This window comes from Rhizobium sp. WW_1, assembly GCF_003610155.1.
GTDB classification, from domain to species: Bacteria; Pseudomonadota; Alphaproteobacteria; order Rhizobiales; family Rhizobiaceae; genus Rhizobium; species Rhizobium tropici_A.
In genome coordinates, this window is record NZ_RAIN01000005.1 from 459,346 (window position 1) to 516,214 (window position 56,869).

The 56,869-nt window shown below is 60.7% G+C and carries 42 protein-coding genes (1 of these 42 cut by a window edge); 15 read left to right on the forward strand and 27 right to left on the reverse strand.

Features of this window, described 5'->3' with window-relative positions; translation table 11 throughout:
* On the reverse strand, window positions 1–3,586 hold the 5' portion of the coding sequence (locus BJ928_RS17860) for a hypothetical protein (protein ID WP_052227898.1). The gene continues 1,505 nt to the left of window position 1, outside the view; 3,586 of the gene's 5,091 nt are visible here — the first part of the coding sequence; its start codon is at window positions 3,584–3,586; its stop codon lies beyond the left edge, outside the window.
* An 831-nt stretch (window positions 3,587–4,417) separates the two neighbouring features.
* Between BJ928_RS17860 and BJ928_RS17865 the strand changes: the two genes are divergently transcribed.
* Window positions 4,418–5,617 carry a DUF3422 domain-containing protein gene (locus BJ928_RS17865; RefSeq protein ID WP_047635328.1) on the forward strand — a complete coding sequence of 400 codons (1,200 nt, stop codon included), beginning with the start codon at window positions 4,418–4,420 and terminating at the stop codon, window positions 5,615–5,617.
* Between the two features lie 417 nt (window positions 5,618–6,034).
* Window positions 6,035–8,383, forward strand: a complete 2,349-nt coding sequence (locus BJ928_RS17870) for a methyl-accepting chemotaxis protein (protein ID WP_047635329.1) — start codon at window positions 6,035–6,037, stop codon at window positions 8,381–8,383.
* Window positions 8,384–8,452: 69 nt separating this feature from the next.
* On the opposite strand, the gene BJ928_RS17875 is transcribed toward BJ928_RS17870, so the two are convergent.
* The 8 genes from BJ928_RS17875 to gcl all read right to left on the reverse strand — a co-directional run bounded on the left by BJ928_RS17875 (window position 8,453) and on the right by gcl (window position 19,504).
* A complete protein-coding gene (locus BJ928_RS17875) occupies window positions 8,453–9,337 on the reverse strand; it encodes a hypothetical protein (RefSeq protein WP_047635330.1) in 885 nt (294 codons plus the stop codon).
* Window positions 9,338–9,716: 379 nt separating this feature from the next.
* Window positions 9,717–11,027 carry an MFS transporter gene (locus BJ928_RS17880; RefSeq protein WP_047635331.1) on the reverse strand — a complete coding sequence of 437 codons (1,311 nt, stop codon included), beginning with the start codon at window positions 11,025–11,027 and terminating at the stop codon, window positions 9,717–9,719.
* 324 nt (window positions 11,028–11,351) lie between these two features.
* Window positions 11,352–13,706 carry an EAL domain-containing protein gene (locus BJ928_RS17885; protein ID WP_052227900.1) on the reverse strand — a complete coding sequence of 785 codons (2,355 nt, stop codon included), beginning with the start codon at window positions 13,704–13,706 and terminating at the stop codon, window positions 11,352–11,354.
* 15 nt (window positions 13,707–13,721) lie between these two features.
* Window positions 13,722–14,189: a molybdopterin-dependent oxidoreductase gene (locus BJ928_RS17890; protein WP_047635333.1), complete on the reverse strand. Its 468-nt coding sequence runs from the start codon at window positions 14,187–14,189 to the stop codon at window positions 13,722–13,724.
* Between the two features lie 528 nt (window positions 14,190–14,717).
* Window positions 14,718–15,986, reverse strand: coding sequence for a glycerate kinase (locus tag BJ928_RS17895; RefSeq protein ID WP_047635334.1), 1,269 nt, complete (start codon window positions 15,984–15,986; stop codon window positions 14,718–14,720).
* Window positions 15,987–16,001: 15 nt separating this feature from the next.
* On the reverse strand, window positions 16,002–16,886 hold the full coding sequence (glxR, locus tag BJ928_RS17900) for a 2-hydroxy-3-oxopropionate reductase (RefSeq protein WP_047635336.1): 885 nt from the start codon (window positions 16,884–16,886) through the stop codon (window positions 16,002–16,004).
* A 5-nt stretch (window positions 16,887–16,891) separates the two neighbouring features.
* The gene (gene hyi / locus BJ928_RS17905; RefSeq protein WP_047635337.1) at window positions 16,892–17,707 is read right to left on the reverse strand and encodes a hydroxypyruvate isomerase; all 816 of its coding nucleotides are present in this window, start codon (window positions 17,705–17,707) and stop codon (window positions 16,892–16,894) included.
* A 12-nt stretch (window positions 17,708–17,719) separates the two neighbouring features.
* Window positions 17,720–19,504: a glyoxylate carboligase gene (gene gcl / locus BJ928_RS17910; RefSeq protein WP_047635338.1), complete on the reverse strand. Its 1,785-nt coding sequence runs from the start codon at window positions 19,502–19,504 to the stop codon at window positions 17,720–17,722.
* Window positions 19,505–19,689: 185 nt separating this feature from the next.
* On the opposite strand from gcl, the gene bhcR reads away from it, so the two are divergent.
* The gene (gene bhcR / locus BJ928_RS17915; RefSeq protein ID WP_047635340.1) at window positions 19,690–20,526 is read left to right on the forward strand and encodes an HTH-type transcriptional regulator BhcR; all 837 of its coding nucleotides are present in this window, start codon (window positions 19,690–19,692) and stop codon (window positions 20,524–20,526) included.
* Window positions 20,527–20,588: 62 nt separating this feature from the next.
* Here the strand turns inward: bhcR and guaD are convergent, their stop codons facing one another.
* Window positions 20,589–21,935 (reverse strand): guanine deaminase, encoded by a 1,347-nt coding sequence (gene guaD / locus BJ928_RS17920; RefSeq protein ID WP_047635342.1) that lies wholly within the window; start codon window positions 21,933–21,935, stop codon window positions 20,589–20,591.
* On the reverse strand, window positions 21,932–23,170 hold the full coding sequence (locus BJ928_RS17925; protein ID WP_047635344.1) for a urate hydroxylase PuuD: 1,239 nt from the start codon (window positions 23,168–23,170) through the stop codon (window positions 21,932–21,934). Before BJ928_RS17925 ends, guaD begins: the two co-directional genes overlap by 4 nt.
* A gap of 142 nt (window positions 23,171–23,312) precedes the next feature.
* Between BJ928_RS17925 and BJ928_RS17930 the strand changes: the two genes are divergently transcribed.
* From BJ928_RS17930 to BJ928_RS17940, 3 genes are all read left to right on the forward strand, one after another.
* Window positions 23,313–24,251, forward strand: a complete 939-nt coding sequence (locus BJ928_RS17930; protein ID WP_047635346.1) for a LysR family transcriptional regulator — start codon at window positions 23,313–23,315, stop codon at window positions 24,249–24,251.
* Between the two features lie 82 nt (window positions 24,252–24,333).
* Window positions 24,334–24,585 carry a type II toxin-antitoxin system Phd/YefM family antitoxin gene (locus BJ928_RS17935; protein WP_047635348.1) on the forward strand — a complete coding sequence of 84 codons (252 nt, stop codon included), beginning with the start codon at window positions 24,334–24,336 and terminating at the stop codon, window positions 24,583–24,585.
* Between the two features lie 2 nt (window positions 24,586–24,587).
* Entirely contained in the window at window positions 24,588–25,028 is a 441-nt protein-coding gene (locus BJ928_RS17940; protein WP_047635349.1) for a type II toxin-antitoxin system VapC family toxin, read from the forward strand.
* Here the strand turns inward: BJ928_RS17940 and xdhC are convergent.
* The 4 genes from xdhC to uraH are packed head-to-tail and all read right to left on the reverse strand — an operon-like array spanning window position 25,018 to window position 30,084.
* On the reverse strand, window positions 25,018–25,869 hold the full coding sequence (gene xdhC, locus BJ928_RS17945) for a xanthine dehydrogenase accessory protein XdhC (RefSeq protein ID WP_047635350.1): 852 nt from the start codon (window positions 25,867–25,869) through the stop codon (window positions 25,018–25,020). The two genes, BJ928_RS17940 and xdhC, sit on opposite strands and share 11 nt — an antisense overlap.
* A gap of 4 nt (window positions 25,870–25,873) precedes the next feature.
* Window positions 25,874–28,228, reverse strand: coding sequence for a xanthine dehydrogenase molybdopterin binding subunit (gene xdhB, locus BJ928_RS17950; protein ID WP_047635352.1), 2,355 nt, complete (start codon window positions 28,226–28,228; stop codon window positions 25,874–25,876).
* 2 nt (window positions 28,229–28,230) lie between these two features.
* Window positions 28,231–29,715 carry a xanthine dehydrogenase small subunit gene (gene xdhA, locus BJ928_RS17955; RefSeq protein ID WP_047635354.1) on the reverse strand — a complete coding sequence of 495 codons (1,485 nt, stop codon included), beginning with the start codon at window positions 29,713–29,715 and terminating at the stop codon, window positions 28,231–28,233.
* A gap of 3 nt (window positions 29,716–29,718) precedes the next feature.
* Complete coding sequence (gene uraH, locus BJ928_RS17960) at window positions 29,719–30,084, reverse strand: hydroxyisourate hydrolase (protein WP_047635356.1); 366 nt, start codon at window positions 30,082–30,084, stop codon at window positions 29,719–29,721.
* Window positions 30,085–30,706: 622 nt separating this feature from the next.
* Between uraH and BJ928_RS17965 the strand changes: the two genes are divergently transcribed.
* Window positions 30,707–31,192, forward strand: coding sequence for an ureidoglycolate lyase (locus BJ928_RS17965; protein WP_047635357.1), 486 nt, complete (start codon window positions 30,707–30,709; stop codon window positions 31,190–31,192).
* 20 nt (window positions 31,193–31,212) lie between these two features.
* Window positions 31,213–31,404 (forward strand): SDR family oxidoreductase, encoded by a 192-nt coding sequence (locus tag BJ928_RS17970; protein WP_281024141.1) that lies wholly within the window; start codon window positions 31,213–31,215, stop codon window positions 31,402–31,404.
* 358 nt (window positions 31,405–31,762) lie between these two features.
* On the opposite strand, the gene BJ928_RS17975 is transcribed toward BJ928_RS17970, so the two are convergent.
* Window positions 31,763–32,512: an SDR family oxidoreductase gene (locus BJ928_RS17975; protein WP_047635359.1), complete on the reverse strand. Its 750-nt coding sequence runs from the start codon at window positions 32,510–32,512 to the stop codon at window positions 31,763–31,765.
* Between the two features lie 92 nt (window positions 32,513–32,604).
* Between BJ928_RS17975 and BJ928_RS17980 the strand changes: the two genes are divergently transcribed.
* Window positions 32,605–33,507, forward strand: coding sequence for an AraC family transcriptional regulator (locus BJ928_RS17980; protein WP_047635360.1), 903 nt, complete (start codon window positions 32,605–32,607; stop codon window positions 33,505–33,507).
* Between the two features lie 259 nt (window positions 33,508–33,766).
* Here the strand turns inward: BJ928_RS17980 and BJ928_RS17985 are convergent, their stop codons facing one another.
* Both BJ928_RS17985 and BJ928_RS17990 read right to left on the reverse strand, forming a co-directional pair.
* Entirely contained in the window at window positions 33,767–35,059 is a 1,293-nt protein-coding gene (locus BJ928_RS17985) for an NCS2 family permease (protein WP_047635361.1), read from the reverse strand.
* A 439-nt stretch (window positions 35,060–35,498) separates the two neighbouring features.
* On the reverse strand, window positions 35,499–36,206 hold the full coding sequence (locus BJ928_RS17990) for an alpha/beta hydrolase (RefSeq protein ID WP_047635362.1): 708 nt from the start codon (window positions 36,204–36,206) through the stop codon (window positions 35,499–35,501).
* A gap of 180 nt (window positions 36,207–36,386) precedes the next feature.
* On the opposite strand from BJ928_RS17990, the gene BJ928_RS17995 reads away from it, so the two are divergent.
* Complete coding sequence (locus tag BJ928_RS17995) at window positions 36,387–37,937, forward strand: winged helix-turn-helix domain-containing tetratricopeptide repeat protein (protein ID WP_047635363.1); 1,551 nt, start codon at window positions 36,387–36,389, stop codon at window positions 37,935–37,937.
* 112 nt (window positions 37,938–38,049) lie between these two features.
* Here BJ928_RS17995 and BJ928_RS18000 read toward each other — a convergent pair whose 3' ends face one another.
* From BJ928_RS18000 to BJ928_RS18015, 4 genes are all read right to left on the reverse strand, one after another.
* Window positions 38,050–39,081, reverse strand: coding sequence for an ABC transporter substrate-binding protein (locus tag BJ928_RS18000; RefSeq protein WP_047635364.1), 1,032 nt, complete (start codon window positions 39,079–39,081; stop codon window positions 38,050–38,052).
* Between the two features lie 34 nt (window positions 39,082–39,115).
* A complete protein-coding gene (locus tag BJ928_RS18005) occupies window positions 39,116–39,886 on the reverse strand; it encodes an ABC transporter permease (RefSeq protein WP_047635366.1) in 771 nt (256 codons plus the stop codon).
* Complete coding sequence (locus BJ928_RS18010) at window positions 39,883–40,701, reverse strand: ABC transporter ATP-binding protein (RefSeq protein WP_120296593.1); 819 nt, start codon at window positions 40,699–40,701, stop codon at window positions 39,883–39,885. The genes BJ928_RS18005 and BJ928_RS18010 overlap by 4 nt, the downstream gene beginning before the upstream one ends.
* A 145-nt stretch (window positions 40,702–40,846) precedes the next feature.
* On the reverse strand, window positions 40,847–41,545 hold the full coding sequence (locus BJ928_RS18015; protein WP_047635369.1) for an isoprenylcysteine carboxylmethyltransferase family protein: 699 nt from the start codon (window positions 41,543–41,545) through the stop codon (window positions 40,847–40,849).
* A gap of 326 nt (window positions 41,546–41,871) precedes the next feature.
* Here BJ928_RS18015 and BJ928_RS18020 point away from each other — a divergent pair, with 326 nt between their 5' ends.
* Window positions 41,872–42,819 (forward strand): bile acid:sodium symporter family protein, encoded by a 948-nt coding sequence (locus tag BJ928_RS18020; RefSeq protein WP_047635370.1) that lies wholly within the window; start codon window positions 41,872–41,874, stop codon window positions 42,817–42,819.
* A 37-nt stretch (window positions 42,820–42,856) separates the two neighbouring features.
* Here the strand turns inward: BJ928_RS18020 and BJ928_RS18025 are convergent, their stop codons facing one another.
* Entirely contained in the window at window positions 42,857–45,262 is a 2,406-nt protein-coding gene (locus tag BJ928_RS18025; protein WP_047635372.1) for a transketolase, read from the reverse strand.
* Window positions 45,263–45,391: 129 nt separating this feature from the next.
* Between BJ928_RS18025 and BJ928_RS18030 the strand changes: the two genes are divergently transcribed.
* Window positions 45,392–45,886 carry an Lrp/AsnC family transcriptional regulator gene (locus BJ928_RS18030; protein WP_047635374.1) on the forward strand — a complete coding sequence of 165 codons (495 nt, stop codon included), beginning with the start codon at window positions 45,392–45,394 and terminating at the stop codon, window positions 45,884–45,886.
* Window positions 45,887–45,911: 25 nt separating this feature from the next.
* Here BJ928_RS18030 and BJ928_RS18035 read toward each other — a convergent pair whose 3' ends face one another.
* The gene (locus tag BJ928_RS18035; protein WP_052227901.1) at window positions 45,912–46,529 is read right to left on the reverse strand and encodes a 4'-phosphopantetheinyl transferase superfamily protein; all 618 of its coding nucleotides are present in this window, start codon (window positions 46,527–46,529) and stop codon (window positions 45,912–45,914) included.
* 8 nt (window positions 46,530–46,537) lie between these two features.
* On the reverse strand, window positions 46,538–50,581 hold the full coding sequence (locus BJ928_RS18040; RefSeq protein ID WP_047635376.1) for a Pls/PosA family non-ribosomal peptide synthetase: 4,044 nt from the start codon (window positions 50,579–50,581) through the stop codon (window positions 46,538–46,540).
* A 258-nt stretch (window positions 50,582–50,839) separates the two neighbouring features.
* On the opposite strand from BJ928_RS18040, the gene BJ928_RS18045 reads away from it, so the two are divergent.
* Genes BJ928_RS18045 through BJ928_RS18055 form a run of 3 tightly spaced genes read left to right on the forward strand, consistent with a single transcriptional unit; the run spans window position 50,840 to window position 53,138 of the window.
* Window positions 50,840–51,076, forward strand: a complete 237-nt coding sequence (locus BJ928_RS18045; protein ID WP_082011975.1) for a hypothetical protein — start codon at window positions 50,840–50,842, stop codon at window positions 51,074–51,076.
* 2 nt (window positions 51,077–51,078) lie between these two features.
* Window positions 51,079–51,750 (forward strand): response regulator transcription factor, encoded by a 672-nt coding sequence (locus BJ928_RS18050; protein WP_015342375.1) that lies wholly within the window; start codon window positions 51,079–51,081, stop codon window positions 51,748–51,750.
* A complete protein-coding gene (locus tag BJ928_RS18055) occupies window positions 51,747–53,138 on the forward strand; it encodes a HAMP domain-containing sensor histidine kinase (RefSeq protein ID WP_047635379.1) in 1,392 nt (463 codons plus the stop codon). Before BJ928_RS18050 ends, BJ928_RS18055 begins: the two co-directional genes overlap by 4 nt.
* A 146-nt stretch (window positions 53,139–53,284) precedes the next feature.
* Here the strand turns inward: BJ928_RS18055 and BJ928_RS18060 are convergent, their stop codons facing one another.
* Together BJ928_RS18060 and BJ928_RS18065 are read right to left on the reverse strand one after the other, a co-directional pair.
* Entirely contained in the window at window positions 53,285–55,351 is a 2,067-nt protein-coding gene (locus BJ928_RS18060; RefSeq protein WP_047635402.1) for a methyl-accepting chemotaxis protein, read from the reverse strand.
* Window positions 55,352–55,629: 278 nt separating this feature from the next.
* Entirely contained in the window at window positions 55,630–56,436 is an 807-nt protein-coding gene (locus BJ928_RS18065; RefSeq protein ID WP_047635381.1) for an MBL fold metallo-hydrolase, read from the reverse strand.
* Window positions 56,437–56,869: the final 433 nt, after the last annotated feature.

The following is a 56,869-nucleotide window of genomic DNA, read 5'->3' on the forward strand; positions in this document are numbered from 1 at the left end:
CAAGCGGATGTCCGACGCTTGCTCCAGCCTGCAGATCCGTGGCGCCGTCGAGCTCAACCAGTCCCGCGGATGGCACATGCACGAGTGCGACATTCAACGTCAGTCCGAGGCCATCGATCGTTGCCGGTTCCAAGGTGACATCGCCGAGCGTGCGTAGGTCGCGGGAGATGCCCCGCGTGGCAATCTTGATCGGAGCCGAACCGCCGTCGAGCGTCCAGACCGAAGCGCGCCACTGTGTCCCGTCGGCAGAGTTGGGCCAGGCGATAAACGGCGTGCGGCCATGGGCGAAAACTTGCGGCTTCCAGATGCCGTCGGTTCCCAATGTGTCGACGGACATGACCAGTTCACTCGTGGACTGCGCCGCGACGAGTGCGAGCTGATCCTTCTCGCCTGCGGGCAATGGGAATGTGAAGACGGAGCTGCCGATGACTTCGGCATTTGCGCCTGCGGCAAGCGCCGGCTGCGGCAGCTCCTGCGGTAGGGCGAACTGGACCTCGATACTCGAGGCGCTGGCCTGATCGCCGCTGCCATCTTGCTGATCGCCATCGCTTGATGATGCCGACTGGTCGTCCGAACTGCCGTCTGTTTGATCGCTCGTCGTCGCGGGCGCGACAGCCGGCTCAAGGCCAAGCGTATAGGATCCGGCCGGTAGACTGCGGGAAAGCGCGACATTCCAATCGTCGCTGCGGCCTGAGAGGCGTTCGATCACCGCGCCGCTCGCGTCCTTCAGGACGCCTTTCATCTCGCTGCGGCCGAAGGTGCTGAGGCTGACGACGCGGTCCTTTTCCACATTGAAGGAAAGCACGGCAGGGAGATCGACAAAGCGCGCTTCGCCGGGCTGCAGATCCTTCACGTTCAGGGTGATCTCATAGTCCAGCCGGTCATCATGCGCGAGGCTCGTGACGTCGATGCGGTAATGTCCGGCCTTCAACCTGCTGCTGAATTGCGGGCTGGTGGCAAATCTTGCCACCTGATCCTTGTCGTCGCGGACCAGCGTGCCGACCATCCCCTCAGTCAGATCGATGCTGATATCGGTGTCCGCGACGAGATCGAATGTCCAGCTATCGGGAACGCGAGCGTCGGCCTTTCCCTGCGGCTCGCGCCACTGGAATTTCTGCGCCTGATTGAAGGCCAGCGGATGCGGACCGTGGCCCTGCAATTGCGGCGGGTCCACGAGCGATGTCAGCCGGGCGACAAAACGCGAGTCGACTTCACGCGGCTGGATCACGAGGCGATAGTGCCCCGGCGTAAAATCCTGGGTGAGCGTGGAAAGGGGGCCGGGAGCCGTTAGCGGCCAGCCGTCTGCATCCTCCAGGCGCGCGGTGAGATCTCCGTCAAGCGCATAGAGATCGAGCTGATAGGAACCGGCCTTCGCAATCTCTATCGGCACGATGGCGCCGCTTGCAGTCGAAAGCGTGCCGCGGCTGCTGCTGTCGGGAACGAGGGCGGCGGCCTGCGCAAGTGAGGCTTGCATGGCGCCGATGCCGAGATGGCCAGACGAGTTTTTCGCGGAGACACCGACCTGGTAGGTTCCCGCCCGTAGATAGGTCAGCAGCAGCGCGTTATGACCGTCGCCGTTATCGGTGGCTTCTCCCAGAGACGGCACGATCGACGTGCCGAGATCGAGAGCAGTCTGCAATCGCCCGAAAGTTTCGATGCGATAAAGACCGCCTTCCTTCACGTTGAGCTGATAGGACTTGTGAGCATTTTCCGCGAGATCAAGGAATTGCTTCTGGCCGGCGTTCAAGGGCGATGCCGCGATCGGCCGCGCGCTCTTGTGGGGAGCCGTGGCATCAGGCCGCCAACTGACGCCTATCGCGCGGGACGTGGAAACGGCGGGAAAGCGCAGAGTAAGCGTCCGCCCGGCGGCATCGGCATGTTCGTTGCTGACAGCGAAGGCGACGGGTGCGTTATGCATATCGAAGGCGGAGATGACGCCGCCCTGTGGCGCATGAACGTCAATGCGCAGATCCGCCGACGACGGCGGACGCAAAAGAGCAGCTTCGCCGCCGTCGGATTTGTCCGAGCCGGGCTGCGCCGGCTCAGGGCTGACGGGAGCCGGCTGATCCCGGCCGGTTTGCGGCGATGCGCCTGCGGGCTGCCAAAGCGTCAGCGGCCGGGCCTCAAGGTCGGCAGGCAGCGCCACGGCACGCGGCCCGGTCAAGAGGGTAGGGGCTACATTGGTGATGATCTCCAGGCTGGTCGCCGATTGAGCGTCCTGGATGCCGAAGGAGATCGTGCTGCGTGCCGGAGCGGCGGGCTGGATCGGCGGAACGAGCCCTGGAGTGCCGAGAGTAAGATCAAGGATGCCGCCTGCATTGGCATTGGCGGTATTGGGGGGCTTCGGTGAAAGGCGCAGCAGATAGTAGCCCGCATCCAGATCATAGCGATCCGGCTGGCGGGCATCGATACGTGGAGCGTTGCCGAAGAGAATCGGACTGATCTCTGAGTGCAGGGTAACGCCCGAAGCATGGATGGCGATCTGGCCCGCCTGCGTCATCTCGAACAGGAGCGATGTCGGGCCGCGCAGATTGAAACGCTGTCTCCACGCCTGGCCGGGACCGAGACGGGGCATGTCGGAAGCAAGGATCGTTGCCTTGTTGGTGTCGTCGTGGCGGATGAGCAAGGACGTTGCCGGAATTTCGTCTCCGCCTTCGCCCGCAACATCGAGGCTGATGAGATTGGGCACCGAACCGTCGAATTGAGCCTCATTGCTGAAACGAAGCCCGCGAACCTGGAACTGCTGGCCTTCATAGCCTGATATTTCGACGATGCCGGGTTGGTTATTCGCCGGCAATGCCAGCATCGCCACCGGCTCGCGGCTTGCCTTGACGATCGGTGCGCTCCGGAAGGAGGGGGCTGAATCGGTAAGCCGTGCTGCTCGCAGCATTGCCGGCGCGGATTGCGGCAGCTCGAGACGGAAGCGGTCGAAATCGGCCGGCGCCTCGAAGCGTACCGATCCGAAGGGCCCGATGACGCCTTCGGCGATCCCGGCTGCTAGGGACGTCGTGATGCCGGTGCGGATATGAAATGGTTCGGCAGTGTCTGAATTTGCCCAAGCGAGCTTTTCGCCGCCATAGGCTGTCACGAGATAGCGGCCCGGTTCGACCGTGCCGGCCAACGCGGCTCGTGTCATCGGGAGGCCAGGCTTCAATTCGAAGACCGAGATCACCGGCGAAAGCGCAACGATATTGGCGCCGCTGCGCCACAGCCGCAAATCGTGGAGCGAGCGTCCGACGGCCTCCACGTCGACGCGTCCGGAATCGGGGACGTCGATCCAGAACGATCTTTGCTGGAGATCGCCGAGGTCGGCATTTTCCGAGGCGTCGGCGGTCAGGACGGTATCGGGTTGCTCAAGCTCCTGATACGCCTGTGCCTTGAGCTCGACCCTGCCCGTTGCGCCTTTCGCCCCGAAAACGCGTATCTTGTAGGTGCCCTTGTCCAGCAGCGTATCGATCCGCCCATCGCCGACGCCGGGCGCGCCCACTCGTTCTCCCGGCCCTGTCATCATGTCGATGAGCTGCAATGCGACGCCCGAACCGCTGTGGGTGCTGATGGCGATCCGACCCGGCTGATCGACCGTCATCAGCGTGCTTCCATCCTGGTCGGCGGGTAGTTGATCCAACGCCAGATGCGGCTGGGATAGGGGCTCGGAGGATGCGTGCGTTGGAGATAACTGCGGAGCTGCGGCGGGCTGCGATGTTGTACGATACTGTCCGCCCGGAACCCGCATTTCCGAACTGGCCAACGCTGATGGCGCGGCGGGTTGGTCAGGGTTCGGCGTGTTTCGGCTGACGGCCGGAGTGCTTAGCCCGCTCAACTCGGCAATCCGCGACTGATAGATCGTCATGAGGCATTTTGCGAGACCGCTCTGATCGGAATCCACGCATGACTTGTTTCGATCTGAAAGCCAGCGACGTTGCTGCTGTTTCAATTCGGCAAGCTTTGCCGGGTCGCCGCTGAGAGCGTTTGCCGCCTGTTTATAGGAGCTGGCCAGCGCGCTGTCCTGAATGATCAGGGAAGGAGACGCGCAAATCGCCCTTTCAATGGCTGTCTGGGCCTTGCCGCAATCGAAGGATTGCGCGTGACAAACCGTAGAGAAAAGACCAAAACCAAGCGCAACAAGGAGGCGTAGACGAGGGGCGAGGGCCATGGATAACTCGTTTTTGGATGCCGGCACGGTAGTCAATATGGACTATTTTTTGGCAAGGCAAGGGCGCCCCCGAAGAGTCCAAATCCTGATCGCCAACGGAGCGCATTCGAAATTGACCAACGCCTGACTGAGGAAACTTCGCGGTGGGCGGTGGTGGTATCGTTGCTGGACCTCAGGACACTCTGTCGCGGGCGCTAAGCATTGCCGATTATCCCAATGCCCTGCATACGCTTATAGCAGGTACCGGCCTCAGAAAGGACAACGGTGGCAGTCGATTTCAATTCGGAACTTCACGCCCGGCCCTCGATCTATTTTTCGGGTCCAGCGCTCGTCGAGCATATAGCGCTTTCGGGCACGTCGCCGTCGATTTCCGATCTGAGCCATCGCGTCGTCGTTGCCGAGGATGCAATCGAGGGCCCTCGAACCCAGATCGAATTTCATACTGAATTTGTCACCATAACCCGGGTCACGCCTCTTGAGGCCGATCCGTCGACCTGGCCGGCTGGTTCCCTCCTGGCCGACGAGGCGGCGCGGCTCGCCGGCCTCTCGGACTGGTCGTTCATTTGCCGGCTGGAAATTCTTATTTGCGGATCGGCGCCGAGCGAACTCGGTCCTCTCCTTTCACGGCTGCAATTCGGCGACACCGCGGCATCCGTGATTGGCGGCGGAGCAGCGCTCGTTTGTTCGGATTTTCGGGTCAGAGATAACGGCATCAGCCGCACGATCCTCTTCAACAACGATCTCAACGCTTATCGGCTCGGTCGCATGGTCCGCAGGATCTATGAAATCGAGACCTATCGCGTCATGGCGCTTTTGGGTTTCCCTGAAGCGAGGCGGCTTGGCCCCGTGCTTGGCGGCTACGACCGGAAGCTGGTCGAATTGACCAATCGTCACGTCTCGACCTCCGCAGAAGATCACAAGCGATTGCTCGATGAGATTTCCCAGCTTTCCGCAGAGGTGATCTCGGCAGCGGCGCAGACGCGCAACCGGTTTGGCGCAACGGCTGCCTATGCCAAGATCGTCGAGGAGCGCATTGCCGAGCTGCGCGAGACCCATGTGCCGGGTTTTCAGCGGTTTGGCGTGTTCGTCGCACGCCGTTTCAAGCCTGCGGTCAGGAGCTGCGAGGCAACCGCATTGCGCCTTGAACAACTGTCGCATGCGACCATGCATCTGATCGATTTGCTCCAGACCCGCATTCAGGTGGAGATCGAAGTCCAGAATGCGGTCCAGATCCAGGCCATGGCCGATCGCGCCGAAACCCAGGTCAAGATCCAGCGCGCGGTTGAGGGTCTCTCGATCATCGCCATCAGCTACTATCTCCTGAGCTTGATCAAGGTTGCGATCGAGACCGCCGATCATGCCGGCCTTCATATCGATCCGATCTACATGCTGATCTCCATTCCTCTGGTGATCGGCGCGGTCGCCCTCGCGATCCTGAGGGTCAGGCACGCGCTGAAGTCTTGACGTCTTCCGAGCTAGCTCGGAGCAACTGCTATCATCACTCGCGGATGATGGGTGAGCCTCGCCTGCGACAAGGGAATTGGGATGAAGACGCGCACGGTGGTTGCGATCGCATCAGTTCGGATGAGGTTCAATAGATATCTCTAATATTGCGCTGCGATATCTATTCTTTGGCGCTCTGTCCGATAAAATTATTAATTTCCGAGAAATAATCCCGGAGTTTTCTTCATGGCTAGAAGTTATATTCACATTGATGCTGATCTCCACACCTGGAGATACTGATTGTTAATCAAGACTATCTAGCCTCTTCAAGATACAAGCGGCCTGGATTGTTGTTTGCCGCTTGCGGAATATTATTTCTGTCAGAGGCACGCGGGGGGCGCGCCGCGCGATCGCAACGCCACCCAATAAGGTGGTGATATGATTTTGAAATCCGCAACTAGCCGTAATATCTTTTCCGTCGCCGCATGCGGCGTCATCGCGACGGTGGCCGCTTCCGCCATCCTGTTTGATTCCGCTTATACGACCGTTCGCCAATCGAGCCTTGACCAGATGCGGCAGATCGCCAGCACCACCGCGGCCGGATCGGAAAAGACCCTTGGCGCCGCGATCGCCGTCGTCAATTCGCTGGAAACCGTCCTTGCAACCATGAAGGAGGCGGGCGACGCGAACCGGGCGACCGCCGACGCAATCCTGAAGAACATGCTGGTGAGCAACCCGACGGCGCTTGGCGTCTGGACGGGTTGGGAACCGAATGCCTTCGATGGAAAAGACAAGGATTTCGTCGGTAAGGAGGGCCATGACGCCACCGGGCGCTACATTCCCTATTGGGTTCGCAGCGGCGGCCAGATCACCCATGTTCCCCTCGCGGACTATACCGTATCGGGCGCCGGCGACTATTATCAGCTGCCCTTCGCCCAGCAAAGGACCGTTGTCATCGAGCCCTATTCCTACGCGATCGATGGCAAGCAGGTGCTGATGACCTCCATTGCCCAGCCGATCATGATCGGCGGAAAGCCTGTGGGTGTCGCCGGCCTGGACATGGCTCTCGACGACGCTCAGAAAGCCATATCCGCGATCCATCCGATGGGGACGGGCTTCATGAGCCTCGTTACCTCCGGCGGCGGCATGATCAGCCATCCCGATGCGGCGCTCATCGGAAAGAACATCAAGGATGGCGGTGCCGAGACCACCGGTTGGGACCAACTGATCGCCAATCCTGGCACGGAGCGGGAAATCACGCGTGCGGACGGCGCGACCTACTTTGCCGTCGCCGAGCCGGTGAAGCTGACCGACGCGATATCATGGTACGCGATCGTTGCGGTTCCAAAAGCTACAGTTTTCGCGCAGGTCAATACGGTTGTCAGAAATGCCATCGCGGTCACCTCGATCGCGACCGTTCTCCTCGGTCTTGCCGGCTGGCTGATCGCCCGACGCTTCATTCGCCGCATCGAGAACGTCATCGGCGAAACCGACCGGATTGCTAATGGCGATTTGAACGTCGCGCTTAGGGATCGCGAGGCTCGCGACGAAATTGGCGACCTCTCCCGTTCCCTGTACATCCTGCTGGAAAACAATCGCGAAAAGGTCCGGCTGGAAACGGAGGCTGAGGCCAGCCGCTCTGCCCAGGAGGCCGAACGGGCGGAGCGTGCCCGCATCAACGACGCCCAGGAGGCGGAAGTGAAATTCGCCGTCGGCGAGCTTGCCGCCGGGCTCGTGCAGCTTTCGGACGGAAACATGACCGTGCGGCTCGATCAGCCATTTACCTCGGCGCTCGACGAAATTCGTGGCAATTTCAATACCTCCGTCGAGAAGTTGCAGGCGGCGATGATCTCCTTCTCGGAAAATGCCTCGGTGATCCAATGCGGATCGGAGGAGATCCGCACCGGTGCAGATGACCTGGCGAAGCGAACGGAGCAACAGGCGGCTTCGGTCGAAGAGACGGCCGCGGCGCTCGAGCAGATCACGACCTCGATCAAGGATTCGACGACCCGCGCGGAAGAGGCTGCGGCGCTGGTCGGCCGTACCAAGGAGAACGCCGAGCGGTCTGGTCAGATCGTTCATAGTGCGGTCGAAGCCATGACCGGTATAGAACAGTCCTCGCAGTCTATTTCCAATATTATCGGCGTTATCGACGACATTGCCTTCCAGACCAACCTCCTGGCGTTGAATGCCGGCGTCGAGGCGGCCCGTGCCGGTGAAGCCGGTAAGGGCTTTGCGGTGGTCGCTCAAGAAGTTAGAGAGCTGGCGCAGCGCTCCGCCACGGCGGCAAAGGAAATCAAGGCGCTCATTCACTCGTCGGGCGATCAGGTCAAGAAAGGCGTCAGCCTTGTCGGCCAGACCGGAGAAGCGTTGCGGGCGATCGTTCAGGAGGTTCAGTCGATCGACAGCAACGTGCAAGCGATCGTGCAATCGGCAAGGGAGCAATCGACAGGGCTGCAGGAGATCAACACCGCGGTCAACCAGATGGATCAGGCCACCCAGAAAAACGCCGCTATGGTCGAGGAATCCAATGCCGCGACCCATACGCTCGCGAGCGAGGTTTCGTCACTGTCCGCACGCCTTGGCCAGTTCAAACTGGATCATGCCGGAGGAAAGGTTGTTTCGCTGGCGACCTCTTCTCGCGGGGGAACTGAAATGCCTGCCAGGGCTGCCGCAGCGCCCGGCAGAGGCGTGCACCTTTCCGGCCAAAGGGCGCTCAGCGAGAAGCTCCGCTCCGCTTTCGGCAAGACGTCGGCCGCGCCAAGCCCTACATGGGAGGACTTCTGAGGCCGAACTGGCCACCGCACAACAGAGACTGCGTCCGGCGGCCGTTCGGCATCACCGTCGCCGGCATATTCATTCGTTAAAGAGGGCAAACTCTGTGAACGCCAAGTCTCCTGGCGCTGGCAGGCTGGGGCCCTTGAAATATTTTGGCCCGATTTCGGCAAAATAGCGTCCGATTAGTCCCGGGACCGGCGCCCGCGCATCCACCAGGCAGAAGATCATGCCTTTGCGCAGCAGGTATCGTCCAAGCGCGCCGGCACATTGGCTGAGGTCGGCGTGCGATCGGCAATAGATAACCTGACTGGCGGGAACGAGGCCTCTGAGCACCCGGCGTGTCTTGAACACGAACGGATTGACCGAGCCATCGGTAATGCAGATCATCGCATCGCACCCAAGAGCGGCATGGTCTAAAAGGATACGACGCTCGTGGCTCGGCAATTGGTTCAGTTCCGGTGTCTCGGGCCGTACGCTTACCACGCGGGTCCGTGCGTGCACGTGGCTCAATATCGGCAGGAAGGCGTGCTGTCCGTCGGCAAAGCGCTGGAATCGCAATGCCTCGACAACCCTGCGGGTTACCGGGGCGGGTGTCACGCTCAGAAAGGTAACATCCCGGTGGCGCAGGGCGGCCATAATCAATTTGCCCGCATAGGCCCGAAAATCCGGGTCGACCGTCCAGCTCGAGAGATTGCAGCGGATGGACTCCCCTTCCGCACCGGCGTGTCTGAAGTAGAGTGTCAACATCACCCCGACAATGTCTCCGGCGTGATCAAGGATGAAGCCGTAACGCGGAAAGTCACCAACCACCGGTCGATCTTCAATGCGGTTGAGTGCATTCTCCCAATATTGGTGGGAGCGATCCGGGAAACCTCGTTGCAAGCACTCGATAACAGCTTGCCAATCAGCCCTCTCGATGGGACGGCAAACGAGCCCCTCGGGCATTGTTCCCAAAACACTCACGCGAACGCCTCCACTCTGTCTACGGAATTTTACAAATTTAGCGCCCCTCCAAATTATTAATCTTGCAATTTTAGTCAATTATTAATCAATATTTTTCTGCAATATTATTTTGTCATGAAGACGTGTCGTCTGATGGGCAGTGACATTGTCTTTCCACATGGCTGATTTTACTTTGGCGAGATATTTATACTGACTTATATATCATAGGTAGCGCAACTAACGAGCCGGATCTCGAAAGTATATCGGCGGCTTTTGTATCCGAGCCGTCTTCATCTGCGAGGGTGTCAATTTCTGGTTCGGGAAAGTGCTCTGATACGAATGTCACCGTCCCGCCGGCTTTGGGGCGGTCTGGCGGCCTCTGCGGCGCCTGCCGGATCGTTCAGGTCGATGAAACGCGCCTGGGCAGGCTGACGATCGCCGCCAACGATATTGCTGCTGCGGCGGCGACATAAAGGCCGGGAGCGTAGAATCCGATCGATGTACTTCCAAGCCAGGTCAGGGCTGCTGGGGCAAAACCGCCAAAGATGGTGACGGCTGCATTATAGGCGAGCGACATGCCAGTCGAGCGGATTCGGGTCGGGAATACCTCGGCAAGGGTAGCGGGTGCCACGCCGACGAAGCCGGCAACCATGATGCAGAACAAGCTTTGCACTATGACGAGGGTCGTCAGCGTCGGCGTCGCCTGCAGCCACAGGATCAGCGGATGGACGGTGACCAGCATGGTTAGGGCGGCAACGCTCAGTGTCAGCCGGCGGCCGATATGATCTGAGATGGTGCCTGCGGCGACGCAGCCCCCGGCTAGGAACAGGTTGCCGATGAGCGATGCGGTGAACGCCTGCGAACCGGTGAAGCCAAAGGCTCGCTGCACGAAGATCGGCATGTAGATTATCAACACATAGACGCAGACAGCCCATAGCACCGAAAACGCCGTGCCCTTCACAAGAGCGCCGAAATAATCCGTGAAAATCGTCTTGAGCGGGAGGCTTGGTGCCGTTGTTTCCATGGCGGCATATTCGGCCTGAAATGCCGGCGTCTCGTCCAGAGTCCGACGCAACAGCAGGCCAACTGGAGCAATCAGAAGGCCGATGAAGAAGGGGATGCGCCAGCCCCAATCGCCGATTTCCTGTTCCGTCAGAAGGGAAGTGACCGCGAATGCGACCAGTGCTCCCAGTATGTTGGAGAGCGCCATGCTTGCCTGCAGCCAGGAGGCATACTTGCCCTTCTTCTGCGGCGGTGCATGCTCGACGAGGAAGGCCGCTGCTCCGCCTATCTCGCCGCCGGCCGAGAAGCCTTGCAGAATGCGGCCGGCGAGGATGATCAGGGGGGCGCCAAGGCCGATTGCGGCATAAGTCGGAGCGGCGGCTATCAGCAGTGTACCTGCGGCCATGATCATGATCGTCAGAAAGAGTGCGGCCTTGCGTCCGGCGCGATCACCGTAGACGCCGATGATGACCGCGCCCAGCGGGCGGATCATGAAACCGAGTCCGAAGGCGAGGAACGCCTTTACAAGCTCGATGGTTTCGCTGCCGCCTGGAAAGAAATTCTTGGCAATATAGACCGCGAAAAGCGCATAGATCGTGAAGTCGTACCATTCAAGCGCATTGCCGATCGATGCCGCTGCGATTGCTCTGCCGGGCGAACGAGCGGCCTTGGCGGGCGCAGACGGGTCGTATCGATCTATCGTGGTCACGGTTTCTTCCCCCGGGGTCGGCTGCTTCTGGCATAAGGTCGAGATTATTTCACGTCGTCGCAAGAACCCGCAGAATAGCCGGACCATCATGATAGTGCTGACGCAACATTCGGATGAGATTCCGATGTCGCGATTGAGCTGAAACTATCATGTGGATTGTTGCTAGCAAGAGCCACGTTGACTTCTGGTTGCTGGAAACGACGCTGAAGTCACGGTCATTTCAAGATCGATGCCGACGGCGAAGCGCACATCACGAGCCCCCCGGGAATTGCTCCGGCCTTTCGCCGCTCGTGCGCTGAAGCAACGTCCGCAATCTTCGTCCGTTCACAATCCGAAGTGTGGGAAGCTTAGAGCTTCGCCGGTGCCGATGGTAGCGCTGTTCTGCCGGTTGAGCATGGCGCGGAACTCGGTTTCAGGAACGGGCGGGCTGAAGTAGTAACCCTGGCTCTCCGAACAGCCGGCCCTGATGATCATCTCGAGCTGGGTCTGTGTCTCGACGCCCTCCGCCGTGGTCAGCATATCGAGATTACGGCCGAGCGTGGCAATAGACTGGACAATGGCAAAGCTGTCTGGCCGGTTTTCCAGATTGCTCACGAAACTGCGGTCGATCTTGAGCTTGTCGAAGGGGAAACGCTGCAGATAGTTCAGCGATGAGTAACCGGTGCCGAAATCGTCGAGTGCGATGGTCAGGCCGAGCGAACGCAACCTGTTGAGCACTTCCAGATTGGCGGCATTGTCCCGCAAGAGGACCGATTCTGTAATTTCCAGTTCCAGCCGCCGTGCGTCGAATTCCGTCAGCTCCAGCACCGACTTGACCGTATCGACCAGATCAGTTTGGCGGAACTGGACCGGGGAGAGGTTGACCGAAACCCGCACGTCATTAGACCAGTTCAGGGCATCTCGGCAGGCCTGCTGCAACACCCATTTGCCGAGCGCGTCGATGAAGCCGGTTTCCTCCGCCAGGGGGATGAACTCCGCTGGCGGAATCAGTCCGCGTTCAGGATGGCGCCAGCGCAAGAGTGCCTCGCTGGCGACGATCCTGCGCGTCTTGAGCGAAATCTGCGGCTGATAATGGACCTCGAATTGTCCAAGCTTGATGCCGTGGCGCATATCCGCTTCCAGATTGCGACGGTTCTGCAGCTGTTCTTCCATCTGAGGGGAGAAGACGCGGTAGACACCCTTGCCATCGGCCTTGGCCTGGTACAGCGCCAGGTCGGCATTCTTCATCAACTGGCCGGTGCTTCCACCGTCGCGCGGCGCGACTGCGATGCCGATACAGGTGCTGACGACGATCTCGTTGCCATCGATGCGGTAGGGACGACTGATGCCTGCTATGAGACGCTCCGAGAGGGCGCGCGCGCTGTCGAGCGTGGAATCGAGACATGTATGCAGCACGGCGAATTCATCGCCACCCAGTCTCGCCACGATATCATGGCGTGATGCGGTGTTGCGCAGTCGACCGGCAACCTTGCGCAGCAATATGTCGCCGACCGGATGGCCGAGCGTGTCGTTGACTTCCTTGAAACGATCGAGATCGAGATACAGTATGGTGAACAATTGGCCGCCGGATGCTAATCCACGTAGTGCGTGGCCGACGCTTTCCCAGAACAGCAACCGGTTGGGCATGTCGGTCAGTGCGTCGTGATGGGCCATATGCACCACACGGTCCTGCGCGCGATGGCGCTCCGTGACATCTTCGAACGTACAAACCCAGCCACCTTCCCCCGTCGGTTCATGCGATACCGCCAGCACCATCCCGTTTTCAAGGTGATGGATATGGTCGCTGAGCACCGCGATATCGTTCCGGGTACGGGGCCGGTCGCCGGCGCGGCCGCGCATTCCGCCGGTCGCCAATCCGGGGGGTAGCAATTCCGGTGCGATGAGATCGGCAAGTGGCGTACCGAGCCTTGCTCTGATTTCGTCCAGCCCGAACAGCGCCAGGAAGCGGGGATTGTGAACGATGACGCGGTACTGGTCATCGAGTAGGCAAAGGCCCAGCGACATGGCCTCCATCGCCGCATCGAACCGAGCATTTTGCAAAGCGAGGGTCTGTTCCTTGGCCTGTAGGATTTTCTGAGCCCGGCCCAAAAGGCCATTGTGAATGAGTAGCAGCAGGATCAGCAGGCAACCGCCGATGAGCATGCCGACGGTGACCCAGGTCAGGGCCAGCTGCAGGCCGAGGAGACCGCGCCGGTCTTCGGCAATGCGTGCCGAATACCACATGTTACTGTCGCTGGAGAGCCGCGCCAGCTTGGGATAGATCGGCTCCAGGATCTCGAGGATACGCGCCGGCGTGCCGGGCACGGAAAGCTTGTCGAGTAACGGCCTGGTCTGGTTGAGTGCATCCTCGAGATCGTTGAGGGTCTCGCCGATGCGCGGATTGGATTGCACGAACTTCTCGACCCCGTTGGACCGCAGGGTCTTGAGGCGATTGACGACAATGTCGAAGCGCAGTCTGACCTCATGGGCGTCGACGTTGCCGTCGCTCATGCCCATGGCGCTGACACGCTGCTCAAGCCGGGTAAATTCGCTTGGAGCTTGGGCTATCGTCCACGTGATATTGCCCAGGCCAACATCTTGCAGTGCGGTCTGGCGCTGGAAGACCAAGGCGGAAATATAGATCGCCGAGGTGATGAAACCCAGGATCACAATTGTCAGCGCTGTGCGAAGGTAGCGCATGCGGTCCGATGGGGTTTATTTGACGGAGATTGCCTTGACCTGCCACACGGCGCGACCGTGATAGGGCTGTCCTTGCAAGATGGGATTGCTGTCGAACGGATACATGACGAAGAACGGACCTTGGTCGTCGATCGGCATGTAGTTTCCATTGCGTTTGACGGCGAGGATCGTGCCGAACTTGGCGAAATCGCTGGTCGGAATATCGACGCTATAATCGTTCAGGGCGATGATCGTGGCCGTCGCGCCTTGAGCCTTGGCCTTTTCGAGCAGCAGCGCCATCGGCACGCCTTCGAAATTGACGACGCCGTCGTTCCAAGGCGTCGAAGTCTTGATCGAGACGAGGCCCATGGCCTCAAGCTGATTTCGATCGAAGGTCACCGATCCTGATGAACTTGTAATTGTCACGGACGGTACGTCTTGTGCAAGCGCGGGCGCGACGAACGCGGCAAAGATTGCAAAGGCGATGGAGGCGAGAAGACGCATTGGCGGTCCGATGCTTTCGGGGTATGGGCCTTGCCCGTTCTATTTCCAGCCTGCGCAGCTAGCTGTTAAAGATCGGTTAAGGTCAGTAGGTAAATGGAAACAAACTTAACAATTCAAGGTCGGTTGCGACATTACCGCGGCCTAACAGGTCTCTTTCCTGCCCGGTGAGATCGCGATCGTGTGCCACTGGTCCGCACCCTTGCTGTCAAGCCGATGTGTGCCGATTTGGATTTTCTCGGCGGCTTCGGCGAGTTTAAACGCTGTGATTTTTCTCCCCATCAATCATACCGAAGAAGCGCGCTCACCGGATCAAAGTGACTGACGCGACGGCGCTGTTTCCTTGTTACCCTTCGATAATGAGGAAGTGCAACAAATTCATGATAGGCACCACGGCTTAACTGCCCGCAGCGGTTGGCCTTGTCCATCGAAAAGAGAGCTCGGTATCCCGGGGATCGCGGGCCTGTCGGACCGGAGCGTCAAGTGGCGCCCCATGCAAGGCACAACCTGCTCAATTGGTAAGCGGATGATTTAATTCAGGAGGATCGCACGGAAGTCGTTGACGTTCGTGCCGGTTGGGCCACTGACGAAGAGGTCGTCAAGAGCGGCAAAGGCCGACCAACTGTCGTTGCGCCCCAGGAATTCGGCCGCGTTCTTTTCCAGATCGGCAAGCCGCGAAACTGTGTCGCCGTCGGCAAAGGCGCCGGCATTGTTCTCCGAGCCGTCGATGCCGTCCGTATCGGCGGCGAGCGCCGAGATACCTTTTTGACCCGAAATGGCGCAGGCGAAGGAGAGCAGGAACTCGCTGTTGCGGCCGCCCTTGCCCTTGCCCCGGATCGTTACGGTTGTTTCTCCGCCCGAGAGCAGGAGCATGGGGCCTTGCGTCGCCAAACCGCGATGCGAGATCTTTGCCACGATCGCCGCATGTTGACGACCGACCTCCGCCGCTTCGCCTTCGATCGCGTCGGAGAGCACGATGGTTTCGACACCGGCCTTGCGCGCGACCTCTGCGGCGGCGTCCAGCGCGATCGCTGCCGAGGCGACGAGTTTGACCTCGTTGCGGGCGAAACGAGGGTCCGATGGCAACGGCGGCTCGTCGTTGCCGTCCTTGAGATGGCGCATCACCACCTCAGGCAGATCGAGCTCGTAGCGCTCTATGATTTCAAGTGCATCGGCGCGGGTCGCCGCATCGGCAATCGTCGGGCCGGAGGCGACGAGGGCGGGGTTATCGCCCGGAATATCGGAAACGACGAGAGAGACGACGCGGGCCGGATAGGCGAGGGCGGCGAGCCGCCCTCCCTTGATGCGTGAGACTTGCTTGCGCACGGCGTTCATGGCGCTGATCGGCGCGCCGGAAGCAAGCAATGCCCGATTGACGGCGATCTCGTCGGCAAGCGTCAGATCGCCGGCGGGAGCCGGCAACAGCGCTGAGCCGCCGCCACAGACGAGCGCGACGACCAGATCGTCTTCGGTGAGATTGCTCACGGCCGCCATCAGCCGTTCGGAGGCAAGCAGGCCGCTTTCATCCGGCACGGGATGGGCGGCTTCGAGAACCTCGATACGCTCGCAAGGAACGGCATAGCCGTAACGTGTCACGATGACGCCTGAGAGCGGCGCATTCCACAGACGCTCGAAGGCGCGTGCCATCTGCGCCGCTCCCTTGCCGGCGCCGATCACCACTGTCCGGCCCTTCGGCCTGTCCGGCAGATGGGTGGCAAGTGCCTTGTCCGGATCGGCCGCAGCAACGGCTGCATAGAAGAGCTTTTCCAGAAAGGCGCGGGGATCGGCAATGGTCGGCATCGGGTTACTCACATATTACGCGACGGGGTGGTTCGCCATGCGCTCCAGCGCCTTGACGAGGCCGGAATGGTCGAGCCCGCTATCACCATTGGCGGCGCACTGATTGAAGAGCTCCTGCGTGGCGGCGGTGTTGGGCAGCGAGACGCCAAGCGCCTTTGCGCCCTGCAGCGCAAGGTTCAGGTCCTTCTGGTGCAGTGAGATGCGGAAGCCCGGCTCGAAGGTCCGCTTGATCATGCGCTCGCCATGCACTTCGAGAATGCGTGAGGAGGCAAAGCCGCCCATAAGGGCCGAGCGGACACGGGCGGGATCGGCACCGGCCTTCGAGGCGAACACAAGGGCTTCAGATACCGCCTCGATCGTCAGTGCGACGATGATCTGGTTGGCGACCTTGGTGACCTGGCCATCGCCGCAATCGCCAACGAGCGTGATGTTCTTGCCCATCAGCTGGAAAAGCGGCAACGCCCGTTCGAAGCTTGGCTCTGAGCCGCCGGCCATGATCGAGAGCGAAGCATTCTTGGCGCCAACTTCGCCGCCGGAGACAGGCGCGTCGATATATTCGGCGCCGGTCTCACGAACTCTCCTAGCGAATTCCTTTGTCTCGATCGGCGAGATCGAGCTCATGTCGATGACGAGCTTACCTTTCGAAAGACCATAGGCAACCCCATTCTCTCCGAAGAGCACATCCTTGACCTCAGGCGTATCCGGCAGCATCAGGATGATGATGTCGACCGTTTCGGCAAGTGCCTTCGGCGTCTCGACGAATTGCAGGCCGTGGTCGAGCAGTTCCTGGCGCGGCGGAATGGAAAACTTTGATGTGACGACGATGTGGCCGGCGTCCTGCAGATGCCGTGCCATGGGGGTTCCCATGATGCCGAGGCCGATAAATCCGATATGTGCCATGGTTGTTAGCTCCTGATATTGAGAATGGCTGCGCCTTCGGCGTGGCGGCCAGCTGCGGCAAACCAGCCGAGCCCCGCCGCAGTCGTGGTGCGTGGCTTGTACTCGCAGCCGATCCAGCCGTCGTAGCCGAGCGCATCGAGCGCGTTGAAGACAAAGGGATAGGCGATCTCGCCGGTGCCCGGCTCGTTGCGACCGGGATTGTCGGCAAGCTGCACATGCGCAATCTGCGCCTGGTGCTTCTTGAACGTCCCGATCAACTCGCCCTCGGTGCGCTGCTGATGGTAGAGATCATATTGAATGAACAGATTGTCGCTGCTGACTTCGGCGATGATCGAAGCCGCCTGGTCCGGCGTATTAAGGTAGAATCCCGGAATGTCGAAGTGGTTGATCGGCTCGATCAGCAGACGGATTCCGTGTTTGCCCAGTTCTGTCGCGGCATATCTGAGATTGGCGACGAAGGTGGTGCGCAACAACTCATCGGGCACGCCGGCCGGCGCGATGCCAGAGAGGCAATTGATCTTGTTGCAGCCGAGCGTCGTTGCATAGTCGATCGCGGCGGTAACGCCGCGGCGGAATTCGTCGGTGCGATCTGGCAGGATCGCGATCCCCCGCTCGCCGGCGGCCCAGTTGCCGGCCGGCAGGTTGTGAAGTACCTGCGTCAGGCCATGGCGATTGAGTTCGGTGCGTAGTACCTCCTTCGCAAAATCGTAGGGAAAGAGATACTCGACACCCTCGAAGCCAGCCTTGGCGGCCAGGGCGAAGCGATCCAGAAACGGCGCCTCGGTGAATAGCATGGTCAGATTGGCCGCAAATTTCGGCATTGTGTTCCTCCTTTAATCGAGCAGGGCGAGGATCGCGGTCGGGGCATCCTCGCCGCGTTCGGCAAGCTCCTCGAACTCGACGACTGCATTGATGTCGGCACCCATGGCGATGTTGGTGACGCGCTCGAGAATGAACTCGATGACGACGGGAACCTGGTGTTCGCTCATGAGCTGCTGCGCCGTCGTGAAAGCCTCCTGGAACTCGTTCGCGCTGCGAACGCGGATCGCCTTGCAGCCGAGGCCTTCGGCAACTGCGACATGATCGACGCCATAGCCCGGCTCGGCATTGTCGGTGGCATTGATGTTGTCGAAGGCGAGGCTGACCTCGAAATCCATGTTGAAGCCGCGCTGGGCCTGGCGAATGAGACCGAGATAGGAATTGTTCACGACCACATGCAGGTAGGGAAGCTTATGCTGTGCGCCGACTGCAAGTTCCTCGATGAGGAACTGGAAGTCGTAGTCGCCGGATAGGGCAACGATCGGGCGGTCCGGATCTGCGGCGCGCACGCCAAGAGCTGCCGGCAGCGTCCAGCCGAGTGGACCGGCCTGGCCGCAATTGATCCAGTTGCGCGGCTTATAGACATGCAGGAATTGTGCGCCGGCGATCTGGCTAAGTCCGATCGTCGAAACGTAGCAGGTGTCGCGATCGAAAGCCTTGTTCATTTCCTCGTAGACGCGCTGAGGCTTCAAAGGCGTCTGGTCGAAATGCGTCTTGCGTAGCATGGTGCGCTTGCGCTCGCGGCATTCTTCCGCCCAGGCCGACCAGTCGCGCAGCTTGCCTGCAGTCTTCCATTCTGTGGCGACGTCGAGGAACAACTTCAGTGCGGCACCTGCATCCGAGACGATGCCGAAATCCGGAGCGAAGACACGGCCGATCTGCGTCGGCTCGATATCGACATGCACGAAGGTGCGGCCCTCGGTATAGGTCGGAACGTTGCCGGTATGGCGATTGGCCCAGCGATTGCCGATGCCGAGAACGAAATCGGAGGCAAGCAGCGTGGCATTGCCGTAGCGATGCGAGGTCTGCAGCCCGCACATGCCGGCCATCAGCGGATGATCGTCCGGGATTGTGCCCCAGCCCATCAGGGTCGGGATGACCGGAACGCCGGTGATCTCCGCGAACTCGACCAGCAGGTCGGAAGCATCGGCATTGATGATGCCGCCGCCGGCAACGATCAATGGCCGCTCAGCTGCGTTCAGCATGGCGAGAGCTTTTTCCGCCTGTGCCCGCGTTGCCGATGGCTTGTAGGGTTCGAGCGAGGCGTAGGTCTCGATGTCGAACTCGATCTCGGCGACCTGGACGTCAACAGGCAGATCGATGAGGACCGGGCCAGGGCGACCGGAGCGCATTGTATGGAATGCCTTTTGGAAGACATAAGGGACGAGCGCCGGTTCCATGACGGTAACGGCCCATTTGGTGACCGGGGCAGCGATCTTGGCGATATCGACAGCCTGGAAATCTTCCTTGTCGAGGCGGGCGCGTGGCGCCTGGCCGGTTATGCAGAGGATCGGGATCGAGTCTGCCGAGGCCGAATAAAGGCCGGTGATCATGTCGGTGCCGGCAGGCCCTGACGTTCCGATGCAGACGCCGATATTGCCCGCGCGGGCGCGGGTATAGCCCTCGGCCATATGGCTTGCGCCCTCGACGTGACGGGCAAGCACATGGCGGATCGAGCCGCGCGCTTTCATCGCCGAGTAGAAGGGGTTGATCGCTGCACCTGGAACGCCGAAGGCGCAATTGATGCCTTCCTTCTCCAGAACCAGCACTGCAGCATCGACTGCTCGCATCTTCGCCATGGGAATTCCTCCGTTTCTGGATCGAAGGTATCGCATGTACCACCAAGCGCAATCATAAAATGGAAATCAATCCCATTCTGTGGAAATAAACATTTTCAACAAAACTGGAACAATCGAAGCGAAGCGGATATGTCATGAAGCCAAAGCAGGCGGCGTCAAATGGCGTGGCGCGGGTTTGATCGGGAATGGGCATCGTGGCGGAAAATCGGGAAAAGACGAGGGGCAGGCCGGGCCGGAAGCCGGCGGAGAATGCTGCAGCCTCGTCCGTACAGGTGCTCGATCGCAGTTTGAAGCTGCTGGAGCTGGTGGCCGAAGCCGACGGCGCTGTCTTGACTGACCTTGCAGATCAATCAGCCATGGCACCTTCCACCGTGCACCGACTACTGACCTCTCTAGCCCAGCACGGCATGGTCGCGCATGACAGCGAAACCGGCGCCTGGACGATCGGGGTCAAAGCCTTCGAGATCGGAACGGCCTATTTACGCTTCCGCAAGCTCGGCACGATCAGCCGGCCTTTCCTCAAACAACTGATGGAGGCATCTGGCGAGACCGCCAACATCGCCATCGAGGAGGATGGCGATGTCGTCTTCATCTCCCAAGCGGAAAGTCATGCGCCGATGCGTGCCTTCTTCCGCCCCGGAAGGCGCGGACCGATCCATGCTTCGGGGATCGGCAAGGCGATCCTTTCCACATGGGCGAACAGCCAGATCGAGGCCTTGCTCGGGGGCCGTTCGCTGCAGCATTTCACTGATAAGACCCGCGACACGTTGCCCATGCTGATCAGGGATATGGATGAGATCCGCTCGCGCGGCTGGTCGATCGATGACGAGGAACACACGCTCGGCATGCGGTGCGTGGCGGCGCCGATCTTCAACGAGTATGGCGAGGCCATTGCCGGCATCTCGATTTCAGGGCCGGCCGTGCGGCTGCCGGACGAAAAGGTCGCTGCCCTTGGCCCGATTGTGCGGACGGCAGCGGAAGAATTGACGAAGGTGATGGGCGGACGGATGAAGCGAAGCTGAACGCCTTCGCCGCCATCTCCTATCCGGAAACGACGGCGTCGACAGTCCACCGCACAAGTGGCTCAGGCGAGCTGCAATTGCTCGCGTGCGATCGTGTCCGCCTTCTTGACCTTGGTCTTCATTGCCTTGCCGGCGACGTAGACTTCTGTAACGCAGCGATCGTCGCCCATGGTCTGCAGGATGAAGAGTTCTTCGGCCAATGAGGTCGCGGTGCGCATGCGGAATTCCATGGCCGACTTGGCGCTGGAATCAAGCACGACAATATCGGCATCAGCACCCGCCTGCAGCGAGCCGATCTGATTTTCGAGACCGAGCGCCAGCGCGTTGCCGCGTGTCATGCGATAGAAGGAGTTGAACGGCGTCAGCCTCTGCCCCTGCAGGTGCAGCACCTTGTAGGCCTCATCCATGGTTTCCAGCATCGAGAAGCTGGTGCCGGCGCCGACGTCAGTCGCAACCGACCAACGCGCTCCAAGCCTGTCGAATTGCGCGGCGTTGAAGAGCCCGGAGCCGAGGAAGAGGTTCGAGGTCGGGCAGAAGACACCGACCGCGCCGGTTTCCGCCAACACCGCCACTTCCCGTTCGCTCATATGGATGCAATGGCCGAGCAGCATGCGGTCGTTCAGCAGGTCATAGCGAGCATAGATATCCGTATAGTCCTTCGCCTCGGGATAGAGAGAGGTGGCAAAGGCGATCTCGTCCCGATTCTCGGAGAGATGTGTCTGGACGTAGCAATCCGGATGCTCCGCGACGAGCGCCTTGCTCATCTCCATCTGCTCCGGTGTCGAGGTGATGGCAAAGCGCGGGCTGATGGCATAATGCGCGCGGCCGCGGCCGTGCCATTTCGCAATCAGCTGCTTGGTTTCGTCATAGCCGCGCTGTGGCGTGTCGCGCAGCGCGTCCGGCGCATTGCGATCCATCATTACCTTGCCGCCGATCATGCACATGCCGCGCGCCTCGGCAGCCGCAAAATAGGCGTTGACGCTTTCGGGATGTACCGAGCAATAAGCAACCGCCGTCGTGGTGCCGTTCGACAGCAGCAGTTCGTCCATGAAGCGGTCCGCCACTTCGGCTGCGTGCGCGGCGCGGGAGAATTTCTGCTCCTCGACGAAAATATAGGTGTTCAGCCATTCAAGCAGCTGGGCGCCGTAGGAAGCGATCGCCTGCGTCTGCGGGAAATGAAGGTGTGTGTCGATCAGACCGGGCAGGATGAGGTTCGGGCGGTGGTCGGCGATCGCGACACCGGCATCTGCCAGCTTGCGAATGTCATTGTACAGACCGATGTCCACGATCTTGCCGTCACGGACGAAGATCGCGCCGTCCTCGATATAGCGATAGGACGCTGTATCGTCGATCCCTTGCGGTTCGGCAAGGAAGGTGAGCACACGGCCACGGATCAGGACTTCACTCATTGGGTCTTCTCCCCATTGATGGCACTTTCGTACCAGGAGACGAGCAGTCGGCGCTCCTCGTCGGTAATGTGCGAGGCATTGGCCGGAGGCATGGCGTGGCTGCGGCCGGCCTGCAGGTAGATCTCGCGCGCATGGGCGGCGATATCGCGGTCAGTCTCGAAGACGACGCCCTTGGGAGGGGCGATAATGCCATCCCAGCTCGGCTCCTTCGCATGGCACATGGAACAGCGTCCCATGATCGTATCGCGAACCTTCGGGAAGGCCTGCGCCGTAACGAAGGGCTGCTGGGTCGCGGAGATCTTCGTTGTCGGTTCGCCCGTCAGGATCTTCGGCACCGTGGAAAGCCACATGATGATGATGAAGAGGATGACGGTGATCAGCCAGGTCCAGGTCGGATTGCCGGCATTGGCATGGCGGGTGTTGAACCAGTGGCGGATCGTGACGCCCATCAGGAAAACGAGCGAGGCGATGATCCAGTTGAACTGCGTGCCGAACGCCAGCGGATAATGGTTCGACAGCATCAGGAACAACACGGGCAGCGTCAGGTAGTTGTTGTGTGTCGAACGCTGTTTGGCGATCCGGCCGTATTTCGGATCGGGCTTGCGGCCGGCGATCAGGTCGGCAACGACGATCTTCTGGTTCGGAATGATGATGAAGAAGACGTTGGCCGACATGATTGTCGCGGTGAAGGCGCCGAGATGCAGGAAGGCGGCGCGGCCGGTGAAGAGGTGCGTATAACCCCAGGCCACCGCGACCAGTATGAAATAGAGCGCGACCATCAGGCGTGTATTGTCGTTGCCGAAGGGCGACTTGCAGATCAGATCGTACATGATCCAGCCGCCCGCGATCGAGCAGAGCGAAATTGCGATCGCCACCGGCTTGGAAACGTCAAGGACGGCCGGGTCGATCATGTAGAGGTCGGCGCCGGCATAGTAGACGAGGCAGAGCATGCCGAAGCCCGAAAGCCAGGTGACATAGCTCTCCCATTTGAACCAGACGAGATGCTCCGGCATATTGGCCGGCGCCACCAGATATTTCTGGATGTGGTAGAAGCCGCCGCCATGGACCTGCCATTCCTCGCCATAGGCGCCCGGCGGCAGTTGCGGGTGTTTCTTCAGGCCCAGGTCGAGGGCGACGAAATAGAATGAGGAACCGATCCAGGCGATTGCCGTGATCACGTGCAGCCAGCGGACGGCGAAGGTTATCCAGTCCCAGGCGATGGCATATTCGTACATGGGAACTCCCTCCCGATCTTCATGGGATTGTTTGCCATCGCTCGATTTTCTCGAAAATCCCGGTTAATCCACCAACACTTTCAAAAAAATCTATAAGATCACCCCCGCTTTGCTCCGCACGGCAATGTGGTAGAAAGAGACCATGTCCTATCTTGATAATGTCCGTGTCTTCGTTCGCGTGGTCGAACTCGGTACTCTCTCTGCGGCGGGGCGCGACCAGCGCGTCACGCCCGCGGTTGCGAGCAATCGTATCAAGGAGCTCGAGCGCCATCTGGGCGTGCGTCTCTTCAATCGCACGACGCGTAAGCTGTCGCCGACGGAGCACGGCCGCGTCTTCTACGAAAAGGCCGTGAAGATTATCGAGGCTGTCAATGAGGCGGAGGCGGCGATCGCCGATCTCTCACGCAATCCGAAGGGGTCGCTGAGAATCACGGCGCCGCTCGGCATCGGCCGGCGGTTGATCGCCTCTGGCATTCCGGAGTTTCACGACAAGTACCCGGATATCGAGGTGCGCGTGCGCCTATCCGACCACAATGTCGATATCCTGGCCGAAGGCGTCGATGTCGCCTTCAAGCTCGGGGTGCTGGAAGATTCTAACCTGCGCATGCGCGGCATCCTCAACTGCGAACGTGTGCTTTGCGCTTCTCCGGCCTATCTCGCGCGCCGCGGCGCGCCGGCGGATGCCGATGCCTTGATTGCCGACAAACACGACTGTCTTTTGCTGCGCTATCCCGGATCGAAGGAATATTACTGGACGCTGATGACGGCGGAAGGACCGCGCAAATTCGAGGTTGCCGGCCCCTATGACAGCGACGACGGCGACGTGCTCACCCAATGGGCACTGGAAGACCGCGGCATCATCAACAAGCCGTTGTTCGAGGTGAAGGCCTATCTGAAGGACGGCAGGCTGACGGAGATCCTGAAGGAGAGCCCACCGGCACCGATCCAGCTCGCCGCCATCTATCCCCACAAGCGTTTCCAGGACCCGAAGGTGCGGCTGATGATCGATTTCATGGCGGAGCGCTGTCAGCGGCTCATCGGCAAACTGCTTGAAGACGTGCCGGCGGCCACAGCTTCGTGACTTGAAGGTCACAGGTTGATCTCCCCTTGAATCACGCCAGCGAACACATATATGACTACCGGTAGTCATATGGAGCGGCGACATGAAGGAAATCCAGCTCAAGGATGCAAAGGCGACGCTTTCGGCCGTGGTCGATCAAGCCGTGGCCGGTGAACCGACCGTGATCACCCGTCATGGCCGAAAGGAAGTCGTGCTGGTTTCCTTCGAGGAATGGCAGCGTGTTTCTAGAGTGCCTGATTTTGCCGATCTGCTTTTGGCTTTTCCCGGCGAGGCAACAGATATTCCCGAGCGATCGCGAAAGCCCGCACGCTCGTTGCGTGAAGACGGCTTCTGATCTTGTATCTTCTGGACACCAATATCGTGTCGGCCAATGCGCCGACCAAGCGTCACATCGGCGTTGACGCATTCGCGAGCTGGATGCGTACGAATAGCGACCGGCTCTATCTCTCGGCAATCACCATTGCCGAGATCGAGGCAGGCATCGCCAAAGCGCTGAGAATCGAGGCGACGACGAAAGCGGAGCAGTTGCGACGCTGGCTCGCGGCGGTGGAGCATTTCTATGCCGGCCGTATCCTGCCGTTCGGCCTCGAAGAGGCGAGACAGGCCGGTCAGATACTTGACCGGGCGCGTGCTCACGACCCTGGCTTCGAGGATATCGCCATTGCCGCGACTGCCGCCGCGCACGGCCTCACGGTTCTGACGGCCAATGAGCGCCATTTCGAGCCGCTTGGCGTGCCGTTCGCCAATCCTCTGAAACAGTTGCCCGCTATCCGATAACAGGTTTTGCCTTGATTGGCTGCTCTGCGGCCGTCCAGGTCAGCGCCGCCGTCATGATCTCGGCGGCGGCAAGCGTTGCGATGACGGCCGGGCGTTTGTCTTTCACAGCCGTCCCGCCGATCGGGCAGATCAGGCGTTCGAAAAGGTCCGCCTGGCCGGTTTCGCGCGACAGCCAGTTGCGGAAGGTGGCGCGCTTCGTCTTGGACCCGATCATGCCGACATAGGCGGCATCCGCGCGCTTGAGCGCTTCGGCGGTGATCAGGAAATCGAGTGCGTGGTCATGGGTGAGGATCACGAAGCTGCTGCCAGCAGGCGCGTCGCGCACCACGGCCTCCGGCATGGCGGTCAGGCAAGTCTCGATGCGCGGCACATTGGAGGCAATCAGTTCCTCTTCGCGCGTATCGACAAGCACGACACGCAGCGGCGCGAGCGACAGCGCCATGGCAAGCGCATCGCCGACATGGCCCGCCCCGAAAACATAGACATGCGGCCGCGCCGCCATTTCCCGGTCGCTGCGGGCGACGAGCTCGTTTGCAAGCTCTGAATTGAGCGCCGTGAAGGCAAGACCCACCCGGCCGCCGCAGCATTGGCCGATCTCCGGTCCGAGCGGCACGTTCATCGGTTCCGCCGCAAGGCCGGAACGCAGTGCCCGGCGCGACTGGTCGATTGCCATATATTCGAGCGTTCCGCCGCCGATGGTCGCAAAGATCGCCCGTTCGGACACCAGCATCCAGGCGTCGGTGTCACGCGGCGCCGAGCCCGCGACCCCGGTGACCTCGACCAGTATCGACGCCGGCTCGCGGCGCAGGAAATCCCGGATATCTTCACGGGCGGCAGGCATGACCTCACTCCTTCCGTGCGGCCTTGAGGCGCTCGATTGCCATCAGCACCCGTTCGGGTGTCGCCGGCGCGTCGAGACGCGGGCAGATTTTGTGGTCGGCGACGCTCGCCACCGCATCCGAAAGAGCATGCAGGACGGCAAGGCCGAGCGGCAGCGGTGGCTCACCGACCGCCTTGGAGCGATGGATCGTCGGCTCATAGGCTTCCGACCAGTCGGTCAGCGCTACATTGAAAATCTTCGGGCGGTCGGATGCAAGCGGGATCTTGTAAGTGGACGGCGCATGTGTTCTGAGCCGCCCCTTGCCGTCCCACCAGAGCTCTTCCGTCGTCAGCCAACCCATCCCTTGAATGAAGCCGCCCTCGATCTGGCCGATGTCGATGGCTTTATTGAGGGAGCGGCCGGTATCGTGCAAGATGTCGGTTCGCTCGACGATGTACTCGCCGGTCAGCGTGTCGATGGAGACTTCCGAGCAAGCAGCCCCATAGGCATAATAGTAAAAGGCGTGGCCGCGGCCAGCCTTGCGATCCCAATGGATCTTCGGTGTCTTGTAGAAGCCGGCAGCCGAAAGCTGGACGCGGGCCATATAGGCCTTCTTGATGAGATCGGAGAAGGACATCTCGGTATCGCCGATGCGTACGCGGTTGGGCAGGAACACCACCTGTTCGCGCGGCACCTGATGGCTTTCCGCCGCAAAGGCGATCAGCCGGTCCTTGATCTGGCGTGCGGCATTCTGTGCCGCCATGCCATTCAGGTCCGCGCCGGAGGAGGCGGCGGTCGGCGAGGTATTCGGCACTTTGGCCGTCGTCGTTGCGGTGATCTTCACCCGGTCGAGGTCGATCTGGAATTCCTCGGCCACGACCTGCGCCACCTTCAGATGCAGGCCTTGGCCCATCTCGGTGCCGCCATGGTTCATATGCACGGAGCCGTCGCTATAGACATGCACCAGAGCGCCGGCCTGGTTCGACTCCGTCTTGGTGAAGGAGATGCCGAATTTGACCGGCGTTAGGGCGATGCCGCGCTTGACGATGCGGCTTCCCGCATTGAACTCGGAAATGGCCCTTCTGCGTCCAGCATAATCGGCGCTTTCCTCCAGTTCCGCGACGATGCGCTGGATGATGCAGTCTTCGACCTTCTGGTGATAGGGGGTAAGGTTGCGCTCACCCTTGACGCCCATCGCGTCGTAGAAATTCAGCTTGCGGATATCGAGCGGGTCCTTGCCGACGGCAAAGGCGACCTCGTCGATGACACGTTCGGCGCCCACCATGCCCTGCGGGCCGCCGAAGCCGCGAAAGGCCGTGTTGGAGACGGTATTGGTATAGAGCGGTGCCGACTTTGCGTGAACATGCGGGAAGAAATAGGCATTATCGCAGTGAAACAGCGCGCGGTCGCCGACCGGGCCTGAGAGGTCGGCGGAAAAGCCGGCACGCAGCGCGAAGGTATAGTCGATCGCAAGGATACGGCCTTCATCGTCGAAGCCGACATCGTAGTCGATGGCGAAATCATGCCGCTTGCCCGTCGCGACCATGTCTTCGTCACGGTCGAGCCGGACTTTGACGGCCCTCTTCAGCTTCTTGGCGGCGATGGCTGCGATCGCCGCGCACTGGTTGGCCTGTGTTTCCTTGCCGCCGAAGCCGCCGCCCATGCGGCGCACTTCGATCGTGACAGCATTGCTCGGCACGCCGAGCGCATGCGCGACCATGTGCTGCGTCTCGCTTGGACCTTGGGTGGAGCAGTAGACGACGACCTCGTCGTCTTCGCCGGGCACGGCAAGCGAGACCTGGCCTTCGAGATAGAAATGGTCCTGGCCGCCGAGCCGCATGCGGCCCTTGACGCGGCGCGGCGCACTCTCGAGATTTTCCGCAGCCTCGCCACGCTTCAGCGTCAGCGGGGTGACGACCTGACGGTGGGTCGAAACGTCGAGATCCCAGATGTCGATATCGGCTGGCAGTTCCTCATATTCGATTTTGGCCAACCGTGCGGCGCGGCGGGCCTGCTCGCGCGTTTCGGCGATCACGCAGAAGATCGGTTGCCCATGAAACTCGACCTTGCCGGCCGCAAGCACCGGATCGTCGTGCATATAGGAAGGAGAGATATCGTTGACGCCAGGCACGTCTTCATGGGTGAGCACCGCAATGACGCCGGGAGCCATGCGGACTGCTTCGAGATCGACGGATTTCAGGATGCCGTGCGCGACGGTCGACAGGCCAAGGCCGGCATGCAGCGTGCCCATCGGCTCGGTGATGTCATCGATATAGACGGCAGTACCGGAGACATGCTTGTGCGCGGAATCATGGCGGGGGCTGGTGTGAACTCCGCCGACAATGGTTTCAGCCTTGAGATCGGACGTGTGCTTGTTCATGGTTACGCGGCCTCATATCTGGACACCTGAGACGGTGCCGCATGGGAGGTGGTCTCCAGGTAGAAACGCAGCAGGAGGTTCTTCGCCGCGAGTGCTCGATATTCTGCGGTGGCGCGCATATCGGTCAGCGGCGCGTAGTCCTCGGCGTAGCTTTCCATGGCCGTCTCCACGGTCTTTTCGTTCCAGGGCTGGCCGAGCAACGCCTTTTCGACGGCGAAGGCCCGTTTCGGCGTTGCCGCCATGCCGCCATAGGCGATCCGGATTTCCGCGACGGTGCCATCGGCCGAGAGCGCCAGACGGAAAGCGCCAAGCGTCGCCGTGATATCCTCATCCCGGCGTTTCGTCACCTTGTAGATGGCGAATTTTTCCTCAGCGGCGGGGATCGGGATATGGACGGCCTCTACGAATTCGCCGGCCTGTCGGTCTTGCTTGCCATAGGCGATGAAGAAGTCTTCGAGCGCAATGGTGCGCCGGACAGAGCCCTTGCGCAAGGTCAGCGATGCGTTGAGCGCGATCAACGCCGGCGGCGTGTCGCCGATCGGCGAACCATTGGCGATGTTTCCGCCGATCGTGCCCATGTTGCGCACCTGCTGACCGCCGATGCGGGTAATCAGCGGGCCAAGCGCCGGGATATGTTGCGAGAGCGTCGTGATCGCTTCCGAATAGGTGACGCCGGCGCCGATCGTGATGGCCCCGTCTTTCAGCCCAATCGACTTCAATTCTTGCAATCCGGCAATGAAGACGACCGGTGTGATGTCGCGCATATGCTTGGTGACCCAGAGTCCGACGTCCGTCGAGCCGGCGACTACCGTTGCCGTCGGCGAGGTTTCGAGAATGGCTGCGAAATCATCGAGGTTGGCCGGCACGATCAGCCGATGGCGCCCCTCTCCGATTTCGACGCGCGCGCCGTCGGCAAGAGCCTTCAGCCGCGCGATCATGGTTTCACGCTCGATAAGCAGAGGATCGTCTTGCGTTCCGCCATAACTGGAAATCGAGCGGGCTGCGCGCAGGATCGGCTCGTAGCCGGTGCAGCGACAGAGATTGCCCTGCAGCGCCGTTTCGATCTGCTGGTCCGTCGGGTTCGGCGTCTGCATCCACAAGCCGTAGAGCGACATGACGAAACCTGGCGTGCAAAAACCGCATTGCGAACCGTGAAAATCGACCATCGCCTGCTGCACCGGATGCAGGCGATCTTCGCCGGTCGCCAGATGCTCGACAGTAACGACATGGCAGCCGTCGAGGGAACCGAGAAAGCGGATGCAGGCATTGACGCCTTCATAGACGAGGCCGCCGGACGGCGTCAGCCGTCCCACGAGCACTGTGCAGGCGCCGCAGTCTCCCTCGGCGCAGCCTTCCTTGGTGCCCTTCAACAAGCGGGAAAGCCGCAGCCAGTCGAGCAGCGTCTGGTCCGGCGCGACATCGCGGAGGGCAACGTCCTCGCCGTTCAAAATGAAATGCAGTTCGGAACGGATTGCAGCGACCGTCATCGTTCAGCTCCCGCGATAGGTGGAATAGCTGTAGGGCGAGAGCAGCAGCGGGACATGGTAATGCGCACTCTCGTCGGCGAGGCCGAAGCGGATCGGAACAATATCCAGAAACATGGGAGCATCGCCGGAGCGACCGAGATAGTCACCCGCATGGAAGCGCAGCTCGTAGGTGCCGACCCGCATGGTTTCGCCGGACAATAGCGGCGCATCGCATCGGCCGTCATCGTTGGTTTTGGTGGACTTCAGGAGGTGCAATGCCTCGCCGTCGATCCGGTATAGATCGATGCGCAGACCCTCGGCGGGCTTGCCGAGCGCCGTGTCCAGCACGTGGGTCGTGAGCCGGCCGGCTCCTGGCGAATGAGGCTGCATGCTTTTCTCCCGAACCTAGCACTCCTGCCTCTACTATCCGCCAAGCCTATACCTCAGAAAAGCGGTGGTATCGTTCGAGACTTTCAAATTTTCCAAGGGGAATGGCGTGCGCGATTTGCGGTTAGACATTAGGGTATCGAAAACGTTTGGAGGAACGTTTCATGCGATATCGACGCTACATGTTTGGACACGGCCGACGCCTTTGGCGCTTCGCCGACAAGGTGAAACAGGCTTCGGCATAGAAATCTGCCCTGAATGATAAAGAGGCGACGAGAACCGCCGGTCAACTTGCGCCAGGCTTTTGCCGGCCTTGTCGCCCACAATTCGGGTTTGCGCGTCCGTCTGTCCTGTACCGCGAGAATTGACCCGCGACACTCGATTTGCCTGTCGACCATGCGCTGGCGGCAATAGCCGAGAATGGGCCTTACGACCTCAGAGTGAGTATCCGTAAAGATCATCTTACGGAAATGACAAGACGTGCCGGTCGGACAGAGCGCAATTGACGCCTCGGGGTGAGCACGGCTGCCTATGCCATAGGTCGCGGATCGAATTTCACGACACCTGTCGCCAATCGCCAATCGAAACTGAGGTGACTTCAAGGAATGAAAACGGGAGACCATGGATGAAAGTAATCGAGATTCAGCCGCTGACCAGAGCCGCATTCGCCCTTTTCGGCGATGTGATCGAAATGGAGGGCGCACAAAGCTATCCCATCAATGCCGGCAAATGCATTCGTTATCACGACCTCGCAAAGGTCGAAGCGATTGGTGAGGAGGCGCGAACGATGATCAGCTGGTTGCGCGGCGAACCCTATGCGCTGCCGTTGGAACTAAAGATGGTGGAGCGGCATCCTCTCGGCAGCCAGGCGTTCGTTCCGTTGTCTCCTCATCCGTTCCTCGTCGTTGCGGCGCACGAAACGAACAATGGGCCGAGCGAACCCGTGGCCTTCCGCACCCAGCCCGGGCAGGGCGTCAATATCTGGCGCAATGTCTGGCACGGTATCCTGACGCCGCTTGACGGCGTCTCCGACTTCATCGTCGTCGACCGCGGCGGCAAGGGCATCAATCTCGAGGAACATTTCTACGGAGAGCCGTTCCTGGTCCGCTGAGGGGATCTCGATCGGTTCAGATACACGAGGGGCGCTGCGATGCAGGCTGTGCCAAAACTCTCGACGACATGGTGGGAGAATTAGCCCGAAGGGGCCGAACGGGTCAGACGACACAGATCGCCGATCTGATAACATTCCTGGCATCCCCGCGCGCTGCAGCCATAACCGGTACCGAATATGTCATCGACGGCAGGACCGTTCCAACCGCTTAAGGGGGCTCCCTCCGCGAGTTTTAGCCTTGGGGTCTCGCGCAGAAGGGGGCGACCGAGACTTGAGGCTCGGCCGCAGGAGGAAGGCTTCCCCCTGGAAAGCGTAGACCCTGTCAGCCGTGAACCTGGCGGAACTTCGCCTTTCCGGACAAGTCAGACAAGCTGACCCGACCTCCCGGGAACGAGTCCGAGGAGCCCCTGGAAACGTCGTGTCCCATCTCGCAGCCGACCCGCTGGCGCCTTTCATATTGTTCTTGAGCCCGACTAGCGGATTTCTCACGGCCGCCAGTTCTATGGGCGGGCGGGACAGGCACGGAGACTATAGTTCCATGCCGTCCCGAGACGCGGCATAGGGCGGCCGTCAGCGCGCTTGCGCGAGCGCTACGGCATCAGGCCCCGCGGGAAATCGAAGCCGACCGCTTGCATCATGCACGGCGTTCCAGACGCCTTCGGTGACATCGTTCTCTCGGGTGGTCAGCGCTGGCGCAGCAAAGCCTTCCATGATTGGCTTGGCGAAATCGGCGTACTCGCCCGGGAGCAGCTGGTCGAACGGAATGATGGCGTTCGCGCTGAAGTTAGTGGTGGGGGCGTAGCCGGGCTCGACCAGCTTCACCGAGATAGCAAAATGGGCGAGCTCATGGGCAAGCGAGCCTGTGAAGCCCTGGATCGCCTGCTTGCTCGCTGTGTATGCAGCGGCAAGCGGGAAAGCGCCGAGCGTGACGCTGGACGTCACATTGACGATGATGCCCGATCGGCGCGCGCGCATCTGCGGGATGACCGCTTGGCACATCGCCATCACGCCGATCGTGTTGGTCTCAAGCAACTGTCGTACCAGCGACATCGGCGTCACCTCGAACACTCCGACCGCGCCAATGCCAGCGTTGTTCACCAGCACATCTATAGGGCCAGCAGTTTCAATCAGCGCCGCTATGCTCGCTGCGTCGGTGACGTCGAGCGGCAGAACCTGCAGACGGCTGGTATCACCAGCAAAGTCGGCCGCTTCGGGCTGCCGCATCGTGGCGATCACGTTCCAGCCCTGTGCCAGGAAATGCTCGGCGATGGCCTTGCCATAGCCCGACGAGGTTCCGGTGATGAGGATGGTTTTGGTCATGTCTGTCTCCTTGTTTCGATGGACCAAGAGATAGACAGACACGGTGATACGATCTATAATCAATAGTACGTATTTAATTATGGATCGTCCAGGTGGATCCCCTGAGTGACATCATTGCCCTGCTGCGTCCGAACGCAGCCGTCTCGAAGCCCATCTCCGGCAAGGGGGCATGGGGCGTTCGATATGCATCCTACGATTCACCGGGCTTCACCATCGTCCTCTCCGGCGAGGCTTGGCTGACCTTCGATAAGGAAGAGCCGCTACGTCTGGCGCCCGGCGATTTCCTGTTGCTGCCGACAACCCCGGCCTTCTCGCTGAGCAGCGAGCCGGGCGTGCGGTGCGATCCTGTCGAACCGCGTGCCGAGGCTGTTCGCCACGGTGAAAAGGAAGGCGACCCCGATTTCATGGCGCTTGGCGGCAGTTTCGCGTTCGAGCGTGTGAATGCGCCGCTTCTTCTCTCACTCCTGCCTGGACGCATCCATGTTCCCGCGTCGGAGGGCAAAGCCACGCGTTTTGGTCGTCTAATCGAACTGCTCACCGAGGAGTGCGCCGCCGATTACCCGGGCAAGGATCTTATCCTGCAGCGGATGCTGGAAGCGTTGCTCATCGAGGCGCTGCGCTGGAGGAGCGTCGGAAAGGATGGAGCGGTTGCGGGGCTGTTGAATGGCATGCGCGACCCGGCGCTCTCGCGCGCCCTCCATGCCATCCACGCGGATGTGCGCGCCAGTTGGACGGTTGCCGAGCTTGCCGGCATCAGCGGCATGTCGCGGTCAGCGTTCTCGGCCCGCTTTGGTGAGGTTATGGGCTGCGCGCCCATTGAATATCTGGCGGGCTGGCGTATGGCGCTTGCAAAGGAGGCGCTGATTAGGGGAGCAAAGTCGCTGGACCGGATCGCCGACGAGATCGGCTATGAATCAGCCAGCGCCTTCAGCACGGCGTTTCGCAAGCGCCTAGGCTGTCCGCCGGGCCGATTTGCACGACAGGGCGTCGCTTAGCCGCCGCTGGCCCGACTCACGGGGGATGATTTACGCACAGCCTGGATGGCGACGCCCCTTCTTTTGCAAAGACATGTTCCCGTTTTCCTCTGTACCCAAAACGCAAGAAGACCGGGTCACTCCAGCGAATGACCCGGTCTTGCGTTTATCCCTCGCTGCTGGAGCGGTTCAGCTTTCACGAAAACTCTGAACCGCTCTGTCTCATTATTATCCAGCAATTCCGGACGGAAAACCCGCTGCGCACTTTTCCTGGGTTGCTCTAGTCCGCGAAAAAGGCGAAGCGCACAACGAACAGGGCAGCGACGATCTGCGTTGCCGGATGCAGCATCGACCAACGGCCGGTGAAGATTTTTACGGCGACATAGGTGATGAAGCCAAAGGCAAGGCCGTTGGCGATCGAGTAGGTGAAGGGCATTGCAAGCGCCGTGATTGCCGCTGGCGCCGCCTCGGTCAGATCATCCCATTCGATCTCGGTCAGCTCGCGCATCATCAGTCCGGCGACGTAAAGCAGCGCCGGAGCCGTTGCGTAGGCAGGAACTGAAGCAGCAAGCGGTGAGAAGAACAGAGCTGCGATGAAGAGGGCTGCGATCGTAATTGCCGTCAGACCGGTACGGCCGCCAGCCTGGACGCCTGAAGCGCTTTCGACGAAGGCGGTCGTGCTGCTGGTTCCCATCAGCGAACCAGCGACAATGGCGGCACTGTCGGCAAGCAGAGCCCTGCTCAACCGGTTCGGCTTTCCTTCCTGAATAAGGTTCGCGCGCTTGGCGATACCGATCAGCGTCCCGGTGGCGTCGAAGACTTCAACGAGCACGAAGACCAGGATGATATGGACGAGGCCGCCATGCAGAGCGCCGACGATATCGAGCTGCAGGAAGGTCGGCATGATCGATGGCGGCGCCGAAACGATACCGTGGAACTGGCTGACGCCGAAGATCCAGGAAAGAACGGTGACCGCGAGAATGCCGATCAGGATGGAGCCCCTGACCTTCAACGCATCGAGAGTGGCGATGATGAAGAAGCCGAGGATTGCGAGGAGCGGACCGGTCTGCTTCAGATCCCCGAGGCCGACGAGTGTCGCCTTGTTGGCGACGACGATGCCCGCGCTCTTAAGCGCGATGATCGCCAGGAAGAGACCGATACCAGCTGCGATCGCGCTTCTGAGCGAATGCGGTATACCGGCGATCAACCAACTGCGGACGCCGGTCACCGTCAAGAGGACGAAGATGCAACCAGAAATGAAGACCGCGCCAAGCGCCTGTTGCCAGGTAAAGCCGAGGGCTGAGACGACGGTGAAGGCAAAGAAGGCATTGAGCCCCATGCCCGGCGCCATCCCGATCGGCCAATTGGCGACAAAGCCCATGACGATCGAGCCCAATGCAGCTGCGAGACAGGTCGCAACGAAGACGGCGTTGCGATCCATGCCTGTCGTCGACAGAATATCCGGATTGACGAAGATGATGTAGGACATCGTCAGGAACGTCGTCACGCCTGCGATGAGCTCGGTGCGCACGGACGTGCCGTGTTCACTCAGTTTAAAAAGTCGTTCAAGCATTGTTCCTCCCTAAGCGTTCCCGACGCTCGTGAAATCATGGGGCTTGCCAGCATCTCCTCCGGATGCGGGCCGCGAGAAGCGGCTTTCAACGCTTCGTGGCGAGGGGGGATTGTGCGCTTTTCTTGGCTTCGCGCGCTAGAGCCGGATTTCCCTGCAATTCGCGAAAGACATTCTAATTTTTCAAGCTATTTCTGCGCGAATTGCTGCCGGTCTTTTGAGACACGGCTTGCGGCGAAATCTGTCGCTCGGCACAGCGCAGCCGTCAAACGCTGCCGGTCTCACAAGAGAGATATGTACGATATTTATAGCGACAAGGTGACAAAGCCAATCAATTTCCGCTGGATGGCGAAACCGTGATCGCCGTCTTGGCCGAGGAAGGAATGCCCGGGTGCCGATTGTCGGTACCCGGGCATTGCGCGCAGTTAGGGATTACTCGGTGTTAGCGGGCCTTGGCGGCTGCCTGCTTGATGATATCGGCGACCGGGCCGGGATTGGATACGTAGATGGCATGGCTGCCGGCAGCTTCCGCCGTAGTGGCTTCGGCACGGCCAGCCATGGCGCGCTGCGCAGCCGGCGGGATCATCTTGTCTTCGGTGGCGACGAGATACCAGCTCGGCTTTGTTCTCCAGGCCGGCTCGGTGACCTTGCCTTCCAGGGCTGGGATGCCCCACGGCACCTGCGAAGCGCCCATGAAGGCGGCAAGGTCTGGCCGAACGTCGGCGGCGAAGGAAGCGGCGAACTTCGTTGGATCAAGGAAGAGGAAGCCGTCGACTGGGGGCAGGATCGGCGGTACGGGATCGCCGGGCTGCGGATTGGAGATGAGCGTGGCAACCGATTCATCACGATCCGGCGCAAAGGCGGTGATGTAGACCAGTCCCGCCACTTTCGGGTCGGTGCCGGATTCGGTGATGACGGCGCCGCCATAGGAGTGGCCGACAAGGATGACATCACCGGAAGCCGATGCAATCGCGCGCTTGGTAACGGCAACGTCGTCTGCGAGCGAGGTGGTTGGGTTCTGCGCCACGATGACCTCGTAGCCGTCCTTCTTCAGGAGATTGTAGACGCTTTCCCATCCTGAACCATCGACGAAGCCGCCATGGACGAGAACGACGGACTTGATTGCTGCATTTTCCGAAGCATTCGACATTTGAGTTCTCCTTTGGAGTTGCGTTGTTGACGATCTCACTATGAGCGAATGCGGCGGGAGACGCTTTGAGACGACCTTCAGAGGGGTGTGATTTTGCCTTTAGATGGCTTTGATTTTGCTTTGTGACATTGTTACGGTAGCTGAACGCGCCGATAGCGGCCTGATACCGGAACATCCAACTTGCTGTATCATTTTGAGGATTTCGCACTCGATCAGGACAGGCGCGAATTGCGGCGCGGCAGCGAATTGCTTCGTATCGAGCCACAGGTGTTCGATCTCTTATGTTATCTCGTCAGCAATCGCGATCGTGTCGTCAGCAAGGACGACATCGTGGAAGCGGTTTGGCAGGGGCGCATCGTTTCCGATGCCACGCTCAGCAGCCGCATCAACGGCGTGCGCAGCGCGCTTAGAGACAATGGCGACGAACAGCGGCTCGTCCGCACGATCATGCGCAAGGGCATTCGCTTCGTCGGGACGGTGCGCGAGGAGCAGGGCGCATCAACGCCAATGGCAATGGAAAAGGCCCCGCAAGGGTTGAGCCTGCCAGACAGGCCATCGATCGCCGTGCTGCCCTTCGACAATATGAGTGGCGACCCTGAGCAGGATTACTTCGCCGACGGCATGGTCGAGGATATCATCACCGGCCTGTCGCGCATCAAATGGCTCTTCGTCATTGCCCGCAATTCGAGCTTCACCTACAAGGGCCGCGCCGTCGACGTGACGCAGGTCGGGCGCGATCTCGGCGTGCGCTATGTGCTTGAAGGCAGTGTGCGCAAGGCCGGCAACCGCGTGCGCATCACCGGCCAGCTCATCGACGCGGCCGACGGCAGCCATCTCTGGGCCGAACGCTATGATCGCGACCTCACGGACGTATTCGCGCTGCAGGATGAGATTACGGTCAGTGTCGTTGCCGCCATCGAGCCCAGCGTGCGCCGCGCCGAGATCGAGCGGGTGAGGCGCAAACGGCCCGACAATGTCTATGCCTACGACCTCCTGCTTCGCGCCATGCCCCAGATCTACACTTTCATGCCGGACGATGCCGCCGCGGGCTTGCCGTTATTGGAGCAGGCGCTTGCCATCGAGCCCGGCTACGCGCTGGCACATGGCTTTGCCTCCTGGGCTCATCAGAGCCTTTTCGTGCGCGGTGGCATGTGCGCGGAAAACCGTGAGAAATCGATCCGTCACGCGCTTGCGGCAATCGAACACGGCCAAAGCGATGCGATGGCGCTTGCTCTCGCCGGCTTTTCCATCGGCTTGCTGGCGCAAGACCGAAGACTGGCCGACGAAGCATTCGAGCGGGCTCTGGCGCTGAGCGCTTCCTGTGCCTTCGTTTATGCCTTTGGATGCGTGCCCGTCGCCTATGGCGGCGACGTAGAGCGTGCGATCGCATGGGGCGGGCACGCAATGCGGCTCAGTCCGCTCGATGCGATGAGCTGCATTCCCCAGGGCATCATCGGTTTCGGCAACTTCCTGCTCGGGCGGCATGAGGAAGCGATCGCAGCCGGCCGGCGGGCGGTTCAATTAAACCCGGGCTTCAGCATTCTGCACGGATGGCTTGCCGCGCCGCTCGCCAAGCTCGGGCGGATCGATGAGGCAAGAGTTTCCGGCGAGCGATTGCTGGCGCTCGATCCGGGCTTCACCATTGGACGGTGGTCTGCTGCCGTCGGCATTGCGCCGGCCATAGCCGATACTGTCGTGGAGGCGCTTCGATCGGCGGGCCTGCCGGAATAGTGGCGCTCCGTTGGTCTCGGCTTAATAGATCAAACCGCTTCGCTTCGAGCACTCTGGCGTTGGTTGGGGTAAAGCGCACCCAGCCACCTGCCGGACACGCCAACCGCCTCAATCAGGTTTTTGCAGCCTTGGCAAAGGTCGGATCGAACGTTTTGTCGAAGGGTACATCGGCATTGGCGAGATCCGGATCGAGCGTCTTCAGCACGCCCATCATGGAATTATAGCCTTCCACCGTGACCATGCCGTCCGGAGAATACATCTCCTTGGAATTTTTGAAGGCCTGCATGTAGAGATCGCGGTTGCCGAGCAGATATTCTTCCGGAACGACGCCGGCGACATCTTCCGGACTTGCCGTCGAGATCCATTTCAGCGCCTTCATGAAGGCATTGACCGTCTTCTGCGTCGTGATCGGATTCGCCTTGGCAAACTCGCGCTTGATGTAGACCGTTGCGGCTGGGTTTGGACCGCCGAAAAGGGCGCGCGTGCCGGCTTCGGTGCGCGTATCCAGAAGAACGGTGATGTCGCCGTCATATTGCAGCTGCGCAATGACAGGATCGAGATGGGAGAGCCCGTCGATCTGGCCGCTTTTGACGGCGGCAACCGCGCCGGCGCCGCCTCCTACACCGATCAGCGAGGCATCGTCAGTCTTCAGCCCGTTCTTGAGCATGGCGTATTGGAACATCAGCGCGGTTGACGATCCCGGCGCGGTCACGCCGATCTTGCGGCCCTTCATGTCGGCCATCGACTTGATCTCGCCGGCCAGATCCTTGCGCACGGCGATGACGATGCCGGGGAAGCGGCCGAGATTGCAAATCCCGACGATATCCTGGCCCTTGTTTTGCATGCGGATCGTATGCTCATAGGCGCCGGTTACGACATCGAGCGAGCCGCCGATCAGGCCTTCCAGCGACTTCGAGCCGCCGGCAAAATCGTTGATGGTGACATTCAGACCCTCCTCCTTGAAGAAGCCCTTTCGCTCAGCGATCGTCAGCGGCAGGTAGTAGAGCAGCGGCTTGCCGCCGACGCCGATCAACAGATCGGGCTTTTCCGGTTTCGCATCCTGTGCTGCGGCCGTCACGATGCCAGCCAGCGATGCGCCGATGCCGAAACTCGCTGTTCCGATCAAAAACGTCCTGCGTTCCATGTGCTTGTCCTCCACGTCTCTGTTGTTTCTTGAACTACTGGCCGCGCCAGGCCAGCAGGCGTCGTTCGATTATTGTCATCACCCAATCCACGAGCAGGACAAAGGCCGTCAGAACCGCCATGCCCGCAAAGACGCCCGTCACGTCGAATACACCCTCGGCCTGCTGGATCAGGTAACCAAGCCCGGCGGCCGAACCCAGATATTCGCCGACGACGGCGCCGACCACCGCAAAGCCCACCGACGTATGCAGACTGGAAAACACCCAGGAAAGCGCCGAGGGCAGGTAAACGTGTCGCAGCAACTGCCGCTCGTTCATGCCAAGCATGCGGGCGTTGGACAAAACCGGCTGGCTGACTTCCTTGACGCCCTGATAAACGTTGAAAAAGACGATGAAGAAGACCAGCGTGATGCCGAGCGCCACCTTGGACCAGATGCCGAGGCCGAACCACAATGCGAAAATGGGTGCCAGCACGACGCGGGGCAGGGCGTTTGCGGCCTTCACATAGGGATCGAAGACGGCTGCGATCAAGGGTCGGCGTGCAAACCAGAAGCCGAAGACGATGCCGCCGAAGGCACCGAGCAGAAAGGCCAGGATCGATTCCGACAGGGTGATCCAGAGATGATACCAGATCGAGCCGCTTACGAACCATTGGATGACGCGCTGCGCGACCTTGAGAGGGTCGGCAAAGAAGAAGGATATGGTCTTCGGATTACCGAAAAGACCGGTGTTCGTTGCCAGATGCCAAAGGACGAGGATGACCAGCGCCACCAGGATCTGCAGCGAGAGGAGGAGAGTGCGGTTCATGCGGTCTCTCCGCTGCTCTGGCGGTAGGCCGTCATGACCTCATCGCGCAATGCCTGCCAGATGTCACGATGCAATTGGTTGAAGACCGGATCGTGTCGGATCTCCCCGATCTCCCGAGGGCGCTCCAGACGAACTTTGAAGTCGCCGATGATGCGCGACTTCGGACCGGCCGACATGATGACCACACGATCAGCAAGAGCAATTGCCTCGTCGAGATCGTGCGTGACGAACATGACGGCCTTGCGGTCTTCCGACCAGAGCTTGAGCAGCAGGTCGCCCATGATCAGGCGGGTCTGTGCATCGAGTGGGCCGAAGGGTTCGTCCATCAGGAGCAGCTTGGGATTGCGGATCAGCACCTGCGCAAGACCGACACGCTTGCGCTGGCCGCCCGAGAGCATGCGCGGAAAGCGATCCGCAAAGGCGGCAAGGCCGACACGAGCCAGCCATTCACGGGCGCTCTTCCTTGCATCGGACTGGCTCACTCCGGAAATCTCAAGACCGATGGCGACATTCTCAAGCACGGTCTTCCAGGGCATCAACGAATCCTGCTGGAAGAGATAGCCCGCCTGACGATTGAGCGACTTCAGCGGCTGACCGAAAATCTCGACGGTCCCGGACATCGGCGTTAAAAGCCCGGCCGCTGCATTCAAAAGCGTGGATTTGCCGCAGCCCGTCGGGCCGACGATAGCGACGAACTCATGCGCGTCCACATTGAGATCGGTTGCCGCGACGGCATCGAACCGCGTCTTGCCGGCCATTTCAAACGAAATCGCCACCTGTTTCAGGCTGACCGCCCGCACAGCCTCCATTGTCATGCCCTGCTGCTTCCTCCCGGCCATCCCGCCGACTGCGCCGGACGTCAGGTATTGTCATTTCTGGTCAACAGATCAAACGCCGCCGCACCAGTCAATATGCGATCGGGCATGCAATTCGTTATGTCACAAGGGAAGCCTGCAAGCTCTACCAAAGACCGGGCATCAGCCGAAACCTGATGCGCTTGGCATAGTCGGAGTAGCCCTCAAGTCCGGCTTGAAGCAGCGCATCTTCCCAGCTTGTGCGCAGGATCAGGAGCGCGCTTGCCCAGGCGGCCGGGATCAGTGCCCACCAGGAGCCGAGCGACAGGGCCAGCCCGGCAAACACCAGGATCGCGCTGACATAGCCGGGGTGGCGTACATAGGCATAAGGGCCATTGCTGATGACGTGCTGGCCGCGTTCGCGCTGCAAGCGCACGCCGGGCTCGAAGAAGCGATTGACGGCTTGAGCCCAGGTGCCGAGCGCGATGCCGGCTGCGAGCAGGATATAGCCGAGGATCATGACGGGAACCGGCATCATCGACCACGCCATTCTGCCGGCGTCGAACGTTGCAATCGGTATTTCGGCAACCATTCCGAGGCACATGAGCGAGACGAGGACGATGTCCCAGCGTTTGGTACCGGCCTGGAAACGGTTGCGGGCCCTGAAGATAATCGGGTTCACGCGCCGTATGACCCCGATCGCGATCGAGTAGCTGACGACGAGGAAAGCGATGAAGATCCAGCCGGGCAGCCAGTCAAGGCGACCGGCCGGCAGAAATACGAGCACAAGCAGCGTGAGGGGAATACCGATCCCATAGGAGATGACGGCTGCACGAGGCAGCGGCTCTGGTTCGGTAACGGTCATTGCGCAGGCTCCTTGCAGGACGGATATGCGATGCGGCTGGCGGCAGTTCCCACCTTTTCGCGTCGCGCGGCCGCGCCTCGATGTCCATAGTGTGATCCCAACATGGCAAGTTCTTGGCGACAGCGCTCGCAACGTATCTGATTTTGGGGATCGTCGGCCACTTAGCTGAGGCGGATGAAACAAAGCCGCGAATTATGCTGATATCTTGGATTTGTGCTGCATAGGCCATCGCAACGGACGGATAGGCCAATTCGATGCCTTGACATCGAAGGTACCGGGTTTAGACCGGCCTGAATGTCATATTGCTCCTGCCCCCTGGAGATCTCATGAAATTCCTGGCTTCCTTTTCCGCCTTCGTCGGCAAGACTTTTTCCATATGGGTCATCCTGTTTGCCGTGCTCGGCTTTTTCCTGCCCGATGTCTTCAAGCAGTTCGCGCCCTGGATCGTCGTGCTTCTCGGCATCATCATGTTCGGCATGGGGCTGACTATCTCCATAGACGACTTTCGCGAGCTGGCGCGCCGTCCTCATGAGGTCGCGATCGGCGTCATCGCGCATTTTGGTATCATGCCGGCGTTGGCACTGCTGTTGACGAGGATCATTCCCATGCCGCCGGAAGTCGCCGCCGGCGTCATTCTGGTAGGCTGCTGCCCGGGGGGCACGTCGAGCAACGTCATGACCTATCTTGCGCGTGGCGACGTGGCGCTGTCGGTTGCCTGCACGAGCGTGACGACGCTTGCAGCGCCGATCGTCACGCCATTCCTCGTCTGGATGTTCGCAAGCCAATATCTGCCAGTTAATGCCTGGTCGATGTTCATCAGCATCGTGCAAGTCATCATCGTGCCGCTGCTGCTCGGCTTTATTGCCCAGAAAGCCGTGCCCAGCCTGGTGCGCGCGGCCATCCCGGTACTGCCGCTTGTCAGCGTCGTCGGCATCGTCCTTATTGTTGCGGCGGTCGTTGGTGCGTCGAAGGCGGCCATCGTTCAGTCAGGCCTGTTGATTTTCGTCGTGGTCGTGCTGCACAACGGTCTCGGCTACCTGTTCGGCTATTATGCGTCGAAGGTGCTTGGGCTCAACCTCTACAAGCGCAAGGCGCTGGCGATCGAAGTCGGCATGCAGAATTCAGGGCTTGGTGCTGCGCTCGCAACCGCCTATTTCTCGCCGATCGCTGCCGTTCCCAGCGCGATCTTTTCCGTCTGGCACAATATTTCCGGTGCGACCCTGGCGAACTGGTTCGCCTCGCGCGAGGACGCGGACGCACCGCCTCGCGTCTGACCGGGATAGGAGTTGAGCGGATAGAGCAGGCGCGGCTTCAGGCCGCGCCCATCCGCATCTGCCGGGCTGCATCCACATGCACAAGCGCCTCAGCCGCCTCGATGATGGCGTGCGTGTCGATGCCGAAATGGGCATAGAGATCGGCGATCGTGCCGGTCTGGCCGAAATGCTCGACGCCGAGCGATACGGTTCTATGGCCATGGACGGAACCGAGCCAGCCGAGCGTTGCCGGATGCCCGTCGGTCACGGTAATCAGGCTTGCGGTCCGCGAAACCGCAGCCAGCAAGGTTTCCACATGGCTCGACGCGGCGACATGGCCATGCCGGCGCGCACGCTGCGCCGCTGTCCAGCCGGCATTCAGCCGATCGGCCGAGGTGACCGCGAGCACGGCGATGTCACCATGGGCTTCGGCGAGTTGGCCGGCCGCCATCAGTACTTCCGGGGCGACGCAGCCCTGATAGGCGAGAACGATGCGTGTACGGGCAGAGGGCCGACGCAGCCAATAGGCTCCGTCGATCACGCCTTGACGGAAGGCTGGATCTTCCCGCCGGAGGGCGATCTGCTCCAGCGGCCGGGTGGTCAGGCGGAGATAGATCGACCCGCCTGTCTCGTCGCGCAGCCAGGTTCGCTCATCATGTCTTGTCTCGCCATCGCGCTGCATATAGTCGAAGGACCAATCCATGATGACGGAGAGTTCGTCGAGGAAGGCCGGCTCGAAGCTTGCAAGACCATCCTGGCTCATGCCGATGAGTTGCGATCCGATCGACTGATGCGCACCGCCCTCCGGAGCGAGCGTCACGCCGGACGGCGTGCCGACGATCATGAAACGGGCATCCTGATAGCAGGCATAGTTCAAGGCATCGAGACCGCGGGCGACGAAGGGATCGTAGACGGTGCCGATCGGCAGCAGTCGCTCTCCGAACAACGAATGGGACAGGCCAGCCGCACCGAGCAGCAGGAAGAGGTTCATTTCAGCGATGCCGAGTTCGAGATGCTGGCCGGCCGGCCCGAACTCCCACTTCTGCGTAGACGGGACGCGTTCGTCGCGGAACGTATCGGCGAGTTGCTCGCGTGCGAACAAGCCACGGCGATTGACCCATGGCCCGAGATTGGTCGAGACGGTGACATCGGGCGCGGTCGTGACGATGCGTGCCGAAAGGGCGTCGTCACGCTGGGCAAGGGCGTCGAGGATCTTGCCGAAGCCGGCTTGCGTCGACAGTTCGCGGTCTTCGAGGAAAATCGGGCCGGAGGAGGGAAGCGCGGCAGATCTGAAGCGTCGTCTGCCCTCGGCAAAGAACGGCACGGTCGCAATGAAGCGGCGCACCTCGTTTGGCGATCGAATCGCGCCGAAAGTCTCCCATTCTTCGCCTTGGCTGACGCCGATGCGCTTCTGGAAGGCCTCCATCTGCGCCTTGGTCATCAAGCCGGCATGGTTGTCCTTGTGCCCGGCAAGCGGCGTACCCCAGCCCTTGATCGTATAGGCCAGGAAGACCGTCGGCCGGTCGTGATCGACGCTCCCGAAGGTGTCGATCAGCGTCTCCAGGCAATGGCCGCCGAGGTTGTTCATGAGATCCGAGAGCTGCTCGTCGCCGCGGGCCGCAAGAAGATCGCCAACACCCGGTTCCCCGCCGATTTCCTCGGCCAGCCGCTTGCGCCAGGCACTGCCGCCCTGGAAGGTCAGCGCGGAATAGAGCTGGTTCGGACACCGGTCAATCCAGTCGCGCAATGCCTCGCCGCCAGGCTCGCGAAAAGCAGCCTGCTGAAGCGCACCGTATTTCAGCACCTTCACATCCCAGCCGAAGGCAGTGAATATCTTTTCGATGCGCTGCCACAATCCTTCGCGAATGACGCCGTCAAGGCTCTGCCTGTTATAGTCGATCACCCACCAGGTGTTGCGCAGATCGTGTTTCCAACCCTCTTGCAGGCATTCGTAGACATTGCCCTCGTCAAGCTCGGCGTCGCCGACCAGCGCGACCATGCGTCCGATCGGACGGGCCTGCGACCACGGTTTTGCGGCGATGTAGTCCTGAATGATTGACGCAAAGGCGGTGACCGCGACACCAAGCCCGACCGAGCCCGTGGAAAAATCGACGTCGTCTACATCCTTGGTCCGGCTCGGATAAGACTGCGCCCCGCCGAAGCCACGGAAGTTTTCCAGCTTCTCCCTCGTCTGGTTGCCCATCATATATTGGATGCCGTGGAAGACGGGCGAGGCATGCGGTTTGACGGCGACGCGGTCTTCAGGCCGCAGGACGTGGAAGTAGAGCGCGGTCATGATTGATGCGAGCGAGGCAGACGAGGCCTGATGGCCACCGACCTTGACCTCTCCCTTCGAGCGTAGATGGTTGGCATTGTGGATCATCCAGCAGGCATGCCAAAGGACCTGCCGCTCCAGATCCTTCAGATGGGCCAGTGTTGCCGGCGTCGGGGCCTGCGCACTCATCGTCGTCTCTCCTCCATATCCTCTTGGCGAAATGCTACACCCGGATCTGAGGTAAAACTGGTCTCAGTTGACCTGAATTTGATGAAATGCGAAACGTTCTTTCGAAAATTACCATTTTATCGGTTTGTCATGCCTATTTCCAGACTTCACCTCGATGCAGCCTCCATCAGGATTCTCGATCTCCTGCAGCAGAATTCCGAAATGAGCATTTCGGATCTTGCCGAAGCGACTGGGCTTTCGGCTTCGCCTTGTTGGCGACGGGTCAACGAACTCAAGGAAAGCGGCCTCATCAAAGGCGCGGTGGCCCTGGTCGATGCGCAGTCGCTCGGGCTTGCCGTGAATGTCTTCGTGCAGGTCTCCCTGAAGCAGCAGGACCGGGAATCGCTCGACGTGTTCAATGCCGCCATCAAGACCAAGCCGGAAATCGTCGAGTGCTATCTGATGACGGGCGAGGCCGACTACATGCTACGGGTGGTGGTGGAGGACCTGATGAAATTCCAGGCACTGGTGGTGGATTTCCTGACCCGCATTCCTGGGGTCGCCAATATCCGCTCGAGCTTCGCCCTCAGCCAGATCAAATACACGACCGCGCTGCCGACCGACCACCTGAAGTCGAGAGGCTGACGGCGAACCCTGTCGCACACGGCGTTCAGCTCAGATTCTTCGCAACCGCGCAATAGACCGGCTTATCCGTCCACCCGGCAAGCCGGGTGACAGTAAGCGCGATAGCTGGCAGCCGTCCTCGGGCGTCAAGGCGTATGGATGCGCTGTCGCAGCGGACAAGGTCCAATTGTCCGGCCAGATCCGGTTCGTCCACCCCATCGAAGATGCCGCGGCCGGTCACCTTCAATGCGGCTTCCTTGGCGACCCAAAGGCGATAGCACATCTCCAACGCCGTCGCGCTATCGAATGCAGCCAAAGCGGCCGCTTCCTTCGGAGAGAAATGATCGGTAGCAAAGGCGATCGGATCGAGGCCACTGGTATCCTCGATCTCGATATCAACACCGACCGCGCCATCGGGCGCAAAGGCCGCCAGCAGCAGATCGGCACGATGCGAAAGCGAAACGCCCAACTCGTGATAGGGAGGACCCAACACCGGTCGGTCGGTTGGCCGGCGACGGATGGAAAGATCGTCACGCTGCGCGGCACGTCTCAGCGCAGCTTCTGCGGCTTCATCTCGCTCATGGCGTCCGCCCGGTGCCGGGCGGACAAGGATGGCGATCGCATTGGCAACCGTCAGGACGACCTCGGATCGAGCGGCCGTCATGCCGCTGCTCACGCGGCGGCGGAGGGCAGGGCCTCTTTTTGGACGACCGGAGCGGCTTCCGCTTCGACTTGCACGGCCTGGGCGGGTGCGCCGACCCACGATGTGCCCGCCGGAATGGCTTCGCCCTTCATGACAAGGGTCAGCAGCCCGATCTCGGCGAAATCACCGACATTGGCTTCGTAGAGCACCGTGCTGCCCGAGCCGACAGATACACCCTTTCCGATCTTGATGCGGCCGACCTTCATGATGCGGTCCTCGTAGAGATGGGTCTGCGGGCAGGAACCCATGTTGATAACCGCATGGTCGCCGATGCTGGTGCAATCGAACTCGCAGATGTCGGTGCTGTTGATCCACGTCCCCTGGCCGATCTTGGCGCCGAAGGGGCGGAGCAGCCAGGGCAGGAACGGCGTGCCGCGCAGATAGTCGAGCAGCATCTTGCTGGCGAGGCCGCCGTAGAAGACCGCCACAGCCTCCGTGCGCATGGACCACCAGGACCACATCGGCCGGTTCATCGGCTTGTAGGTGCCGATCAGGGTCCATTTGAATGCGACGGCAACCAGATAGAGGATGCCCGAAGTTGCCAGACCCGCAGCCATCAGCGTCCAGAACAGGCTGCCCCAGGCGCCGTTGTCGATCTCTCCCGCCATCATGTCGGACATGAAGAGCGCCATGACGATGAGGATGGCTGTTGGCAGCGAGGTATGCATAGCTTCGAATACAATGCGCACAAGGCGCATGCGCAGAGGCGGTGCATAGGTGGCGCTCGCAGCTGCCTGCAATCTTTCGCGTGTCGGCAACTGGAACGCCGGGCTGCCGCACCACGTTTCGCCTGCCTTGACATGCATGGAATCGGGCAGGCGCGTCTTGATGCCGACGAGTGAATCGCTCTCGATCACGGCACCCTGCGAAATCACGGAGGAATTGCCGAAGAAGCAGCGATCCCCGGTCTTCAGGCGCTTGAGCACCATCCAGCCGTTCTGGATTTCTTCGTCGCCGAAAATCGTCTCGTCGCCGATGAAATTGTCACGGCCCATTTCGATGAGGTCGTAACGGCCGGCGAAATTGGCCGAAATCTCCGTGCCCTTGCCGATCTTGGCGCCCATCAGGCGGTACCAGTTGCGCATGAAGACGGTGGCATACAGCGAGTTCAAGGTTTCCAGCATGGCCTCGGTCGTCAGGCCGACGACCCACTTGCGGAAATAGAGGTTACCGAAGATGGAGTAGCGACCCGGTACCACACGGGGCAGCAGCACCCATCTAAGCGCGACGACCACAGCCATCGACACGACGATCAACAGGAAGGCGGCCGGCCAGGAAAGTGCTGCGATCATTCCCCAGGACAGCGCTTCGTCGGTGCCGGGCGCGTAAATCTGCTGCACTGCGGTGAAGAGGTAAAAGGCCGGGAAGATCGGCAAAAGGCCGACGACGAGGCTGAGATTATAGGCGACGAAATAGGCGGCGAACTGGAAGATGCGGCCGACGGTTCCAAGCTCCGGATGCGCGGGCATGACCTCGTGTTCCGCATGGCCCGTCTGGCGAGCGGGCGAGCCATCCCAGCACGTGTGAGCCTCGACATGGGTGCCTGCGGCAAGGGCCGTCAGATCGCCGATGATCGCGCCGTCGCCGATCGTGACATTGTGGCCGATGACGGTGCCATTGCCGATCTGTACGCCTTCGCCGATATCGATCGTGCCGACATGGATCTGATTGCCGATGACCTCGACATTGGCGAGTTTCACCTTGACACCCAGGCTGGATCTTGCGCCGACACGGACCAGGTCGATCGCACCTTCCTCGAATTCGTCGATCATCGCATCCTTGCCGACCTTGGCGCCGAGCGCGCGCATGTAGACGCGGATGAGCGGCGACCCCTTAAGGAATTTCGGCGCGGTGAGCTGAACGATGCGCTGCATCAGCCAGATGCGGAAATAATATGTGCCCCACAGCGGATAGACGCCGGGCCGTGTGCGGCCGATGACCAGCCATTTGAGGGCGACGACAACGAGCTTCTCGCCGAGATTGAGGGCGAGATAGACGCCGCCGAGAATGAGTATCTCATTCCAGACCGACGCGCCGTCATCGATCAGCAGGATCGAGGCGAGCAGCAGGCCGATCCATTGCAACGTCGCGAGCGCGACGATGAAAGGCAGCACCACGGCCTGGGCCAGGCCGCAGAAGAAGCGCCGGCGCCACGGAACAGGTTCGAAATTCTTGCGCTCCGGCGCGGAAGTGCGCTCCGTGCGCTGCTCCAGGATTGCCGCAATGCCACGCAACGTGCGGCCTGCATAGACGTCGCGCAGGGCGATGCCCGCAAGCAGCGGGATCTTGCGGACTTCGGAAACAAACCGTGCCGCCAGCATGGAGTGACCGCCGAGTTCGGTGAAGAAGTCAGCTTCGAAATTGATCGAACGCAGGCGAAGGGCCTCGGTTGCCGCCTTGAGCAGCTGCGCTTCTGTCCAGGTGCGCGGCGCTTCCTGGGCTTGTGTCGATTGATCCGCCACCAGCGGGATTGCGGCAAGCGTCTTGCGATCGATCTTGCCCGAGGGGAGACGCGGCAGCGACACATGGCTATGCCAAGCGGCAGGCACCATATAGGGCGGCAGCTTGGCCGCCAACACGGCACGGGCCTTGTCCCGATCGAAGCTGTTGCCCGTTGTGACGACATGGGCGACGAGCATCTCTTCGCCATCCGGCGGCCGATGCACCACCACGGAGGCGGCCTTCACATCCGCAAGCTCGCCGACGACAGTCTCAATCTCGCCGAGTTCGATGCGGTAGCCGCGGATCTTGACCTGGTCGTCGATACGACCGAGGAAATGCAGCTGGCCCTCTTCGTCCATTAGCACGGCGTCGCCGCTGCGATAGAGTACCGGATCGTCATGGGCCGCGAAGCGGTTGGCGATAAACTTGTCCGCCGTCAGCTGAGGCAGATTTCTGTAGCCGGCGGCAACGCCCGGTCCGCCGATCAGCAACTCGCCCGTGTCGCCGCGCGCGACGAGCTGAAGATTTTCGTCGACGACATAAGCCGTCGTGTTGGCAATCGGGCAGCCGATCGTAATTGGCCTCGAAGGGTCGAGTTCGGCATAGGTCGCAACCACCGTCGTCTCGGTGGGACCATAGGTGTTGATCAGGTGCCGGCCCGGCTTGGAGAAGCGGCTGACGATCGCGGGCGGGCAGGCTTCGCCGCCGACGATGATGACGCGCAGGCTTTCGACGTCGCGCTCGAGCATGGTGAGCAGGGTCGGCACGGTGTCGATGACCGTGATCTTTTCTGCTTCCAGCACATCGGCGAGCCTGTCGAGCTCGGCCATGACGGCAGACGTCGCTACCTTCAGCGTCGCGCCGACCAGATAGGGAACGAATATCTCTTCGAGCGAAAGATCGAAGGCAACCGAGGCCTGCTGAAGAACGACGTCCGATTCGACCATGCCAAGAACGTCGTTACCTGCCCGCAGATAATGGCAGATGTTCCGATGCGTGATGACAATGCCCTTCGGCTTGCCCGTGGAGCCGGAGGTGTAGATGGCATAGGCGGGATCGTCGCAGGTGGCGGCGCGCGGCGCAACGCCATTGCCATCTTCTGCAAGCAGCGTCTTGAGAATGAGCGTCTGGCCGTCGAAAGCAGGTGCAAGCGCGGCCTTCTCGTCATGCGTCAGCAGCCATTTGGCGCCGCAATCGGCAAGGCTGATGGCAACGCGGTCAGAAGGGGCGGCGGCATCGAAGGGGATGTAGGCGGCACCTGCCTTGAGGATCGCAAGAAGCGCGACATGAAGTTCGAGCGAACGCTGGAACCACAGGCCGACGAAATCGCCCGGGCCAATACCGCGGCGGGTAAGCGCCTGCGCAGCCTCGTCAGACAACCGGTCGAGTTCGGCGTAGCTCATCGCCTCCGCCGTTCCGATCAGGGTCAACGCCGTCTTCTCGGGGCAGCGAGCAGCTGTCGCCTTGAATATGTCCACGAGGGTTTCATTGCGGACAAACTCAGGCCGAACGCCGCCTGAGAAAACCGAGAGGCTGGCATTTGGGGTAATCGACGAAATCTGGATAGTCATGATAACTTCTGCGGAACGAAACTCGGCACAATCAGCGTGCCATCTGTCAACGCTTATACACCTTTTAATTTGCAGCTCTCTTACGGGCATTGTCAGGGAATTGTAATGTTGTGAAAGCTATGTTGCATTGGCGTGGGACACGGCCTGCGTGCAATCTCGAAAGAAGGATTTATATCGTTGCGCATATTCGGGCGAAGAGCCGGCTGGCCCCGCCGGTTGTCCGTTCTCTTGGTGGCGGCTTTGCTAAGCGCGCCAGGCGTGGAGGCATCAACTCGCTCGCACAGCAATATCCTGATCGAGGATGCCGGCAGCTTGCGGCCACTGCGGGAAATCTATGCTGTCGTCGCACGCGAAATGCCTGGAAGGGTGCTGCGAATCAAGCGGGTTCGCCGGGCAGGGCGCCAGGCCTATGCCGTGCGCGTATTGAAGCCGGACGGTAAACGTGGTGACATAGTGCTCGACGGTGCAACACTCGCCGTGATCGAGAGACGCTGAGAATGCGCATTCTTATTGCTGAGGACGAGCCCAGTATTGTGGCGGACATGCGCCGTTGCCTGGAGGATCAGCATTATGTTGTCTCGACCGTGAGCAACGGCGAGGAAGCTTGGTATCGCGGCGATATCGAGCATTTCGATCTTGTCATCCTGGATCTGGGGCTTCCGAAGCTGGATGGCCTGACGGTGTTGCGACGCTGGCGTGCCGAGCGTCGCGGTATGCCGGTCATCATATTGACCGCGCGTGACGGCTGGCGCGACAAGGTCGACGGCATGGATGCCGGCGCCGATGACTATCTGACCAAACCCTTCCGCATGGAGGAGCTTCTGGCGCGTGTACGTGCCCTGATGCGCCGTGCCGCCGGGCAGTCCTCGCCGATCCTCTCGAACGGCGTGCTGGAGCTCGACACGCGCCAGCGTACGGTTTCGTTTCGCGGGCAACCGGTGCAGGTGACGGCGCTGGAATATCGGCTTCTTGCCTATCTCATGCACAATGCCGGCACCGTGCTTTCCCGGACACAGATCGCCGACAGCATCTACGACGAAGAGACGGAGCTTCTGTCGAACGCGCTTGAGGTCGTCGTCGCACGCCTCAGGCGCAAGTTCGATGGCACGGTCATCGAGACGCGGCGTGGCCAGGGTTATATCATCCCGCGTGAGGCGCCGCCGTCATGACGCCGTTTTCGCTGCGAGGACGGTTGCTGCTGGGGTCTGCGGTAGCGATCATCGTCGCAACCTTTCTTGCGGGCGTCGGCATCAATGCCATTTCCGGACTGGCGGTCAGGGCTCTTGCCCTCTCCGAGATAGACGAGGAGCTGCGCGTGCTGCTCGCCGCGGTCGATATCAACTCGTCCAACCAGCTCTTTCTCGATGATACGCCAAGCGATTCCCGTTTCGGTATCCCGAATGGTGGATTTTATTGGCAGATTGGCCGCAACGGCAATGTAGAGTTGCGTTCGCAATCGCTCTGGGAGCAAAATCTGCCCTGGCTTCGCGCTCGTCCGCGCGATGCCGGCCGGGCGACGGATATGAAGGGGCCAAACGGCGGCCATCTTCTTGCCGTCGAACGCTCCATTTCCATTCCCTCGGCCACGGGCGATCAGATCGTCGATATCTTGATGGCGCTCGACAATCGCGAGCTCGCACCGGCGCGCTGGCGCTTCTTCTATGCCATGGCGCCGTCGCTCGGCGTGCTTTCGGCTGCCTTGATCGTGGCGGTGGTCGCCTTCCTTAGATACGGGCTGCGGCCGTTGAACGACCTGCGCGCGGCTTTGATGGCGGTGCAGGAGCGATCGGCACGCAAGATCACCGGTCAGTTTCCGCGGGAGGTCCAGCCGCTTGTGGACGATCTGAACGGCCTGCTTGCGTCGCGTGAGACGCAGTTGACGCAGGCGCGCGCGCGCGCCGGCGATCTCGCGCATGGCCTAAAGACGCCGCTCGCAGCCCTTGAGGCGACCGCGCGCATATTGTCGGAAGAGGGCATGTCGGAGCGGGCCGCGGCGATCCAGACGGAGGTCAGCCGGATGGAAGCGCAGATCAAGCGAACGCTGGCGCAGACCCGCGCGAGCCTGGCGGCCGCCCATACGGTCGGTGTCATGGACGCAAGCGCCGATCTGCAGAAGATCATCTCGGTCATGCGGCGCTTGTCGAGCGAGCGCAAGATCGATTTCGAACTCGTCGCGCCGCCCGAGATGTGGCTGGCGATCGACGAGGCTGATTTTGCCGACATCACCGGCAACCTGATCGACAATGCCAGGAAATGGACCGCCGGCAAGGTCAAGGTTCGCCTGTCGCAGCTCGCCGAGCAAGAGGGCGTGGAGTTGCGCATCGATGACGATGGTCCCGGCCTGCCCGAGGATGCGGAGATGGCCTTCATCCGTCGCGGCCGGCGGCTGGACGAAAGCATCGCCGGGACTGGATTCGGTCTGGCGATCGCCAAGGATCTGGTCGAAGCCTATGACGGCAAGCTGACGCTTGCCCGCTCGAGCCTCGGCGGACTGTGTGTCACCGTCAACCTGCCGGCGCGGCTGGTGAAGGACAAGCAGGCGGCGCTGGAAAGCTAGTCGAGCGCTTTTCCGGTGGGAGAGACAGCCCATCGCCTCATTCGGCCAGAACACAACTCCAGGAACCATGCGCAGAGTGTGCTTCGCCGCCCGCCTCTTCTGCTTGCGCAATTTCGGCGGGCGGGTCTTTCTCGATCTTTTCCGCCTTAGGCGGCACGACGCGTGCGTGGCGCTTGGATCGCCGGCTCGGCAATGCGAAACTGTGCGAGCAGCTCATTCAATGTCGCAGCTTCCGATGCGAGGCCATGACTTGCCGCCGTCTGTTCCTCGACCATGGCGGCGTTCTGTTGCGTGCCCTGATCCATCGTGTTGACGGCGGTGTTGATTTCCTGCAGGCCGGTCGATTGTTCACGCGAGGCCCGCACGATCGCTTCGATGTTGCTGTTGATCTCCTGGACGTCGCGGACGATCACCTCAAGCGCTTCGCCCGTCTGGTTGACGAGGGTGACGCCGCTCTTGACCTGCTCGCCAGACGCGGTGATCAGCGATTTGATCTCCTTGGCCGCCTGCGCCGAACGCTGGGCGAGCTCGCGGACTTCCTGGGCGACCACGGCAAAGCCCTTACCGGCTTCGCCGGCGCGAGCCGCCTCGACGCCGGCATTGAGCGCCAGCAGGTTGGTCTGGAAGGCAATGTCGTCGATGACACCGATGATGTTGGAGATTTCGCCAGAAGATTTTTCGATCATGTTCATCGCGCCGACGGCCTTTTCGACGATCTCGCCGGATTTTTCCGCGCCGCTTCGAGCCCGGGTGACGAGCTGCCCGACTTCCTCGGCCCGGCGGACACTGTCCTTGACCGTGGTGGTGATTTCTTCCAGGGCTGCTGCGGTCTCTTCGACCGAGGCAGCCTGTTGCTCGGTGCGTCGCGCGAGGTTGTCGGCGGCAGCGCGGATTTCTCCCGCGCCGGTGTCGATTGCCCTGGCATTTCGTCCAACTGTCGTCATGGCGTCATTCAGCCTTGCGACGGACGTATTGAAGTCGTTGCGCAGACGATCGAGATCGCCAACAAAGGGGGCGGTGATGCGGTGAACCAGATCACCGTTTGCAAGACGGCCCAGGCCATCTGCGAGCGCGTGCACGGCGGAAGCGATCTGTTCTTCCTCGCTGGCCTTGAGGGTTTCGCGCTCACGCCGTTCCTGTTCGCTGAGCAGGCGCGTGTCTTCGGCCTCCTTCGCAAGCCGGCCGCGCTGGATCATATTATCTCGGAAGACGGCAACGGCCGCAGCCATGCGACCGAGCTCGTCCTTGCGGTCGGTTCCGGGGATCTCGGCCGAGACATCACCGCCGGCAAGCCTGCCCATGACGCTCGTCATCTGCAGGACCGGCCGGAGTACCAGCCTCGACAGCAGCGCTGCCAGCACGACGATCAGCGCGATGACTCCGACGAGGGTCGCAATCGCTGCAGCGATGCGGAATTTCACGATCCCGGCGAATGCCATGTCGCGGTCTATCTCTACGCCCAGATACCAATCCGTACGGGGCAGACCCTCAATGGGCAGGAAACTGACGAGAACGGGCTTGCCGTTGAAAGTCGTCTCGGAAATGGCCGAGCCGATGACGGGTGTCGCTTGCGGGAAGACGTCGGCGAGCTTCTTGGTGACCAGCTGCTGATCTTGATGGACCAAAATGGTCCCGTCGTTCTTCACCAGGAATGCCGAACCCTTGCCGCCCATCGTGACCGATTTGATCATGGAAATGAGCGAGCCGAGCGAGAAATCGCTTGCCGCGACGCCGAACAGCTTGCCGTCGCGCTTGACCGGCATGGCGGCGCTGATGACGACGTTGCCCGTCGAGGCGTCGTTGTAGGGATCGGTCAGGACCAGCTTGTCGGCCTTTACGGCATCCTTGTACCAGGGCCGCTTGCGCGGATCGTAGTCCGCCGGAAGCGGCTGGTTGGGAACGCTGGTAAAGACGCCCTGCTCATCGCCGACATAGGTGGACATGAACTCACGCAGCAGCACGGGATTGTCGAAAGCGCTGCTGATGGCCGCCGGATTTCCGACCTTGGCGGCGGCATTTGCGGCAAGCTCCGTCAGCATGACGCGGGCGCCCAGCCAGTTCGAAATGCTCTGGGAGGCCTGAAGGCCTGAGGATTCGATCTCTCCTTTGATCGCGTCTCGGGCCAAGCCGCGCTGAAGGCTGTCAATATAAACTGAAAAACCACAGAGGGCGGCGATGACGACCAGGGACGCCACCACCAAGATTTTCGTCATCAAATTGAAACGGGTCTGCACGGGATCGGTCCTTGAAAGTGATCCAACGTGTCGATGGTTGAAAAGCCGACGCGCCGGATGGGACAAACGTCATGGTCATTCCAGCAAATGCCGTCATGGCGCCGCGCATGTCTTAATGAGACATGCGCTCAGATATGATCGAGAAGCGTTAAGTTGCCTTTAATCATGATCCGTCACGACCCATGGCGATGAGGTTTTGCAAGGGATCGGGCAACTGGGATGCGTGTCACCGGTCGTACGCACGATAGCATTAAGTCTCAACTTGCAATCGCCTTCACGTATCTCTCCATCGAGCGTTCCACCACGCGGTTGCCATCGGTCTCGATCGTGCGGCCGGGAAACGCGCCGTAGATCGCGTCGAACCGATGGGGCCGAACCGCGTCCGATATTGCTTTCACGGCCCTGGCGTCGAGGGGGATGAGGTTGGGATAGCTGCGCATGAAGCTGACGAACTTGCGATCCATCGTCACCTGCATGGTATCGCCGACGAAGAGGGCGCCGCGGCCATCTTCGAGCCAGGGACAATGAAGCACGGAACTGCCTTCAAAATGACCGCCGCATCGGATCATGGTTGCCTCGCCGATCGACAGCGTCTCACCCGCCCACAGGCGCAAGGAATCGCCGGGTCTCTGTACCCATTCGGCATCGTCGGCATGGATATGGATCGGTACGTCGCCGCAGGTCGCGCTCCATTCGAGCATCGATGAGTAGAAATGGGGATGCGAAATGGCGATCGCACTTAAGCCGCCCATTGCGGCAATTCGGGCCTGGCTTGCCTCGTCGATAAGGCTGAGGCAGTCCCAGAGGATGTTGCCATCTGGCCCTTCGATCAGAAGGGCGCGTTGGCCGATGCCGAAGTAGGGTGAAATCTGCAGGCTATGGACACCCTTTGCCTCCTCATTCCAGACGACGGCATGCGTTTTGCCGAGAATTGCCATTTCGGTCCATTCCTGTCCTGATCGGGGCACGAATTGACGGTCATCCTCACAGATCGGGCAGCTTGACGGCGGCTCGCCGCGTTCGCCGAACTGGGTGCCGCATGTGATACAGATAGAACATACCATCCCGAAATCCTCGTAAGTCTGTCTTTGCAGTCCGCGGGCTCGCCGCGCGGCTATATGACCTTATATGTTATATTAGGCATTGGTCGGATGGATCAAAGCGAATTGGTGTCGTCGCGAGCAGAAAAGCGTCGTTCTCTGACCAGTTTTTTCGGTTGGAAAGAATATTCTTAGAGAATAATGACAGAATCAATAATTGGATATTATATTGATTTTACGTCATAAATTTATTTCTTATCTCGTTTTATGACAATCGGGCCTTGCAAAAGGCCGAAAGGCAGTAAAACATAGTCGGTTAATGAAATTTTAGCTGATGATGATATTGCTGTCCGGCGCATGTCCGGGCATCGCAGGCATATGGAGGACCATCATGGCGCTTATTTTCGGCCTCGTCGCTCTGGCCGGCCACATCGCCCTTTTGCTTTGGGGCACGCGC

What these genes read in the sequence shown, in the direction of transcription:
- BJ928_RS18025 (WP_047635372.1), bottom strand. Translation starts at nt 45,262, where the DNA reads ATGAGTGCGCAGGCCCCGACGCCGGCAACACTGGCCCATCTGAAGGAT.
- guaD (WP_047635342.1), bottom strand. Translation starts at nt 21,935, where the DNA reads ATGAGTGAAGTCCTGATCCGTGGCCGTGTGCTCACCTTCCTTGCCGAA.
- BJ928_RS17975 (WP_047635359.1), bottom strand. Translation starts at nt 32,512, where the DNA reads ATGACCAAAACCATCCTCATCACCGGAACCTCGTCGGGCTATGGCAAG.
- uraH (WP_047635356.1), bottom strand. Translation starts at nt 30,084, where the DNA reads ATGCAGCCTCATTCGCCAGGAGCCGGCCGGCTCACGACCCACGTGCTG.
- BJ928_RS17930 (WP_047635346.1), top strand. Translation starts at nt 23,313, where the DNA reads ATGTCCTATCTTGATAATGTCCGTGTCTTCGTTCGCGTGGTCGAACTC.
- BJ928_RS17895 (WP_047635334.1), bottom strand. Translation starts at nt 15,986, where the DNA reads ATGCCGACCATTGCCGATCCCCGCGCCTTTCTGGAAAAGCTCTTCTAT.
- BJ928_RS17965 (WP_047635357.1), top strand. Translation starts at nt 30,707, where the DNA reads ATGAAAGTAATCGAGATTCAGCCGCTGACCAGAGCCGCATTCGCCCTT.
- BJ928_RS18055 (WP_047635379.1), top strand. Translation starts at nt 51,747, where the DNA reads ATGACGCCGTTTTCGCTGCGAGGACGGTTGCTGCTGGGGTCTGCGGTA.
- glxR (WP_047635336.1), bottom strand. Translation starts at nt 16,886, where the DNA reads ATGGCACATATCGGATTTATCGGCCTCGGCATCATGGGAACCCCCATG.
- xdhA (WP_047635354.1), bottom strand. Translation starts at nt 29,715, where the DNA reads ATGACGGTCGCTGCAATCCGTTCCGAACTGCATTTCATTTTGAACGGC.
- xdhC (WP_047635350.1), bottom strand. Translation starts at nt 25,869, where the DNA reads ATGCCTGCCGCCCGTGAAGATATCCGGGATTTCCTGCGCCGCGAGCCG.
- BJ928_RS18000 (WP_047635364.1), bottom strand. Translation starts at nt 39,081, where the DNA reads ATGGAACGCAGGACGTTTTTGATCGGAACAGCGAGTTTCGGCATCGGC.
- BJ928_RS18065 (WP_047635381.1), bottom strand. Translation starts at nt 56,436, where the DNA reads ATGGTATGTTCTATCTGTATCACATGCGGCACCCAGTTCGGCGAACGC.
- BJ928_RS18010 (WP_120296593.1), bottom strand. Translation starts at nt 40,701, where the DNA reads ATGACAATGGAGGCTGTGCGGGCGGTCAGCCTGAAACAGGTGGCGATT.
- BJ928_RS18030 (WP_047635374.1), top strand. Translation starts at nt 45,392, where the DNA reads ATGCCTATTTCCAGACTTCACCTCGATGCAGCCTCCATCAGGATTCTC.
- BJ928_RS17990 (WP_047635362.1), bottom strand. Translation starts at nt 36,206, where the DNA reads ATGTCGAATGCTTCGGAAAATGCAGCAATCAAGTCCGTCGTTCTCGTC.
- BJ928_RS18040 (WP_047635376.1), bottom strand. Translation starts at nt 50,581, where the DNA reads ATGACTATCCAGATTTCGTCGATTACCCCAAATGCCAGCCTCTCGGTT.
- BJ928_RS18005 (WP_047635366.1), bottom strand. Translation starts at nt 39,886, where the DNA reads ATGAACCGCACTCTCCTCCTCTCGCTGCAGATCCTGGTGGCGCTGGTC.
- bhcR (WP_047635340.1), top strand. Translation starts at nt 19,690, where the DNA reads ATGGGCATCGTGGCGGAAAATCGGGAAAAGACGAGGGGCAGGCCGGGC.
- hyi (WP_047635337.1), bottom strand. Translation starts at nt 17,707, where the DNA reads ATGCCGAAATTTGCGGCCAATCTGACCATGCTATTCACCGAGGCGCCG.
- BJ928_RS17935 (WP_047635348.1), top strand. Translation starts at nt 24,334, where the DNA reads ATGAAGGAAATCCAGCTCAAGGATGCAAAGGCGACGCTTTCGGCCGTG.
- xdhB (WP_047635352.1), bottom strand. Translation starts at nt 28,228, where the DNA reads ATGAACAAGCACACGTCCGATCTCAAGGCTGAAACCATTGTCGGCGGA.
- BJ928_RS17985 (WP_047635361.1), bottom strand. Translation starts at nt 35,059, where the DNA reads ATGCTTGAACGACTTTTTAAACTGAGTGAACACGGCACGTCCGTGCGC.
- BJ928_RS18020 (WP_047635370.1), top strand. Translation starts at nt 41,872, where the DNA reads ATGAAATTCCTGGCTTCCTTTTCCGCCTTCGTCGGCAAGACTTTTTCC.
- BJ928_RS18015 (WP_047635369.1), bottom strand. Translation starts at nt 41,545, where the DNA reads ATGACCGTTACCGAACCAGAGCCGCTGCCTCGTGCAGCCGTCATCTCC.
- BJ928_RS18060 (WP_047635402.1), bottom strand. Translation starts at nt 55,351, where the DNA reads ATGACGAAAATCTTGGTGGTGGCGTCCCTGGTCGTCATCGCCGCCCTC.
- BJ928_RS18035 (WP_052227901.1), bottom strand. Translation starts at nt 46,529, where the DNA reads ATGACGGCCGCTCGATCCGAGGTCGTCCTGACGGTTGCCAATGCGATC.
- BJ928_RS17870 (WP_047635329.1), top strand. Translation starts at nt 6,035, where the DNA reads ATGATTTTGAAATCCGCAACTAGCCGTAATATCTTTTCCGTCGCCGCA.
- BJ928_RS17925 (WP_047635344.1), bottom strand. Translation starts at nt 23,170, where the DNA reads ATGTACGAATATGCCATCGCCTGGGACTGGATAACCTTCGCCGTCCGC.
- BJ928_RS17885 (WP_052227900.1), bottom strand. Translation starts at nt 13,706, where the DNA reads ATGCGCTACCTTCGCACAGCGCTGACAATTGTGATCCTGGGTTTCATC.
- BJ928_RS17890 (WP_047635333.1), bottom strand. Translation starts at nt 14,189, where the DNA reads ATGCGTCTTCTCGCCTCCATCGCCTTTGCAATCTTTGCCGCGTTCGTC.
- BJ928_RS18050 (WP_015342375.1), top strand. Translation starts at nt 51,079, where the DNA reads ATGCGCATTCTTATTGCTGAGGACGAGCCCAGTATTGTGGCGGACATG.
- gcl (WP_047635338.1), bottom strand. Translation starts at nt 19,504, where the DNA reads ATGGCGAAGATGCGAGCAGTCGATGCTGCAGTGCTGGTTCTGGAGAAG.